Source organism: Paraburkholderia sp. BCC1885, assembly GCF_900996235.1.
Taxonomy (GTDB): Bacteria; Pseudomonadota; Gammaproteobacteria; order Burkholderiales; family Burkholderiaceae; genus Paraburkholderia.
Genome location: NZ_CAAJGM010000285.1, coordinates 57,672 through 114,131, shown reverse-complemented (window position 1 = coordinate 114,131; position 56,460 = coordinate 57,672). Strand labels below are relative to the sequence as shown.

The window sequence follows — 56,460 nt, the reverse complement described above, 5'->3', positions numbered from 1 at the left end:
CGTGCGTTGCGGACTCAGCACCTCGAGACGCGCGGCGAGCGTCGTCACGCGCGCCGTCTGGCGTTCGTGCTGACGCAGCACGGCATCGTCGAGACGCTGTGCGAGCGTGTTCAAGGTGGCGCGATGCGCGGCGAGGTCCGGGCGCCAGCGTTGCCAGCGCATCTGCAGCAGCGAAAAACGTGCTCGGGCATCGCGCACCGGACGCGCCCCTGCTGAAGCGAGCCGCACACTGAGTTGTTGCAGGTGCGTGCGTTGCCGCGCGAGCCGCTCGGATGGCGAAACGAGCCGGCGCGCGAGCCAGTCCAGTTGCTGCGCCCGCCGTTCCATCATGCGGCCAAAGCCGCGCGCGAGCGTCGCGTGACGGTGGTCGAGGTCGCGCAGCAACAGCACGCGTTGCGGACTGACGAGCTCGGCCGCGCCCGTTGGAGTCGGCGCGCGCACGTCGGCGGCAAAATCGGCAATCGTGAAATCGGTTTCGTGACCGACGCCGCTCACCACCGGCACGCGGCTTTCGGCAATCGCACGCGCCAGCACTTCTTCGTTGAAGGCCCACAGATCTTCGATCGATCCGCCGCCGCGGCACACGATCAACACGTCGACCTCGCGCCGCGCGTTCGCTGTTTCGACCATCGCCGCGAGTTTCGCGCTCACGCCCACGCCTTGCACCGGCGCCGGATAGACGATCACCGGAATATGCGGCGCGCGTCGTTGCAGCGTGGTCAGCACGTCGCGCAACGCGGCAGCCTGCAATGACGTGACAATGCCAATCGAGCGCGGATGCGCCGGCAATGGCCGCTTGCGTTCGGCGGCAAACAGCCCCTCCGCTTCGAGTTGCGCCTTGAGTTTCAGGAAGGCTTCGTAAAGCCGCCCCTGCCCGGTCCGGCGCACTGCCTCGACGTTGAGTTGCAGTTCGCCGCGCGGCTCGTACATCGTGACCAGCGCCCGCACTTCGATGCGGTCGCCTTCGCGCGGCGTGAATTCGGCATGCTGCGCGCGGCCGCGGAACATGACGCAGCGCATCTGCGCCTGGGCGTCCTTGATCGAGAAATACCAGTGGCCGCTGGCGGCGCGCGTGAAATTCGACACTTCGCCCGCCACCCAGACGAGCGGGAACGAGCGTTCGAGCATCGTGCCGATAGCGCGGTTGAGCGCCGAGACCGGCACGACGACATCACCACCCGACGTAGCAGCGGACGAAAAAGGACTTTCGGAGTTCATGCGAGGAATAGGGATGACAGGCCGGACAGACGATAGACCGAGCGGCCATCCACGTCCAGCACGTCGTACCAATTGTTAAAAGTGTCCACATGTCGGGAGAATCTTTCTAACGCCTGTCAAGTCCCTCGCGGAGCCCCATGGCATCGAAGCAAACCATTGATTTATATGTGTTTTATATCTCGTTAATGCGATAGCGTGCCGACAGGACCCGCGCGGATCGGGCCTTCCAGCCTCGCCGACGGCGGGTTCTCCACAAAGTTATCCACAGGCTGTGAGACCTCTGTCGACGCGTCAATTGGCCCTGCCAATAACGTCGCCGCATTCTTCGCGACTTGCCGCGCACGACACCCGCGCGCTAGAGTGCCGGGTTTAAAGGGCATCATGAGCCGTGCGCGAAACCGAGGCATGGAAGCTCAGGCGCAGAGCGCCTTTTGCCTCGTCGCCCTTCCCGCGTCAGTTGCGCCGCCGTTGTACCGTCCGACTTGTCCCGCTGGTTTTCGCCTGGAGAAAACGCGTTGCTACTGAGCCTCTTCACCGCGACATTTGAACTGTCGCCGCTACGGCTGTCGCCACTTACCGCGGCCTCGGCCCCATGAGCGGCCTCAAAGCCCGCATCGAAACGCGCCTCGCGAGCGAATGGCGGCAACGCGGCCCGCTTGCGTGGGGGCTGCTGCCGTTCGCCTGCCTATTCGGCGCTATCGCCGCCGCGCGCCGCGCCGCGTTCTCGCTTGGCTGGATGAAACGGGTGAGCGTCGGCGTGCCGGTGGTGGTGGTCGGCAACGTGACGGTCGGCGGCACCGGCAAGACGCCCACGGTAATCGCGCTTGTCGAAGCCCTGCGGGGCGCCGGCTTCCATCCGGGTGTCGTGTCGCGCGGCTATGGCGCGCGCGTGAACCGGCCAACCGCGATCACAGCCGCCTCGTCGCCACAGGACGGCGGCGACGAGCCCTTGCTGATCGCCCGCCGCACCGGCGCGCCGGTCTGGGTCTGTCCGGACCGCGTCGCGGCCGCCCAGGCGCTGTGCGCCGCGCATCGTGAAGTCGATGTGATCGTCAGCGACGACGGCCTGCAGCATTACCGCCTCGCGCGCGACGCCGAAATCGTCGTGTTCGACCATCGTCTGGGCGGCAATGGCTTCCTGCTGCCGGCCGGCCCGTTGCGCGAGCCGCTGTCGCGCCGCCGCGATGCGACGCTCGTCAACAGCCCATACGAACGCACGCTGCCGCCGTGGCCGAACACCTTCGCGCTCGCGCTCACGCCAGGCGACGCATGGCATCTCGGCAATCCGTCGCTGCGCCGCCCGCTCGCCCAGTTCAGCGGCGAACGCGTGCTGGCCGCGGCCGGGATCGGCGCGCCGGAGCGCTTTTTCGCAACCTTGCGCGCCGCCGGCCTGACGCCCGAGACCCGCGCGCTGCCGGATCATTACAGTTTCAGCAGCAATCCATTCGTGGACGTCGCCGCCGACGCGATCCTGGTCACCGAAAAGGATGCGGTAAAATTAGGGGCCTGGCACGACGCGCGCATCTGGGTAGTCCCGGTTGAAGCTGCGCTCGATCATCGCCTCATCGAATTAGTTGTGGAGAAACTCCGTGGACGCTCGCCTGCTTGAAATTCTCGTCTGCCCCATCTGCAAGGGCCCGCTCAGCTACGACCGTCCGGCGCAGGAGCTCATTTGCATCGCGGACAAGCTGGCCTACCCGATCCGCGACGGTATCCCCGTGATGCTGGTGGACGAAGCCCGTCAAACGGTGGAAGGCACGCCGGTCGAGCCGCTCAATCCCGCACCCGGCGCATAAAACCGCAGTTTCTCCGATGACTCAAGCTACTCCTGCATCCGCCGCCCCGCCGTTTATCGCCGTCGTACCGGCGCGCCTTGCTTCCACGCGTCTGCCCGACAAGCCGCTCGCCGACATCGGCGGCAAGCCGATGGTCGTGCGCGTCGCCGAACGCGCGCTCGCCTCGGGCGCGCAGCATGTACTGATTGCATCGGATGCACAGTCGGTGCTCGACGTCGCCCGCGAGCACGGCATCGAAGCCATGCTCACGCGCGCCGATCATCCGTCCGGCACCGACCGCCTCGCGGAAGTCGCGGCGCATTTCGGCTGGAGCGACGAAACGATCGTGGTGAACGTGCAGGGCGACGAACCGCTAATCGATCCCGCGCTGGTGTGCGGCGTTGCGTCGCACCTCGCGGCGAGCCACGCATGTGCGATTGCGACCGCCGCCCATCCGATCACCGACCCCGCCGAGATCTTCAATCCGAACGTCGTCAAGGTCGTACTCGATGCGCGCGGCGTTGCGCTGTACTTCTCGCGCGCGCCGATTCCCTGGGCGCGCGACGCGTATCAGCCACACTGGCCGGATGTCGCCGCCATGCCCGCGCCGCCCGCGCCCGCAACGGTCTACCGGCATATCGGGCTGTACGCCTATCGCGCAAAGTTTCTGCGCTCCTACCCGAGTCTGACGATCTCGCCGATCGAACAGGTCGAGGCGCTCGAGCAACTGCGCGCCATGTGGCATGGCGAGCGGATCGCCGTGCTCGTCACCCGCGAGGCGCCGCTGCCGGGCGTCGACACGCCCGCCGATCTCGCCCGCGTAAGGTCGTTATTCGGTCCGTCGGCGTAAAAACCCATGGCATAATCAAACGGTTGTGCGCACCATCTGCAATGATCGTTCGTCAGGGTTTGCCCGGTCGTCCCGCTATCCCCCTCGCAGCGCCGTCGTCATAGATGTGCCGCGCGAGGCGCATTGCGCCAGTTCGATACAGGCCCCCTGAACCCAACGCGCAGATACGCTTGCGAATCAGCCCAAGCGTTGCGCCGCGCAAGAATTCACATAGATCTGGAGATATCACATGCGTTTGATCCTGTTGGGTGCCCCCGGAGCGGGCAAAGGCACCCAGGCGACCTTTATCAAAGAGAAGTTCGGCATTCCGCAAATTTCCACCGGCGACATGCTGCGTGCGGCCGTTAAAGCCGGTACGCCGCTCGGCGTTGAAGCAAAGCGTTTCATGGATGCCGGCGAACTGGTGTCGGACGAGCTGATCATCAACCTCGTCAAGGAACGTCTGAAAGAAGCGGACTGCGCGAACGGCTATCTGTTCGACGGTTTTCCGCGCACGCTGCCGCAAGCCGAAGCCATGAAGCATGCCGGCGTCGCCATCGACTACGTGCTGGAAATCGACGTGCCGTTCGACGAGATCATTGTGCGTATGAGCGGACGCCGCGTGCATGCCGCGTCGGGCCGCACGTATCACGTCAAGTTCAATCCGCCGAAGGTCGAGAACACCGACGACGTGACGGGTGAACCGCTAATCCAGCGCGACGACGACAAGGAAGAAACCGTCAAGAAGCGTCTGGACGTCTACGTTGCGCAGACCAAGCCGCTGATCGAGTACTACACCACGTGGGCGAAGAACGGCGACGCTTCGAGCAGTTTGAAGGCGCCGCAGTACCGGGCCATTTCCGGCCTCGGCACAGTGGATGAAATTCGCGCCCGCGTGTTCGAGGCGTTGAAGTAATCACGCGTTGAAATCAGGCGCCGACCACTTTGTTTTAGTTTGATCAAAGCACACGCAACGCGCCAGTAAGCCGCAATGCAAAAAGACCCGCCTTCACAGGCGGGTTTTTTATTTTGCGTGTGTGCACTTTAATGCGCAGCCTTATTAATCAGTTATCCAAATCAAAACGGTTTCCCGCATTCGATTCGCCCTACCGGCGCATGCGCCGCTGCTCTTTCGCCATCCGCTGCTGCAGCACAGCCGTTACAATCGATTATCGAAAAGATATTCGATCGTGCAGATTAACGAACTGAAGCAAAGGAGAAGACATGGAGATTCGTGACAATGTGTTCCTGATCACCGGCGGCGCGTCCGGCCTCGGCGCGGCAACCGCGCGCCTGTTCGCTGCGGAAGGCGGCAAGATCGTGGTGGCCGACCTCAATCAGGACGCCGGCACGGCGCTCGCGCAGGAGTTGGGCGGCGTGTTCGTCAAGTGCGATGTAAGCCGCGAGGAAGACGGCATTCAAGCCGTCGAAGCAGCAACCCGGCTCGGCACGCTGCGTGGCCTGATCAACTGCGCGGGCGTGGCGCCGGCCATCAAGACCGTCGGCAAGGACGGCCCGCATCCGTTGGAGTCGTTTTCGCGCACCATCTCGATCAACCTGATCGGCACGTTCAACATGATCCGCCTCGCCGCTGCGGCGATGGCGAAGAACGAACCGAATGCGCTCGGCGAACGTGGTGTGATCGTCAACACGGCGTCGGTTGCGGCGTTTGATGGCCAGATCGGCCAGGCGGCCTATGCGGCGTCGAAGAGCGGCGTGGTGGGCATGACATTGCCTGTCGCCCGTGATTTGTCGCGCAACGCAATTCGCGTGATGACGATTGCCCCGGGCATCTTCGAAACGCCGATGCTGCTCGGCATGCCGCAGGACGTGCAGGACGCGCTCGGGGCGATGGTGCCGTTCCCCCCGCGTCTGGGCAAACCTGTGGAATACGCGATGCTCGCCAAGCAGATATTCGATAACCCGATGCTCAATGGCGAAGTGATCCGTCTGGACGGCGCGATCCGGATGCAGCCGAAGTAACACGGCGGGATGAGCCGAATGCATGGAGCGGCGGGCCGAACCAGGCCGCGCCCCATGCATCCATTAGACGAATCGAATCGAAGCGCCCGCGTCAGTCGCGATCGTTATGCTGCGTGCGTTGCCTTAGCTCATGCAGTTGCGATTCGACGACGGTGGCGTCATCGGCATCCGGCCGGTCGCCTAGATAGCGCTCCAGATCTTCGAGCGCCGGGCGCAGATAATCGAGCCGCGCATAAGCGAAGCCGCGGTCGCGCACTTCCTCGATGCTCTCCGGCAACAAAATCACCAGCCGTTGCTGCACGGCCAGCAAACGTTGCCAGCGTTCCGTCTGAAGATAGGTGGACTTCAGATTACCCAGCATTCGCGCAATGATCTCGCGGCGCGTGGCCGGCTGCAGCAGCATTCGCAGGGCGCGGCTGACCGACTCGCCCGCCGACGCCACATACGGCTCCAGCATCTCAACCATCTCCGACTCGGACAGCGAATGCCCGGTGGTCGGATCGAGCATTACGTCGCCATCGGGCGTCGTCACGCGCAGCAGGAAATGTCCCGGAAACGACACACCGCGCACCGGCACGCCAATCTGCTCCGCCATTTCCAGATACAGCACGGCGAGCGAAATCGGAATGCCACGGCGCCGTTTGAGCACGACATTCAGATGACTGTTGTCGGGATCGTAGTAATCGTTGAGGTTGCTGCCGAAGCCCAGCTCGCGGAAGAAAAAGCGGTTCAGGATGCCGACCTTCTGCTTGATATCGGCGTCGGCCGGCATGCGGCGCTGCAGGCGCACCACCAGCTCGTCAATCTCGGCGAGCGTGCCTTGCAGATCGAGATCGGGATAGGCGTCCTGTGCGAGCGAAAGCGCTGCCTCGGTGAGAGGCAGGCTGTCGTCTTCGGCGACCAGCGTGCTGAAATAGTCGAGAACCCGCGTCGTGGTGATCACTTCACTCGCCTTCTGAAATACGCGTATTTGAAGCCCATCAGCCAAAGCATACCGAAATATAGCGCAGCGAACAGAACGAGGCACGCGGCGAGCAAGACGATGCGCGCGAGCGGTTGCGCATGCAGGCCGATCCAGTCAAAGCTGATGGCGAACCAGTGCATCACGCCCGCGAGCACGAGGCAGGCGCCGATCATCTGCACGAAGAAAACCAGCCAACCGCTCGACGGCATATAGATGCCGCGCCGGCGCAAGCCGATGAACAGCAGCAGCGCGTTCATGCAGGCGCCGAGCCCGACGCTCAGCGTCAAACCGGCATGCGCAAAGATCGGCACGAACACGAAGTTGCTCAACTGCGTGACGATCAACACGCCGATGCCGATCTTCACCGGCGTCTTGATGTCCTGCTTGGCGTAGAAACCGGGCGCGAGAATCTTGATGAGAATGAGCCCGATCAACCCGACGCCATATGCCGCCAGCGCGCGGCCCACCATCACCACCGAGTGGCCGTCGAACTTGCCGTAGTGGAATAGCGTCGCCGTCAGCGGCTCGGCGAAGAAAAACAGCGCGATCGCGCTCGGCGCGGCCAGCAGAAAGGTCACGCGCAAGCCCCAGTCGAGCAGCGACGAATACTCTTGCGGATCGGCGTCGACGTGGGCCTTGGAGAGGCTCGGCAGCAGGATCGTGCCGAGCGCGACGCCCAGCAGCGCCGTGGGAAATTCCATCAGGCGGTCGGCGTAATTGATCCACGAGACCGCGCCGGGTCCGATACGCGATGCAATGTTCGTATTAATGATGAGGCTGATCTGCGCCACCGACACCGCGAACATGGCCGGCACCATTTTCGACAGCACGCGCTTGACGCCGCGATGCGCGAGCGCGCGCACCGGATCCCAGCCGATGCGCGGCACCATGTCGATCTTCTTGAGGCCAGGCAACTGCACCAGAAACTGCAGCACCCCGCCGACGATCACCGCCCACGCCAGCGCATACACCGGCGTCTTCATATGCGGCGCGACGAACACGGCCCCGACGATGAACGCCACGTTCAGCAGCACGGGCGCAAACGCGGGCAACGAAAAGTTCTTGTAAGTATTCAGCACGCCCGAGGCCAGCGACGTCAGCGAGATGAACACGATGTACGGGAACATGATGCGCGTCATCGTGACGGCAAGCGGATAAGCCTGACCATCGTGCGCGAGGCCGGAAGCCACCACGTACACCACGCCCGAGGCCCCCACCACGCCGAGCAGCGAGAGAATGGCGAGCGCCCAGGCGAGCACGGTCGAGGTGGCGTCGACGAGCGCCTTGGTCGCGTCGTGTCCCTGCTGATTCTTGAATTCGGCAAGAATCGGCACGAACGCCTGCGAAAACGCGCCTTCCGCGGAAATCCGGCGCAGCAGGTTGGGAATACGGAAAGCGACGTAAAACGCGTCGGTAAACTGACTGGCGCCGAACGCGCGGGCGATCAGCGTTTCGCGGGCCAGTCCGGTCACGCGGGACAGCAGCGTGAAGCCGCTGACCGTCAGGAGGGCTCGGAATAGATTCATGGGGCGCTTATTATACGGGTGCCGCACAGGCGGGCTATCAACCAGGACCCGAATCGGACCGATTTGCCGCGCAGACGTTCGCCGCGCATCCCCGCCAGGCAGTTTGAGCGACGCGTCACGACGACACTCGCGCCCCGGATCGCGCATTTCCGTTTGCCACGTGCTTGTTTTTGTTGCTATAATCGCCGGTTTCGAAGCTCGCTCAATTTTCGGGCGGCATTAAGGACGCTTACGAGATACCTCGGGCACCCTTCCAATGCCAGCTGAAATGAGCCTGATTTGGTGTAGCTGGATCAGTAATTTCGACACTTTTTGCGCTCTTGGGCAATCGCTTCCAGGAGTTCGATCTAAAAGCAGCACCCGGCCACTCGAAGGTCAGGTACTGGAAACAGGAACAGGATAAGGAACCGTCATGGCTAACTCCGCACAAGCACGCAAGCGCGCCCGTCAGGCCGCGAAAGCAAACTCGCACAACTCGGCGCTGCGCTCGAAGTTCCGCACGGCAATCAAGGCTGTTCGCAAGGCGATCGACGCCGGCGACAAGGCTAAGGCCGCTGAGATCTTCCTGTCGTCGTCGAAGACGATCGACATCATCGCCGACAAGAAAATCGTTCACAAGAACAAGGCAGCTCGCCATAAGAGCCGCCTCGCTGCAGCCATCAAGGGTCTGCAAGCGCCCGCAGCGCAGTAAATCCGGTCAGCCCGCTTCGGTGGGCTACCTCCTGTTTCCGCTGCGTCGTCATGAAAGCCCGCTCTGGCGGGCTTTTTTGTTTGGGCGGCGTGCGGATAAGCGGCGGTGCAGATGGCCGGCGCGCCGTGTCTGCAACAGGCATAGGCACAACAGCGCACAGGCATAAAAAAACCCGCTCGAGCGGGTCTTGTCATTTTTTCGTTCGCGTTCTTTTTTCCGTTCGCCTTCTGGCTGCTCTATCCGATTCTGGTCCAGGCTTGACCGCACGGCCCGGCAGCGCGACAAACCAACGCCTTTCTGCTAGCGCCCGCTCCTTCTACTTGCCAGCCTTCAACGCCACCTGCGTGCCGTGATGTGGCGGCAGTTCGCACGCTTCGGTCACGACGAGATCGTTGTCCTTGGCGAAGTTCATGACGAAATCGAAGGCCATGGGCTCGATGTCGCGCAGCCGCGAATCGAGAATCACACACTTGAGATTGTCGAGGATCGTGGGACGGACGTACAACGAGTACTGCATGTAGGCGTTTGGCCCCTTTTTTGCCCCCGGCCCGAACATGGACATCACCCCCGCGAGACGCTCCGACCAGTCGCTCGGCCGAAATATTTTTCCGCTCTTGGTGACACCCTGAATGAAAAATTCGGTTGGAGCTTCTTCGGCCATGTAGGAATACCTATGTGACTTGCCCAGCAAAATGCCGGCGAATGCGGCTGCCTGAACGGCTAACTGAACACGTCGTACACGACCTCGCGGACCTTCCCGCCCACGGCCGCGGTGCCGGCCAAGGCCACCTCGGCAATCGTCATGACGGCGCACCGCGAGGAGAGACTTCCGGGCGCGCGAGCCGTGTCCAGCAAGCATGCAACCTGCTTGCCGGGCTGTTGGGAAACCCCGAGATTATAGCTCAGCCGACCCTTTTCCGCACTGCACACAAGAACACTCCTACATGCTGAGCAGCCTGCCAGGAATGCCCAGCCTGCCGTCCCGCCAACTCGTCAAAGCGGTCAAAATCCTTTATGCTGCATGGAGTTACCACAAACGACGGCGGCACAGTCCGGCAATTTCGCCGGGTGAGACCGCCGTATTTGTTTCATGACCGCCAAGAAAATTCGCCATTACCTGCAGTTCAAGGATTTCTCCCTGGAAGATTACGAGTACGTGCTTGAACGCGCGCGCATTCTGAAGCGCAAGTTCAAAAACTACGAGACCTACCATCCGCTCCACGACCGCACGCTTGCGATGATCTTCGAGAAAAACTCGACGCGCACGCGCCTGTCGTTCGAAGCGGGTATCTTCCAGCTCGGCGGCCATGCCGTCTTCATGAGCACGCGCGATACGCAACTGGGTCGCGGTGAACCGATCGAAGACGCGGCGCAAGTCATCTCGCGGATGGTAGACATCATCATGATCCGCACATTCGGCCAGGACATTCTCACGCGCTTTGCTGAAAATTCACGCGTACCGGTCATCAATGGCTTGACCAATGAGTATCACCCCTGTCAGGTGCTGGCTGATATCTTCACGTATTTCGAACATCGCGGCCCGATTCGCGGCAAGACGGTGGCGTGGGTCGGCGACGCCAACAATATGCTCTACACGTGGATCGAGGCGGCGCAGATTCTCGGCTTCAAGCTGCGCCTGTCCACACCGCCGGGCTACAAGCTCGACCACGCAATAGTGGCGGCGGAAAGCGCCCCCTTCTTCGAAGAATTCGACGATCCGAACCAAGCCTGTGCCGGCGCCGATCTGGTCACCACCGACGTGTGGACCAGCATGGGCTTCGAGGCGGAAAACGAAACGCGCAAAAAAGCATTCGCCGACTGGTGCGTGGATGCCGAGATGATGGCTTGCGCCAATGCCGACGCACTCTTCATGCACTGCCTGCCCGCCCACCGCGGCGAGGAAGTCAGCGCGGAAGTGATCGACGGGCCGCAAAGCGTCGTGTGGGACGAAGCGGAAAACCGTCTGCACGTGCAAAAGGCATTGATGGAATTTCTGCTGCTCGGCAAGCTGAATCACTGAGCGAGGGTGTGCGCGAAGCGCGACGGGGCCTGAATACGAGGCAGGCTGTCACGAACGCGCCGCGCATGTCCCAAGACCGCGCGGGACTACAGACAGACCGGCTCGGCCTCCAGCTCCACGCCGAACCGCTCGCGCACGTCACGCTGAATGGCGCGGGCCAATTCGAGCACCGCGGCGCCGCTCGCGCCGCCGCGGTTCACCAGCACCAGCGCCTGACGGTCGTGCACGGCCGCCGCGCCCATGGCGCGCCCTTTCCAGCCGCAACGGTCGATCAGCCAGCCGGCGGCGAGTTTCACCGTGCCGTCCGCTTGCCGGTACGACACCACTTCAGGCTCGCGCCGTTGCAAGGCCGCGAACTGCGCGGCATCGATCACCGGATTCTTGAAGAAACTGCCGGCATTGCCGAGTTGCGCCGGATCGGGCAACTTGGCGCGCCGCACTGCCACGACGGCGTCGAAAATCGCCTGCGCGCTCGGCGATGTGTCACCATGGCCTTCGGCGGCCAGTTCCCGCGCGATGTCCGCGTAACTGGCACGCGGCACCCAAGCCTTCGGCAAGCGAAAGGTCACCGACGTAATCACAAAACGGTCGCGCCCTTCGCGCTTGAAAGAACTGTCGCGATAGCCGAACCGGCACGCAGCGGCGTCCAGTTCAAGCACCTCGCCGCTCGCCAGTTCCACGGCACGCAGCGACGCGAAGCGCTCGCACATCTCCAGACCGTAAGCGCCGATGTTCTGGATCGGCGCCGCGCCCACCGTCCCCGGAATCAGCGCGAGGTTTTCGAGTCCGGGCATCCCCTGTGCGAGCGTCCAGGCGACGAAGTCGTGCCAGTTTTCGCCGGCCGACGCCTCGACGTACCAGGCTTCGTTGTCTTCACGCGCAAGACGATGGCCGCGCAGCGCCACCAGCAGCACGAGGCCGTCGAAGTCGCCGGTCAGCACAATGTTGCTGCCGCCGCCCAGCACCAGCCGGCGCAAGCCCGCCGCGCGCGGGTCGCGCACCGCGGCCAGCAATTGCGCCTCGCGCTCGATGCGGCATGCCAGACGCGCGCGCACGTCGAAACCAAACGTGTTGTGCGGCTGCAGCGGATAGTCGGCGAGGAAGGATGGGGAGTCGGGCTGATGAGACATCGGGGACATCGGAATATGAGGGGCGTCTGCGGCGGGCCGGGCGGTCATCCGCAGCGGCCTTGGGCAAAAGAGTAAGGCGTCGGTAAAATGACGTCCGGTTCGTGATTATAGCGAGTGCATCGTGCGCAGCCGTCCGGCGGCGCCACGCACCGCGGCACTATTGGGAGAAAGCAATGCCATCGTTTGACGTCGTTTGCGAAGCGAACATGATCGAAGTCAAGAACGCGATCGAGCAGTCCAACAAGGAAATTTCCACCCGTTTCGACTTCAAGGGCTCGGACGCGCGCGTCGAGCACAAGGAGCACGAATTGACGCTGTACGCCGACGACGACTTCAAGCTCGGCCAGGTCAAGGACGTGATGGTGTCGAAAATGGCCAAGCGCAATGTGGACGTGCGCTTTCTCGACTACGGCAAGATCGAGAAGGTGGGCGGCGACAAGGTGAAGCAGGTCGTCACCGTGAAGAAAGGCGTATCGGGCGACCTGGCGAAGAAAATCGTCAGGCTTGTGAAAGACAGCAAAATCAAGGTTCAGGCGAGCATTCAGGGCGACGCGGTGCGCGTGAACGGCACCAAGCGCGACGACCTGCAAAGCGTGATCGCGCTGCTGCGCAAGGATGTGACGGATACGCCGCTCGACTTCAACAACTTCCGCGATTAAGGCGAACGGGCCCGGCGGGCGCGAAGCCAGGGTGGCGGCATGTCCAGATCGCCTGCCACCGCTGTGCATCACAGCGTCCTCTGACGCTGTGGCGCCCGAAGAGCCGGCTGTCTTCAGTGCCGCTTCGCGGCCGCCTGAGCCTCGGCCTTCTTCTTGTCGCCGATGCGGCTTTCCTGCCCCGCCATCAGCTTCGCGATGTTGCCGCGATGGCGCCACACCAGCAGCGAGCTCATCGCGACGATCGCCAGCGCAATGATGTTCGCGCCGAACAGAAAGCCGTCGAAAAGCGGCGCGAACACCGCCGCGGCGAGCGCCGCCAGCGACGAGTAGCGGGTAAAAAACGCGACGATCAACCAGGTCAGCAAGGTAGCAATCCCGAGCACAGGATTGATGGCCAGCAACACGCCCGCTGCCGTCGCCACACCTTTGCCGCCCTTGAAGCGGAAGAACACCGGATACAGATGACCAAGGAACACGGCAATGGCAGCCAGCGCGATCGCCGTGTCGTCGAGGCCGTAATGCGGGCCGAAGTGGCTGACGAGCCACACGGCAAGCCAGCCCTTGAACGCGTCGCCGAGCAGCGTCAAAACTGCGGCTGTCTTGTTGCCGCTGCGCAGCACATTGGTGGCGCCGGGATTCTTCGAGCCATAGGAGCGCGGGTCGGCGAGGCCCATCACGGAACTGACGATCACGGCAAACGACACCGAACCGATCAGATAGGCGACGACGGCGACGATCAGGTTTTGCATCAGGGGTCTCTTATAGGTATCGGAAAGCGCAATGGGTGCAACAGGTGCCGCAGATGCAACATGCCACCCGCAGCTAAAGCGAAATGGCGAACATTCTACCGAACCGGACCCGCGCGACCAGCCACTTTCGCAGAGGCTTGGCACGAAAACGCGCGGCTGGCCGGTCGCTTCGCCGCGTCAATCGACACTCGCGCATTGCACCGGTTTCGCCTCCAGCAGCGCGCTCAGCACGGCGGGTTCGATACTGACGAGAAACCCGCGCCGCCCGCCGTTCAGCCAGATCCGTTCAAGTTCGAGGATACTCGACTCGACATACACCGGCATCGCCTTGCGGGTGCCGAACGGCGAGGTGCCGCCGATCAGGTAGCCCGAGTGCCGGTTCGCCACTTCGGGCTTGCACGGCTCGACCCGTTTTGCGCCGATCTGTCGCGCGAGGTTCTTGGTGGAGACGGTGCGGTCGCCGTGCATCAGCACGATCAGCGGCTTGGCATGTTCGTCTTCCATGACGAGCGTCTTGACCACCTGATGCTCGTCGACCCCGAGCTGGCGCGCCGATTCCGCGGTGCCGCCATGCTCCACATAGTCGTAAGGATGCTCGCCGAACGCGACGCCGTGGCGGCGCAAAAACTGCGTCGCAGGCGTTTCGGAAACGTGTCTGAATTTGCTCATCGGCGCATTGTAATAGTGGCGTCGCGCAACGGCTATTGGCCGAACGGCCAATTGTGCGCCTCCGGCGGCTGTGGCACGATCGTTCGCAAATCATCCGCCGCGCGGCGTGCGGATGCCTTTGTTTCAAGGAGACCGCGTTGACTTTCGATTCGCCCGCACGCAGCGCCATCGACGTGCCCCGCCTGCTGGCCGCACTGCCCCGGCGCATCTCCGAAATTCCAGCGCTGGCCGCTGCGCGCGATCCGCAGCACGTCGCGCTGATCGAAGACGCGCGCCGCCTGACGAATGCGCAACTGCTCGAAGCCGTAGAAGCCACCGCGCAATTGCTGCGCGAATGGGGCGTGCGCGGCGGCGATCGCGTGATGATCGTGGCGGAAAACAGCATCGCGCAGGTAGTGTTGCTGTTCGCCGCCGCGAAGCTCGACGCGTGGGCGCTCGTGTCGAACGCACGCCTGTCCGCCGCCGAACTCGACGCGATTCGCGCGCATGCCAGGCCGCGTCTTGTCGCCTACGCGGTGGAAAGCTCGCCCGATGCGCAGCAACATGCGCTACGCCACGGCGCTGCCATGGCGCCCACGCTCGCGCCCGACATCGGCGCATGGGCCTTTGCGCGTGACGATACCGCAGAGACCGAGCCGGTCGAGGCAGCAAGCGAGCGCCAGTGCGCCGCGCTGATCTACACGACAGGCACCACCGGCGCGCCTAAGGGCGTGATGCTGTCGCATCGCAACCTGCTGTTTATCGCGGCGATTTCGAGCGGCCTGCGCGGAGTCGGTCCGCACGACGTGGTGTACGCCGTGCTGCCTCTGTCACACGTCTACGGCTTCGCCTCGGTGTGCCTCGGCAGCCTGTACGCGGGCGCCACCTTGCGGCTCGCGCCGCGTTTCGCCCCGGATGCCGTGCGCCGCGCGCTCGCCGAAGAACGCGTATCGATCTTCCAGGGCGTCCCCGCAATGCACGCCAAGTTGCTCGAACATCTGCAGACGCAAGGCCATGCGTGGTCCGCGCCGCAGTTGCGCTTTGCCTACTCGGGCGGCTCGCCGCTCGACGCGGCGCTGAAGGCGCATGTCGAACGCGTCTATGGGCTCGCGCTACACAACGGCTACGGGATGACCGAGAGCAGTCCGACCGTCGCCCAGACCATGCTCGACACGCCGCGCAGCGATTGCTCGGTCGGTCACGCGATTCCCGGCGTCGAAGTGCGCTTCGTCACGCTCGAAGGGGTGGACGCCGCGCCAGGGGAAATCGGCGAGCTGTGGGTGCGCGGACCGAACGTGATGCTCGGCTATTACCGCAATCCGGCACAAACCCAGGCGACGGTGACCGAAGACGGCTGGCTGAAAACCGGCGATCTCGCGCGCCAGGACCTCGACGGCGCGCTGCATATCGTCGGGCGCAGCAAGGAGTTGATCATCCGCTCCGGCTTCAACGTGTATCCGGCGGAAGTCGAGCACGTGCTGAACGCGCATGCGGACGTCGTGCAATCGGCGGTGATCGGGCGGGCGGTAGAAGGCAACGAGGAAGTGATTGCGTTCGTCGAACTGAGAGCCGCGGCCAAGGTCACGCCGGCGCAATTGATCGCGTGGTGCGGCGAGCGTCTGGCGCCGTATAAACGTCCTGCCGAAGTACGCGTGCTGGCTGCGCTGCCGGCGGCATCGACCGGCAAAATCCTCAAGCATCGTCTGCGCGATCTGGTTTAGGCCGGAGCGGAGCCGGCGGCCGCCTCACGTCTCACGAAGCCGCCGTGTCGCCCGCAGCGCGCAATTTCACCCTCGCGGATGATGCGCCGCGTGCAGCGACTTCAACCGCTCGCGCGCGACGTGCGTATAAATCTGCGTCGTCGAAATATCCGTGTGGCCGAGCAGTAACTGCACCACGCGCAGGTCGGCGCCGTGATTCAGCAAATGCGTCGCGAATGCATGCCGCAACGTATGCGGCGAAAGCGGCGCATGCACCTCGGCCGCCGCCGCGTGACGCTTGATGATGTTCCAGAACTGCTGGCGCGTCATGCCCTCGGCGCGCGTGGTGACGAACAGCGCGTCGGTGGCGCGCGCGCCCAGCAACGCGGGCCGGGCCTCGCGCAAATAGCGCTCGATCCAGCCGTGCGCTTCCTCGCCGAACGGAATCAGGCGTTCCTTCGAGCCCTTGCCCATCACCCGCACGACGCCTTCGTTAAGCCCCACTTCCACCGTCTTCAGCGTGACGAGTTCGGTGACGCGCAGGCCGCTCGCGTACATCAACTCCAGCATGGTGCGATCGCGCAGGCCGAGCGGCGTGCCGACGTCCGGCGCGCCGAGCAGCGCCTCGACCTGGGCTTCGCTCAGCGTGGCGGGAAAACGCGCCGGCTGTTTGGCGGAGCGGATGCGCAGCGTCGGGTCCACCTGCGCGCGATGTTCGCGCACGGCCCACGCGTAATAGCGGCGAAATACCGAAAGACGCCGGTTCGACGAGGTCGATTTGTCTTTCTGCCGCACCACGGCGTAAGCGGTCAGATCGGCTTCGCTGGCGGTGTCGAGCGAACCGTTGCGGCTGAGCGCCAACCATTCGCAGAAGAGACGCAGGTCGCGGCGGTAGGCGTCGAGCGTGTTGCGCGACAGGCCGTGTTCGAGCCACAGCGCGTCGCAGAATGCATCGATCGAAGCATTGCTCGTAATAAACAGCGGCGATGCGGCGGCGGAGTCGTCGGCAGAATCGGCAAGGATGGCTTCGCTCATGCGTAGGGCACACCTTCATGCGCCAGCAGCCAGCGCTTCACGTTGCGGAAAAAATCGTCGTCCGCGTGATGCGCAAAGCCGCCCAGGCCGCTTGACGACACCACGCGGTGACACGGAATCACCAGCGGAAAATAGTTCGACCCGCACGCCTGGCCGACTGCGCGCGGCACGCTGCCGATCTGCCGCGCGAGCTGCCCATACGTCAGCACCACGCCGGGCGGAATCTCGTTGATGGCCGCCCACACGCGCCGCTGAAATGCGGTGCCAACGGACGCCAGCGGCAGATCGAAAGCCGCCGACGCGCGCTCCAGATAGCGCTCGATCTGCTGCGCCGCCTGCTTCGCCAACGGCGTATCGGGCGCGACGTTGCGCGCCGATTCCGGCAAATAGACGATCTCGCGCACGGTCTGCGCGTCGTGCCGGATGCCGACCTTGCCGAACGGTGCGTCGATGACTGCGTTGAACATGATGGGCCTGCCCGATTTGCTTATCCCACTCGCTGAAGCGGCCCTCACCGAACCGGTACTGCGACGGAGACTGAAGCGCGACGCGCCGCCGCGCCACGAATCCCGCTACTGTACGCCGCCTGCCGAGGCCGCTTCAAGCGCCCATTCGACATGCTCGCGCACGAGCGGCGACGGATCGTTCGCGCGCCCGCGCAAGGCGTCGACAATCGCGGCCCGCGCGTCCTCGGCGATGCTCGCCGGATCGGCCCGCAGCGCATTGCCCATGCCGACCGCCAGATTGCGCAGCCAGCGTTCGTAGCCGATGCGACGAATCGCGCTGCCCTGCATGCGCGTGTCGAAGTCCTCGGCGCTCCAGCCGAACAGATCCACCAGCGTCGCGCGATCGAGTCCGTGCCGCACGTCGAAATCGGCAACCGGCGCGGCCTGCGCGAACTTGTTCCATGGACACACCAGCTGGCAATCGTCGCAGCCATACACGCGATTGCCGATCAGCGGGCGCAATTCCAGTGGAATACTGCCTTTCAGTTCGATGGTCAGATAGGAAATGCACAGGCGCGCGTCGACCTTGTAAGGCGCGACGATCGCGCGGGTCGGGCAGGCATCGATACAGCGCGTGCAACTGCCGCAATGGGACCCGGGAGTCTGCGGGGCATCGTCCGGAGAGGTTTCGGCATCGGTCGGCAACGGCACGTCGACAAAGATTTCGCCGAGGAAGAACAGCGAGCCGGCATCGCGCTGCAGCAGCAACGTATGCTTGCCGCGCCAGCCGAGGGCCGCCTTTTGCGCCAGCTCGACCTCGAGAACCGGGGCGGAATCGGTGAACACGCGGTAACCGTAGGCGCCGATTTCCGCTTCGATTTTCTCGGCAAGTTGTTGCAAACGATTACGCATCACCTTGTGATAATCGCGACCCCGCGCGTAGATCGACACCACCGCCGCCGCGGGATCGGCAAGCCGTGCGTGTTCCTCCGCGCGCCAGTTGCGCCCCTGCTGGCCGGGGTTTGCGGCCGGCTCGCTGTGCTCTTGCGCGGACCATCCGTGAGCCGGCAATGACGCCGGCAAATAGGCCATGCGCGCGCTGATCACGCGTCGCGTATGGGCCACAAGCTCTGCGGGACGCGCGCGTTTCATCCCATGTTTAGCCATATAATCCATCTCGCCGTGGCAGCCCTCTTCGAGCCATGCAGCAAGATTCGCCTCGGCAGCGGAGAGATCGGTGTCGCTGATACCGACCGCCCCGAAACCTAGTTCGCGGCCCCACGCCTTGATGCGCAGGGCAAGCGTCGCCAGCGCCGCTTCATCGTAGTGACGCAGGGCGGGCGCATCGTCATCGGACGCAGGCGTGCAGGAAACGGGGGACTCCGGACTTCGGTTCATCACGCCATTTTACGAGAATGCCCGACAACTCCGATCTCCCGATCCAACCGCCCGCTGCCGTCCTGCTCGAACGCCAGTTCGCGCTCGCGGACGAAGCCGCCACCAGTGCGTTCGGCGTGCGCTTCGCAGAGGCGATCGAGAGCACGCGCAACGCCGCGCAACGGGTGCATGACAGCAACGCCGCCATCCCGGGCTTCCAGGGCCTGCAGGTGCAATTGACCGGCGACCTCGGCGCCGGCAAAACCACCCTCGTGCGCGCCACCCTGCGCGGCCTCGGACACACCGGGCGGGTGCGCAGTCCCACCTATACGCTCGTCGAACCCTACGCGGTGCAAACACCCGATGGGGAACTTGAGCTCTATCACTTCGATCTGTACCGGTTCACCGATCCGGCCGAATGGGCCGACGCCGGCTTTCGCGAGTACTTCGACAGCGGCGCGGTTTGCCTCGTCGAATGGCCGCAGCGCGCGGGCAGCCTGCTCGGCGTGCCGGATCTCGTTTTCTCGCTCGATGTGGATGGCGACGGCCGGCTGCTCATTGCCCGGGCGTACAGCGAATCAGGAAAAGCATGTCTAGAAAGATGTTGATCAAACCATTCCGCTCGATCGAGTCCGCCGCCACCGCGAGCCATAACTGGCGGCGCCGGCAGATTCTGCGCGCGGGCGCCTCGACACTCATGCTCGGCCTCGTCGGCCCGCGCCTCGCCTGGGCCAGCTCGGTGCTCGGCGTGCGGGTCTGGCCGGCGCGCGACTACACGCGCGTGACGATCGAATCCGATCAGCCGCTGCAGAACACCCAGCAACTGCTGCAAGGCCCCGACCGGCTGGTGGTGGACCTGAACGGTCTCGATCTCGACCAGGCGCTCAAGGACCTCGTCTCGAAGATCACGCCAAACGACCCGCAGATCCAGGCGGTACGGGTCGGCCAATATCAACCGCATGTGGTGCGGATGGTGTTCGACCTGAAAGGCTCGGTCAAGCCGCAGGTGTTCACGTTGCCGCCGGTCGGCTCGTACAAATACCGGCTGGTATTCGACCTGTATCCCGCCGTCGCGCCGGATCCGATGATGGATCTGCTCGCGCAGAGCGAGCACAAGCAGCAGCGCCTCGACGAAAACAACGCGCAAAACAGCTCGCCGCCGCCGAGCACGCTGAGCGGCCCAGGCACCACGCCGCCCGCCGCGGACAACAGCGAAGCATTTTTCGACCGCTACGCGCAGGACAACGGCAGTGCGCCCGAAGCGCCGCATCCGCAGCTTCACAGCACGCCCGTGCCGCCGATTCTCGCGCCGCGCGCGCTTGCCCAGGCGCCGGCGCCGCTTCCCGTGCCCGGCAAGCCGGCAGCAGCGGGCGCGCTGGCGCGCAATAACAGCAACACCAACGGCAGCGGCAACAACGACGACGGCGGCGACGACACTTACGCCTTCACCACGCCGAAGTCCGGCAAGAACAACACCGTGCGCCTGCTGACCGTGGCGATCGACCCGGGCCACGGCGGCGAGGACCCGGGCGCAATCGGCAGCGCGGGCACTTACGAGAAGCACATCGCGCTCGACATCGCCAAAAAGCTGCGCGCGAAAATCGATGCGCAGCCCAACATGCGCTCGATGATGACGCGCGACGACGACTTCTTCGTGCCGCTCAACGTGCGCGTGCAAAAAGCGCGGCGCGTCGGCGCGGACCTGTTCGTGTCGATCCACGCGGACGCGTTTACCACGCCGCTGGCACGCGGCTCATCGGTGTTCGCGCTGTCGGAGCACGGCGCCTCGAGTGCCGCGGCGCGCTGGATGGCGGACAAGGAAAACTCGTCGGATCAGATCGGCGGCATCAACATCAAATCGGACGACGCGGCGGTGAATCGCGCGCTATTCGATATGTCGACCACCGCGCAGATCCGCGATTCGATGCGCTACGGCAACTTCGTGCTCAACGAAATTGGCGGCATCAACAAGCTGCACAAGGGTTCGGTCGAACAGGCCGGATTTGCGGTGCTGAAGGCGCCGGATATCCCGTCCATCCTCGTCGAGACAGCCTTCATCAGCAACCCGGAAGAAGAAACGCACCTCAACGACGACGCCTATCGCGATCAGATGGCGACCGCGATCATGAAGGGCATCAAGCGATATTTCGCGGCGAATCCGCCGCTGGCGAAGAACCGCATGACGTGAGGCGCCTCGCGTCGAGGAAGCAGAACGGCCGCCGCGTGCGGCCGTTTTTGCTTTTTGGCGCCGGCCGCATCCCAAACAGCACCATCCCGCCCACAACAGTAGAATGACCCCATCCCCCACCCCGCGAGCCTGCCCATGTCCTCCTCGATCAAAGCGGTCCTCAAGCCCCACTTGCGCGACGTCGGCAGCCTGACCGTGCGCCGCGTCCTGCCGGCGCTGGCGGCGCGGCTGATCGGGCCGTTCATCTTCTTCGACCACATGGGACCGGCCACCCTCGAGCCGGGCAAAGGGCTCGACGTGCGCCCGCATCCGCATATCGGCCTCGCCACCGTCACTTATCTGTTCGAAGGCGAGATCATGCATCGCGACAGCCTCGGCTCAGAGCAGAAAATCGTCCCCGGCGACGTCAACTGGATGACCGCCGGCCGCGGCATCGTCCATTCGGAACGCACGCCGCCCGAAAGCCGCGCCACCGGGCAGACGATGCACGGCATCCAGACCTGGGTCGCGCTGCCGCTGGAAGCGGAAGAGGTCGAACCGTCCTTCGAGCATCACGCCGCCGCCACGTTGCCGGAAATCGAGCGCAATGGCGTCAGGCTGCGCGTGATCGCCGGCACCGCGTTCGGCCAGACCGCGCCGGTGACGACCTTCTCGGGCACCCTGTATGTCGCCGCTCACTTCACGCCGGGCGGCGCGTTCGCGCTCGAACCCGAACACGAGGAACGCGGCGTCTACCTCGTGGAGGGCGATCTGGAGATCGACGGCACGCCGCTGGAAGCCGGCCAGATGGCCGTGCTGGCGCTCGACGAAACCGTGACGCTCGCCAGCAGCGGCGGTGCCACCGTCATGCTGCTCGGCGGCGAAAAGCTGGACGGCGAGCGCTTCATCGAATGGAATTTCGTCGCCAGTTCGCGCGAGAAAATCGACCGGGCCAAGCTGGCCTGGGCCGCTCAGGAAATGGGCAAGGTGCCCGGCGAGACGGAGTGGATTCCGCTGCCTGAACGCCAGTCGCATTGAAGCCGGCGCATTCGCCCCCATCTATAAGCCCGAACAGTTATATCGACGAGGACGCAATGGAAACAACCCTGGCCACTTTCGAAAAAGACGTCATCACCGCTTCGACGCTTGCGCCGGTGCTGGTCGATTTCTGGGCGCCGTGGTGCGGACCGTGCAAGACGCTCGGCCCGATGCTGGAGAGACTCGAAGCGGAATATGCCGGCAAATGGCGGCTCGTCAAAGTGAACGTCGACGAAAATCAGGAACTGGCCGCGCATTTTCAGGTGCGCAGCATTCCGCACGTCATGGCGTTTGCCGACGGCCAACCGGTCGACCAGTTTATCGGCGTGCTGCCGGAAGGCCAGATCCGCGCGTTCCTCGACCGCCTCGTACCCCAAGGTGCCGACGCGGCCCGCGCCGAAGCGCAGGCCGCGCTCGCCGAAGGCCGCCGCGAAGACGCCTACGACGCGCTCAAGGCCGCCCTCGCTTACGACCCGGGCTTCGACGAGGCGCGTATGGACCTGATCGAGCTGCTGCTGGAAGACAACCGCACCGACGAAGCGCGCAACGAGGTCGATCTGCTGTCGCCGAAAACCACGCAAGGAATCGACGCCCGCTTCAATGCGATCAAGACAAGTCTGGACGCCTTGGATGCCGCCGCCGACCTGCCGCCCACCGACGCACTGGAAGCCCGCGTCACCGCTGAGCCGGGCGATCTCGAAGCCCGCTTCGACCTCGCCAGCGCGCTGATTGCGCGGCGCAACTACGCGGGCGCGCTGGAGCATCTGCTGGCCATCGTGCAGCGCGACCGGACCTTCCGCGACGACATCGGCCGCAAGACCATGCTGTCAGTGTTCGATCTTGCAGCGCATCAGCCGGAAGTCGTGGCGCAATGGCGGCGCAAGCTGAGCGCGGCGCTGTTCTGATCCGGGTGAAGCCCGCCTCACCCCGCCGCGCGCTGCGCGAGCGCGCGCAGCACATGCGCGGCGGCGGCGAATCCAAAGCTCGCCGTCACGCACACGCTTGAACCGAATCCCGCGCAGTTCAAACCAACCGGGCCGGCCACGTTAGGCGACGTCGCGACGTGCTCGGCGTCCCCGTCGATATCGCAGACGGCTGCTTCCGGGTAGATCAGCGGCTCGTCCGAATACACCGCGCTCACCTTGAACTTCGCCTTCGGGCCGCGCGGGAAACCGTGTTGCTTGCGTAACTGCGCCCGCACCTTCGAAAGCAGCGGGTCCTGAATCGTCAGCGCCAGATCGTCGATGCGGATACGCGTCGGGTCGAGCTGGCCGCCCGCGCCGCCTACCGTGATCAACGGCTGCTTCTGTTCGACACACCAGGCGATCAGCGCGGTCTTGGTCCGCACGCTGTCGATGGCATCAATCACGTAATCGAAGCCGCCGCCCAGCACCGCGGCGAAGTTATCCGGCTCGATGAAGTCCTCCACCAGCCTCACGTCGCATAGCGGGTTGATTTGCGCGATGCGCTCGGCCATCGCGTCCACCTTCGGCTTGCCGTAGTTGCCGTCGAGCGCGTGGATCTGCCGGTTGGTGTTGCTTTCGGCGACGTTGTCCAGGTCGATCAGGGTCAGCGAGCCGATCGCGCTGCGGGCCAACGCCTCGGCGACCCACGAGCCCACGCCGCCAATCCCGATCACCGCGACCCGGGCACGCTCGAACGCCGTGAGCGCGGGCGCGCCATACAGCCGCGCGACGCCGCCGAAGCGCCGCGCGTGATCGGCGGCTTCAACGCCACCGGAGGCGGTCACATCAGAAAGCGTGGTGAAACTCGGTGTGGACATGGGCGGGACTCGTCTAAAGCGGATAAAAGTAGCGAAAAGCGATCAAAGCGGTGGCTAAAAGCTATTGGCGCAAAATGAAACTACAAAGCAAACTACGCAAAGACAACAACGCGGTGACTTCGAAGCAAATTAAAAATCAGACAAAATCTGTCGCGGCGCAAATAAATCCCTACTGGAAACAAAGCGGATAAACATTTGCACGCGCCGATCCGCTATTTTGCCTGATCGCGTGCCATCCCACGCGCAAGCCCCGCATGCGCCGCCCCGGGGTGCCTCGCACCCTGTCATGCGGCACGCAGGAAATTTGTTCCTTAGTTATACTGGCCGAACTGTAGCGTTCGCATAAGAACATGACATCACTTGCCGACCTTCGGAAAAACTATTCGCTGGGTTCATTGGACGCAGCGGATGCCGATCGCAATCCCTTCCGTCAATTCGACGCATGGTTTGCCCAGGCAATCGAAGCCCAACTACCCGAGCCGAACACGATGACGCTCGCCACCGTCGATTCGCGCGGCCGCCCTTCGGCCCGAATCGTGCTGGTGAAAGGCGTCGACGAACGCGGCTTTGTGTTTTTCACCAATTACGAAAGCCGTAAAGGCCGCGAGCTGGCGGACAATCCGCACGCGAGCCTGCTGTTTTACTGGATCGAACTGGAGCGCCAGGTGCGCATCGAAGGCACCGTCGTCAAGGTGAGCGCCGCCGAAAGCGATCGGTACTACGAGTCGCGGCCGCTCGGTTCGCGCATCGGCGCGTGGGCATCGGAACAAAGTCAGGTAATCGAAAGCCGTACCGTATTAGAAGCACGGGAACGGGAAATCAGCGCGAAGTACGGCGAGCATCCGCCGCGTCCGCCGCATTGGGGCGGCTATCGCCTGATTCCCGACGCAATAGAATTCTGGCAAGGTAGACCGTCGCGTCTTCATGACCGGCTGCTCTACACGCGTGCGGTAGAAGGCGGCGACTGGCAGATCGCCCGGCTATCGCCCTGAACTATCTCAACGCCGGCGCGCCCGGGCTGCCATAGAAGCAGCGCGCGCACCGGCCAAGGTCGCGCGGCCATCGAGGCCCAGGAGTCACGCTACGGCACGCAGCGACCTGAATAGCTTTGCTTTGTATTTCATCGGACACGGAGAAATCACATGTTCTGGGAGAAGAAGCTGGCGCAGTGGGTGGAAGAAGTCAGGACCAAGGCGAATCTACCCGCTCGTTTAGTGCTGTGGGATGGTCAGCAACACGACTTTGGGCAGTTTGCCGCGCCCCGGGTCACGCTGCACGTGAAAAGCGCGACGGCGCTGCCGTACCTGCTCGAACCGAGCCTCGACAATCTCGGCGAGGCATACGTGAAGGGCAAGATCGACATCGAAGGCAAGCTGTCGGACATCATCAACGTCGGCTACTCGCTGGCCCGTAACACGGTCACGAGCGCCAGCAAGCTGGCACGCGTGCGACGCTACTTCAATCACTCGAAGTCGTCGGACAAGAAGGCCATTCAGTATCACTACGACGTCTCGAACGAGTTCTATCAGTTATGGCTCGACGAGAACATGGTGTACTCGTGTGCGTACTTCGAAAATGGCGATGAAGATCTCGCCACCGCGCAAATCAAGAAGATCGACCACATCCTCACCAAGATCCAGTTGCAACCCGGTCAGCGTCTGCTCGACATCGGCTGCGGCTGGGGCGCGCTGGTAATGCGGGCGGCGTCGAAATTCGGCGCGCAGTGTCTGGGCATCACGCTGTCGCAAAACCAGTTCGATCTGGCGACCGCGCGCGTGAAAGCCGCCGGGCTCGAGGACAAGATCGAGATCCGCCTGCAGGACTACCGCGACCTCGAAGGCCAGTTCGACCGCATCACGAGCGTGGGCATGTTCGAGCACGTCGGGCGCAAGAACCTGCCGGGCTACTTCCAGAAGATCCACGACCTGCTGGTGGACGACGGCATTGCCATGAACCACGGCATCACGTCATCCGATGCGGATAGCGGCGAGACGTCGCTTGGCGGCGGCGAGTTTATCGACCGCTACGTGTTCCCGGACGGCGAGCTGCCGCATATCAGCCTCGCGCTCGAATCGATGCAGCGCGGCGGCCTCGAAGCGGTTGACGTCGAAAGTCTGCGCCGTCACTATGCGCACACGCTCGATATCTGGGCGGAGAATTTCGAGAACCACGCGGAAAAAGCCCGCACACTGGTCGATGACGAGAAATTCCGCATCTGGCGCGTGTATCTGGCCGGCTGCGCGTATGCCTTCGAAAACGACGACGTGTCGATCTATCAGGTGGTGTGCCGCAAGGCGGGACGCAGCGCGAAGACCTTGCCGTGGTCGCGCCGGTACATGTACGACAAACCGCTGTGATGCGGTTGCGCCGGAGCTGGACACCACCGCGCAACGGCTCCGGCGCAACTTTTGACAGCAAGAACAAGAAACGATGGATCAAGGCGGAGCGAGTGACTATCCGTTACTGACGGATAGGGCGGAAGACCAGCCGGAGCAATCGGAGCCTCCGGTTGCCGATGCAGGCCAGCTGGATCTGTTCGGTATGCCGGTGGAGGTAGTCGTTGCCAAAACGGCGCCGGCTTCCGCCAGCCATCCCGCCGCGACGCCCGCCGCCTCGCTTGCCACCGCCTCACCCGCCGCTGCGCCTCCCGCCAAAAAACGCCGCACCCGCGACGTCCTCGCCGCCGAACCGTCCGCCGAAGTCCTGGAGATCGCCCGCGCACTGCCGCCGCAGATTCACCTCGGCACCTCGACGTGGTCGTTTCCCGGCTGGAAAAACATCGTTTACGGCGACGACTACAGCAACAGCAAACTGTCGCGCGACGGTCTGACCGCTTACGGCGCGCATCCGCTGCTGCATACGGTTAGCATCGACCGTTCGTTTTATGCGCCGCTCACCGTCACGGATTATCTGCGTTACGCGCAGCAGGTGCCGGAGCACTTCCGCTTCATCGTCAAGGCGCCCGCGCTCGTCACCGACGCCACCGTGCGCGCGGAGCGCGGCGAACCGGTATCGCTCAACCCCTGCTTTCTGAACGCGCAACTCGCCGCGGACGAATTCGTGCAGCCCTGCCTCGACGGACTCGGCGCCAAAGCCGGCGCGCTGGTATTCCAGATTTCGCCGCTGCCGGATCAGATGCTGGCGGACCCGGCGGCCTTCATCGAGCGATTCGCTGAATTTCTTGAGGCGCTGCCGCGTCTGCCCGAGGGCACCTCGTATGCCGTCGAGATTCGCGACGCCTGCCTGCTGACGCCGCGCTTCATCCGCACGCTGAAAGCGGCGGGGGTGCGGTATTGCGTCGGGCTGCATGCGCGCATGCCCGACCCGCTGCGGCAAGCCGCGGCGCTTGCGCTGCTCGACGGTGAACCAGGCGGCGCGCTGATCGTGCGCTGGAGCCTGCACGGCGGTTTCAAGTACGAACAGGCGAAGGCGAAATACGATCCGTTCGATCGCCTCGTCGACGAAGATCCGACCACCCGCATGGCCTTAGCCGAACTGGCCGCGCGTTATGCCCTGGCCGGGCAGCCGGTGCTGATTGCGGTGAACAACAAGGCGGAAGGGTCGGCGCCGCTCAGCTGCATCAAGCTCGCGCGGGCGATTGTCGAAGCCTGCACGCGAATGAGAGACGAAGCGGCCGGCGGCGGCGAGGCGCTCAGCCCGGACTAGCCTGCCTTCACCCGATGGGCGAATTTCTGCCGGAATTTCGCCACCTTCGGCGCGACCACCACCGAGCAATAGCCCTGATCCGGATGCTGCGCGAAATAGTTCTGGTGATAGGCTTCGGCCGGCCAATAGTTGCCGTCGAGCGGCAACACCTGGGTGACGATCTGCCCGCTGTAGATACCTTCGGCCTCGATCTGGCGGATTGCCTGCAGCGCCGTCTCGCGCTGCGCTTCCGAGTGCGTAAAGATCACCGAACGGTATTGCGTGCCCACATCGTTGCCCTGCCGGTTAAGCTGCGTCGGATCGTGGATCGCAAAGAAAATATCCAGAATCTCGCGGTAGCTGATCGTCGCCGGATCGAATTCGAGCTTCACGACTTCAGCGTGGCCGGTGTCGCCGTCGCACACCTGTTCGTAGGACGGCCACTGCACGGTGCCGCCTGCGTAGCCGGACTCCACGGCGCTGACGCCCTCGACACTGAGAAACACAGCTTCTAGACACCAAAAACAGCCACCTCCGAGGGTGGCGACTTCAACGGTCTGACTCATGCTGCCTGCTCCTGATTGGATTGCTGCCCGTCTCCGCGCGGAATCACCCTGCCGGGCATGCCGCGCTGCCGCTCATTGCCGTCCACCGGCGGCTTCTATTCCTTCCATGCATGAAGCGGGCCATATTGAGCGCCCCGCCGGCAGCCGAGCTTCACGGCCAGTTGGTCTACGATTCCGTTAAAATTGGGATAAATCGCCGATTTTCTACATGACTTTCGATTCAATTTATTCCCTTCGTGCCCGTCACGCGGCGACCCGGCCGACCCAGCGGACCCGCGTCCGATGAAGCGCGCCAGCCCGCCCAATTTCGACCAGCTCGCCTTCAAGAAGGCGCTGGGCCAGTTCGCCACCGGCGTCACGGTGATCACTACGCGCGCGGCGTCCGGCCAGTTGATCGGCATTACGGCCAGCTCATTCAACTCGGTTTCGCTGACGCCGCCGCTCGTGCTGTGGAGCCTCGCCACCCGCTCGGCATCGATGCCGGCCTTTCAGACGAACAGTCACTACGTGGTCAATGTGCTGGCCGCCTCGCAGCTCGATCTGTGCAAGCGCTTTGCGACGGTGAAGGGTGACCGCTTCGAAGGGGTCTCACACGCGGCGGGCGATACCGGCATGCCGGTGCTCGACGGTGCATTAGCGTGGTTTGAGTGCCACAACCGCAGCCGCTACGAAGAGGGCGACCACGTCATTTTTGTAGGCGAAGTAGAGCGCTGCGGCGTGCGCGAGGATGCGCAAGCAATCGCGCCGCTGGTGTTCCAGAACGGGCAATTTCACGGGCTGAAGCCGCTGTAGGCGGCTTCAGGTCACCCCGGCGCTAGCCGCCGTCAGTCCCCGGCCGCCACACTGCCCCGCGCCACCGCCGTGGCCACCAGCGCCACTGGCACGCCCGAGTCTTCCTTGAGCGTCTGCAGCACGATGTTCGAGCGGATATCCATCACGCCTGGGGCCTTGTACAGCCGCTCCAGCACGAAATCCGAGTAGTGCTTGAGATTGTGCGCGAGCACCCGCAGCAGATAATGGGTCTCGCCGGTCACGACAAACGCGCCGACCACTTCCGGCCAGTCGCGCAACGCCTCCGCAAAGGTCTCGTGCCAGTTTTGCTGGTCGTTGCGCATGGACACCTGCACGAACGCCTCCAGCTCGAAACCCAGCACCTCGCGGTTCAGGCACGCCCGGTAGCGTTCGATCACACCCTGCTCTTCCAGCAGGCGCAGCCTGCGTAGACAGGCGGAAGGCGAGAGCGAAATGCGCTCCGCCAAATCCAGATTGCTGATCCTTCCTTCTTGCTGAAGCACCGTCAAGATACGGCAATCGGTGGCGTCGAGCGAGATCGCGTTCATATTCGGTCTCCCTTTCCTGTTTGTATCAAATTATGTTCCAAGAGAGACCAAAAAACGAGTTTTTTTCGCAAGCACATTTCACGGCGGCCCGCCTATCATTCCAGCTATACACCGGGAGATATGACGGAGACATGAAAACATTCTGGGATATCACCCCCGCCATCGACGCCGCCACGCCCGTCTGGCCGGGCGATACGCCAGTCGGCATCGAGCGCGTCTGGCGCATGGAAGCCGGCTCGCCGGTCAATGTTGCGCGGCTGACCCTGTCGCCGCACACTGGCGCCCATACGGACGCCCCGCTGCATTACGACGCCGGCGGCGCGGCCATCGGCGCGGTGCCGCTCGACGCATATCTCGGCCCATGCCGCGTGATTCACTGCATCGGCGCCGCGCCGCTCGTCACGCCCGAGCAGGTGGCGCACGCGCTGCAAGACTTGCCGCCGCGCGTATTGCTGCGCACCTACGAGCGGGCGCCCACGGCAGCGTGGGACAGCGCCTTCTGCGCGGTCGCGCCGCAGACAATCGACCTGCTCGCGGCGCACGGCGTCAAGCTGATCGGCATCGATACGCCGTCGCTCGATCCGCAGGACTCGAAGACGATGGACGCTCATCACCGCATCCGCGCTCACCGCATGGCGATTCTCGAAGGCATCGTGCTGGACGAAGTGGCCCCCGGCGATTACGAACTGATCGCGCTGCCGCTCAAGTTCGCCACGCTCGACGCGAGCCCCGTGCGCGCCGTGCTGCGCGCCCTGCCCGCCCAGCCCGCCGCCTGTGCCGACTGACCCATTTTGGATTTTTGACTCTGGACCATCATGAACAACCGTGACGAAGCCGTAGCGCTCGACCGCGCCGACCCGCTCGGCGCGCTGCGCGATCAGTTCGCGCTGCCGACCACCACTATTTATCTCGACGGCAACTCGCTCGGCGTGCCGCCGGCCGCGGCCGCGCAACGCGCCCAGACCGTGATTGCCGCCGAATGGGGCGAAGGGCTGATCCGCAGCTGGAACAGCGCCGGCTGGTTCGCGCTGCCGCGCCGCCTCGGCAACAAGCTCGCGCCGCTGATCGGCGCGGCGCACAACGAGGTAGTGGTCACCGATACGATTTCGATCAACCTGTTCAAGTTGCTCTCGGCCGCCCTGCGGCTGGCGAACGAGCGCGACCCAAAGCGGCGTGTGATCGTCTCCGAACGCTCGAATTTCCCCTCGGATCTATACATCGCCCAAGGGCTGATCGAGCAGCTCGATCGGGGCTACGAACTGCGCCTCGTCGACGATCCGTCCGAACTGCCGGCGGCCATCGGCGACGACACCGCGATCGCCATGATCACTCACGTCAATTACCGCACCGGTTACATGCACGACATGGCCGCGCTGACGAAGCTGATCCACGAAAAAGGCGCCCTGGCGCTGTGGGATCTGGCGCACTCGGCGGGCGCGGTGCCGGTGGATCTGAACGGCGTCGGCGCGGATTACGCGGTGGGCTGCACCTACAAGTATCTGAACGGCGGCCCGGGTTCGCCGGCCTTCGTGTGGGTGCCGCATCGCCATCAGAATGCTTTTACGCAGCCGTTGTCGGGATGGTGGGGACATCGCGCGCCGTTCGAAATGAATCCGCTCTACCGGCCCGACGACGGCGTCGGCCGCTTCCTGTGCGGCACCCAGCCGATGGTGTCGATGGCGCTGGTCGAATGCGGGCTCGACGTGTTCCTGCAAACCGATATGCAGGCGATTCGTCAGAAGTCCCTGGCACTTACCGATCTGTTCATCGAACTGGTCGAAACGCGCTGCGCAGAGTTTCCGCTCAAGCTCGTCACGCCGCGCGCGCACCCGCAGCGCGGCTCGCATGCCAGCTTCGAACATCCGCGCGGTTACGAGGTGATGCAGGCGCTAATCGCGCGGGGCGTGATCGGCGATTACCGCGAGCCGCACGTGTTGCGCTTCGGCTTTACGCCGCTGTACACGCGCTTTGTCGATGTGTGGGACGCCGTCCAAACCCTGCATGAGGTACTCGTCAACGAGACCTGGCGGGCGCCTGAATTTGCCGCTCGCGGCGCGGTGACCTGAGGAGCAGGCGATGACCGATCATATGCAGACGCCTGAGGTTCCGGGCTCGCAGGACGCACCCGGCAACGCGCCCGCGCAAGGCGGTTGCCCGTTTGGTCACGGCGCGGCGGCCGATAGTCGCGCGGCCGCGCACGCACCGCATGTCCCGCACGTGCCGCCCGCGGACGACGACGGCTGGCACAACGCCCAGCTCGATTTTTCAAAGTCGATGAGCTACGGCGATTATCTGTCGCTCGGCTCCATTCTGTCCGCGCAACATCCGCTTTCGCCGGACCACAACGAGATGCTGTTCATCATCCAGCATCAGACCAGCGAACTGTGGATGAAGCTCGCGCTCTACGAATTACGCGCGGCGCTCGCCGCCGTCCATCGGGACGAGTTGCCGTCCGCGTTCAAGATGCTCGCACGCGTCTCGCGCATCATGGAACAACTGGTGCAGGCGTGGAGCGTGCTGTCGACGATGACGCCGTCCGAGTACACGGCAATGCGTCCGTATCTGGGAAGCTCGTCCGGGTTTCAATCGCATCAGTATCGGCAGATCGAATTTCTGCTTGGCAACAAGAATGAGCTAATGCTCAAGCCGCATGCGCATCGGCCCGGGGTGCTGGCGGAAGTGAAAGCGACGCTGGAAGCGCCCTCGTTCTACGACGAAGTGATCCGCCTGCTGGCGCGGCGTGGCTTCGCGATCGCACCCGAGCGGCTCGCGCGCGACTGGACCCAGCCGACCACGCACGATGCATCGGTCGAGGCCGCGTGGCTCGAGGTCTACCGTAATCCGTCGCAGCATTGGGAGTTGTACGAGATGGCCGAAGAGCTGGTCGATCTCGAAGATGCGTTCCGGCAATGGCGCTTCCGGCACGTGACCACGGTCGAGCGGATCATTGGCTTCAAGCAGGGAACGGGCGGCACCAGTGGCGCGTCGTATCTGCGCAAGATGCTGGACGTAGTGCTGTTTCCGGAGTTGTGGCATGTGCGAACGGTGCTGTAGAACTTGAGCGCGTCAGCAACGGTCGGGGCTGCAGCGAGGGGCCGCGCACGGCTCCACATGCGGGGTTCCTCTCTCTGTAAACATGTGCAGATGTGTTCTCCGCAGTGCATCAACGGCAGTGACACGTGCTCATTCGTAATTTATAAAAATACATTGCACAACTGAACAATTTCGGTTTTGGATGTACTGGCCTCGCACATCTTTCCTTAACGCATAACATCACCTAACCTAGCTTGAAACAATGCTTCGTCGGGATCGCTTATGCGTGCACCGGAAATTCGGTTGTTCGGATACGCCATAGCGCCATTGCTCCGCGACACCGCGTCACAGGCTCAAAGCCTCTGCGTTGCAGAACTCGCCTTACTCATCCTGCTTTCGCTGGGTGCTGCCCGCGACGCGCAGGCGACCGACCTCACCAGTTCCACCACGGAATACATCCTGAGCGCCGGCGGCAATCCCTATACCGTGGTCTCCGGCGCCACCATCAATACCGTCGCCTCGGGCGAAGACGCCATCTACGGCAAAAGCACCAGCGGCTGGACTCTGACCAACAACGGCTCCGTCACCGGCGGGTTCTTCGCCGTTCAGTTCGGCAGCTCCTTTGCCACGGTCGTGAACAACGGCTCGTTCCTGAGCCCGAACGAAACCGCGCTGGCGCTGTTCTTCGGCGGCCAGGTGACCAACGCGGCGGGCGCCGTGATCGCCGCCAAGCTCGACGGTGTATATGCCGACAGCGATAACAGCCGCGTCGTCAACGCGGGCATGATCAACGGCGACGTGTTCGGTCTCGCGGACGATCAAAGCGGCGTTCATCTGCCGCTGGGCGGTAGCGTCGATAATCTGTACGGCGGCGTCATCCGCGGCTATACGTCAGGCATCCTTGCCGCTGCGGCAACCACCGTCATGAACGCGGGTGTCATCGGTTCCACAAGTGGACCGGCGATCGATCTGACGACCGCCACGGGGACCACCGGCAGCGTGGTCGTCAATAGCGGCACCATCGACGGCGGCGGCGGAATCGCCATTCAGTTCGGCCCGAACGACGACACCTTGCAGATCACCGGAACCTCGCTCATCGATGGCATCGTCGACGGCGGTTCGCACAGCGCGACAGGCGCGAATACGCTGATTCTCGGCGGCAGCGCGCCCGGCACATTCGATCTGTCGTCGCTCGGGGCGAATGCCCAGTACCGCAATTTCAATGCTTTGCTCAAGCAGGATACGAGTGTCTGGACGCTAACCGGCGCGAACACGGCGCCGCAGGACTGGCAGATCTCCGGCGGCACGCTCATGGTGACGGGACAGTTGACAGGCAGCATTGCTGCCGCGCCTGGCGCCACAGGCGTTGAGGTCGGGGTTGGCCAAAGCGGCGCGATTCGGGCCGCCACCGGCAGCGCGGTTTCAGTAGGCGACGGCAGCCTCGTCACCAACGGCGGCACGCTTGCGAACAGCGCGAGCGGTGCGCCCGCCGTTGACGCGCAGGGCGCGGGCGTCGGCGTGACGAACTCGGGCTCGATTGCCGCCTCGGGCGCGCATGCAGCGGGGGTATCGATCACCGCGTCCAGTGGCGCCGCAAGCCTCGTCAACCAGCAAGGCGCGACCATTGCCAGCAACGAGGGGGTTGCGGTCGCGGCGGGGTCGAACGTTTCGTTCAGCAATGCCGGCACGTTGACGGGCAATAGCATCGCCGTGAGCTTCACCGGCTCGAATGATCTTTTGACGCTCGGCACCGGCAGCGTCGTCAGTGGCGATCTGAGCGGCGGCAACAGCGCCGGCAATGCGCTGGTCCTGCAAGGCGCGGGCACGCTGTCGAGTCATGTCTACGGCTTCCCTACCCTGACGATGAACGGCGCCGCGTGGACACTTGCTGGCAATGCGGAAATCGGCGGCGCCACGCTGCTCAATACCGGCACATTGCAACTGGACAGCACGATGACAAGTCCAGTGGTCACGCTGGCGCCGGCGGCCACGCTCAGCGGTACGGGGACAGTGCGCGGCGCGCTGGCGGTCCAGGGCCAAATCACGCCCGGCGACGCCACCCCGCCCGCCGCCGCCCCGGTGAATGTATATGCGCCGACGCCGTTGCCGCTATCAATCGGCACGCTCGGCGTCGCTGGCCGTTATACGCAAAGCGCTGCAAGCAGCTATGTCGTGGAGGTATCGCCGAATGGCAACGACCTGATCGCGATCTTGGGTACAGCAGCGCTGCAGGGTGGAACCGTCATCGCAAGGCTGCGCGCTGCCTCGTTTTCGCCCAGCGACACGTATCGCATCCTGTCGGCGTCGACAGGCGTGACAGGGAGCTTCGCGTCAGTCGAGACGCTCAATCCGTTCGTGCAGCCGTCGCTGGTCTACGACGCCGACGATGTCTACTTGCAGGTCAACCGGAGCTTTCAGAATGCCGGCGGCACACCCAATCAGATCGCGGTCGAAACGGCGCTCGATCACGGCGTCGCGGGAATCGCCAATCATGCGCCGCCGACTGTCGACTTCCTGACGCTCGCCGCCGATCTGGTGAGCCTCGAGGGATCCGCCGCCTACGCCGCACTCAACCAGTTAAGCGCCGAAGCCTACGCCGCGCTGCCGAACGCGCACTTCGCCGCCGCGCAAACCGACATCAGCGCGATAGACGCACGACTCGACGAAACCCACGCTGGCCGCACCTGCGCACAAGACGCCAGCAGCGGCCTGAACCGCGCGCAAGACGGCCTCTCCCGCAGCGGCGACGCCCGCGTATGTTCGTGGGCGGCAGTCCTCGGCGACACCGCGAGAATCGGCGGCTACGATACCTGGCTCTCCCAACAGATCGACCTGGCGGGCGCGATCGCGGGCGTCGATTACCGCGCGGCTCCGACGCTGACGCTCGGCGGCGCGCTCGCCTATCTGCACGGCAACACTTCCACCGACTCGCTGCCCGCGCACGGCCAGTTCGACAGCTATCAGGCCATGCTCTACGGCAGCTACGCGCCCGGCCTCTACTGGATCGACACGACGCTCGGCTTCGCGCGCAACGACGACCAGATGAAACGCAGCATTCTGTTCACCGACCCGACGCGCACCGCCCAGGGCAACACAGACGGCAGTCAGTATTTTGCGTCGCTGCGCGCGGGGCTCGATCTCCCTGCGGGCGCAGTGGGCGTGCTCACGCCGTTCGCAGCGCTGGAAGCACAAGATGTCGAACTGCCTGGACTGAGCGAGGCCGGTGCGGGCGCGGCGGATCTGGTGTTGCCGGGCACATCGGCCAGTTCGGTGCGGACCCTGCTCGGCACGCAATGGCGCAAGGCCGTGAATTGGGCGGGACGGCAATGGGACTTCGAAGCGTCGGCCGCGTGGGCCCATGCCTACGGTGCCCTCACGCGCGCGGTCGACGCGAGCTTTGCGGGCGCATCGGCAAGCAGTTTCGTCGTCCACGGCAGCGGCGCGGCTCGCGACGCCGCGCAAATCGCCTTGAGCGCGAGCCTCGCGTTCGGACAGCATGCGCACGCGTTTTTGCGTTGCAACGGCGAATTCGGCTCGCACGACAATGCGTTAGCGGGCGCACTCGGATTCAGCTATCTCTGGTGACACGCAGCCTTTATCGCATGAAGCGAAACGCTCGCCCGTCTCTACGCCGCTGGATGGCTCGCGCTCACGCCCGTTCGCTCGCGGCTGCGAACCTGTGCGGCCGGCACGATCGACGGGGCGTTCTCGACGCCGGCGCCGCTCATCGCCTCGTCGCAGACATCGCGACTCGCCTCGTTCAACTGCTGATAGCGGCGAAATTTCGAGGGCGCCATGCCCTTGGCAACCCGAAACTGCCGGTTGAAGTTGGACAGATTATTGAAGCCCACCTTGTAGCAGATATCGGTCACGCTCAAGGCGTCATCCATCAGCAACTGGCAGGCAAGATTGATGCGCATGCGGTTCACGTACTGCACGAACGGCATGCCGGTATGACGGCGAAAATAACGCGAAAACGCGCTGACGCTCTGACCCGCGAGCTGGGCAAGATCCGACTCGCGCAACTCCGAAGCCAGATTCTTGCCGATATACGACAGTGCGTGATTGATGCGCGTCGCCGCGAATCCGCCGGGATCCGCCTGATACGCCGGACTCGCCAGCAATTCGCAATCCTCAGCATTCACCAGCAGTTCGAGCATCGACATGAACAGCATCAGGCGCCGCAAGCCGCGCGCCGTGAGCAACTCCATGAAGAGCGGCCGCAGCGCCGCACTGGTCTGCGCGCCGAACAGCACGCCGCGCCGCGCCGCGGCCAGCAACGCCTCCACCTGACGCCACTCCGGAAAACTCTCCATGCAGTGCGTGACGAACTCCTGACCGAACTGCAGGATCAGATTGCGTTGCTCGACGGTTTCGCCGGCGGGCACGTCGCTCACCCAGTTGTGCGGCAGGTTCGGCCCCAGCAGCACCAGATTGCCGGGCGCGAAACTGCTGATGTGATCGCCGACGAACATCTTGCCGGTGGTGGCCACGATCAGATGAAGTTCGTACTCGGGATGAAAATGCCAGCGCACCGTGCGGTACGGATAGCCGTGGTACCACGCCTTGAACGATTCGTCGCGGCGCACGGCCACGAGTTCGAGATCGGGTTGCACGTGTCTTCCTCCATTGAAGCGTCGCGGTATGGCGCGGCCTGTCTGGCGCGCCGCCCGGCTTCGGTTTGTATACCGGAAATTAGACCTCAAACCGCTTTGACGCCACTCAATATGGAACGGCAGACCGATACTTTTTTGCATCGGGATTAGCCCGCGCACTTCGCGGCCGATGTTTGATGCGATGCAGCAGCACCGCAAAGTCCCTCCGGTCAAGGTTGCGAACGCGTCAGGCCCCTTCTGCAAGGCTTGCCACGCGGCGCTGCGCCACAGATTGCCGCGTCTGCCGCCTTGACTTTCGATTCGCCGCAGACGATCATTCGCTCACATGCAGAGCAAATGCTCCAGATCAGAAAACGCACGCTAAAGACCGTGCACAAAATGTTGCCACGAAGTGGCATGGGACCGGAGTAAGCGCTAAAGCGCGAACTCCGGTCGACATAGGAGACGCACATGAGCACCCAGAGCGGCGTCGCGGACGCACACGTGATCCTGCACATCGGCGCAGGATCGTTTCATCGCGCCCATCAGGCGTGGTATCTGCACCGGTTGAACGAATTGCGCAAGGAAGGCGAGCCGCGCTGGTCGCTCACCGTCGGCAATATTCGTGGCGACATGAATCCGGTGCTCGAAGGGCTGGCCGCGCAAGAGGGTGTGTATACCCTCGAAACCGTCACGCCCGCCGGCGAGCGCGAGTATGAGACGGTGCGTTCGATCGAACGCGTGGTGCCGTGGTCCGCGAGTCTCGACGGGCTGATCGAAGCCGGCGCCGATCCGGCCTGCAAGATCATCGCCTTCACGGTGACGGAAGGCGGCTATTACCTCGACGAACACGACCGGCTCGACACCGCCAACCCCGACCTCGCGTCCGACCTGAAAGGCGGCCGCACCACCATCTACGGCGCGCTGGCGGCGATTCTCGAAGCACGCATGCAGCGCAACGCCGGTCCGGTCACGCTGCAAAGCTGCGACAACCTGCGCAGTAACGGCGAACGTTTTCACGCCGGCATGAGCGAGTTTCTGGAGCGCAGCGGCTCCACCGCGCTGCGCGCGTGGTTCGACGCCAACACGAGCTCGCCGAGTTCGATGGTCGACCGCATCACGCCGCGGCCCACGCCCGACGTGCGCGAGCGCGTGCTCGCCGCCACCGGTTTTGACGACGCCGTGCCGGTGATGGGCGAGGCGTTCATCCAGTGGGTGATCGAAGATCATTTCCGCGCCGGACGTCCCGAGTGGGAGCGCGTGGGCGCGGAACTGGTCGATTCGGTGGTGCCGTATGAGGAAGCCAAGATCCGCATCCTCAACGCCACGCATAGCTGCATCGCGTGGGCGGGGACGCTGGTTGGGCTGAACTACATCCACGAAGGCACGCTCGACCCCGAAATCCGCCAGTTCGCCTACGACTACGTGACCGAGGACGTGATCCCCTGTCTCACGCCGAGCCCGCTGGATCTGGCGCGTTACCGCGACGTCGTGCTCGACCGCTTCAGCAATCCGCACATTCAGGACACGAACCAGCGGGTCGCCGCCGACGGCTTCTCGAAGATCCCCGGCTTCATCGCGCCGACGCTCGCCGAGTGCTTCGCGCGCGGCGTCGAACCCGCGGCCACCGCCATGCTGCCCGCGCTGTTCTTCCGCTTTCTCGACCGCTGGCAGGCCGGCAAGCTGCCGTATGCGTATCAGGACGGTGTGATGGACGAGCGCGTCGCGCGTGCTTTCTTCGCCGCCCCGGATCCGTTGCAGGCCTTCTGCGCCGACCGCCTGCTGTGGGGCAGCATGGCGCAAACGCCGCCTCTCGAGAAGGCGCTGCGCGGCGCGCTGGCCCGCGTCGACGCCTGGCTCGCCACGCGCGGCTAAGGCGCGAGCTTAGCCGGTTAGTTTTCCCCTGGGGGTTTGGGGGGGCGCCCACCGCGTCTCCAGGCCCCCGCCCTTTCATGCCGCTGCGTTTCGCCCCGAGGCCAGGTCTAACGCCCATGGCATCGCTAGCCATGTACGGCTAAAGTAGCGCATCCCCAACGACGAAGGTTCCGCGCCCATGTATCTCGGCATCGACCTCGGCACGTCCGAAGTGAAAGTCCTGCTGCTCGCGGCCACCGGCCGCGTGATCGGCACGGCAGGTTCTCCGTTCACCGTTTCGCGCCCGCATCAGCGCTGGGCCGAACAGAATCCCTCCGATTGGTGGGACGGCACCCGCAAGGCCCTGTTCGCCCTGCGCGCAAAGCATCCCGACGAGTTCGCGCAGGTGCGCGGCATCGGCCTGTCCGGCCAGATGCACGGCGCGGTGCTGCTCGATGCGCAAGACCGCGTGCTGCGGCCGGCGATCCTGTGGAACGACATGCGCAGCGTCGAGGAATGCGCCGAGCTGAGCGGGCGCGCGCCCGAATTGCACGAGATTGCCGGCAACCTGGCGATGCCCGGTTTCACCGCGCCCAAGCTGTTGTGGGTGGCGCGCCACGAGCCGGAGATTTTCCGCCAGACGGCCTGCGTGCTGCTGCCAAAGGATTATCTGCGCCTGCAGCTGACCGGCGAGAAGGTCTCCGATCCCTCGGACGCGGCCGGCACGCTGTGGCTCGACGTCGCCAAACGCGACTGGTCCGACACGCTGCTGGCTGCCTGCGACATGAGCCGCGCGCAGATGCCGCGTCTGTGCGAAGGCAGCGAATCGTCGGGCGTCCTGCGCGCGGACATCGCTCGCGAGTTCGGCTTGAGCGAAGGCGTGGTCGTCGCGGCGGGCGGCGGCGACAATGCGACCAGCGCCATCGGCATCGGCGCGACCCAGCCGGGCGACGGCTTCGTCTCGCTCGGCACCTCGGGCGTGCTGTGCGTCGTGGGCGACAGTTTCCGGCCGAATCCCGCCTCCGCCGTGCACGCCTTCTGTCACGCGATTCCGGACCGCTGGCATCAGATGAGCGTGGTGCTGTCGGCGGCCAGTTGCCTGCGCTGGGTCTGCAAGCTCACCTCGACCGACGAGCCCACCCTGCTGGCCGAAATCGAAGCCCTCGCGCCCGATGCGCTGGCAAGCGCACCGTACTTTCTGCCATATCTGTCCGGCGAACGCACGCCGCACAACGACCCGTATGCACAAGGCGTGTTTTTCGGCATGAACCACGCCACCGATCGCGCGCTACTCGGCTACGCGGTGCTCGAAGGCGTCACCTTCGCGCTCACCGACGGCCTCGACGCCCTGCGCGCGGCCGGCACCGAAGCGAGCGCGCTGTCGCTGCTGGGCGGCGGCGCGCGCAGCAACTACTGGGCGCAATTGCTGGCCGACGCGCTCAACACCACCACCCGCAAGCACGGCGGCGGCGAAACCGGCGCGGCGCTCGGCGCGGCTCGCCTCGGCTGGCTGGCGGCCGGCGGCGATCCGGCGCAGGTGCTGAGCAAACCGCCGGTAGAAATCGAATTCACCCCAAACCCCGCCCGCCACGCCGCCTTGCGCGTGCGGCTGGACGGCTTCCGGGCGCTGTACCGGCACGTGCGGCCGTTGTTCGACCCGTCGCGCGAGCGGCTGGCTTAGACGTTCATGCCGGCATCAGCAGACTGAGAGCCTGCTTTCACCGGCGCAAACCACAAGAAGCCCATCGTGCCCAAGTCCAACGAAAAACTCGACCTCGCCACCCGCGCCGCGTGGCTCTACTACGTCGCCGGCAATACGCAGAACGAGATCGCCGAGAAGCTGCAGGTGTCGCGGCCGGTCGCGCAACGGCTGGTCGCCTTCGCCGTCGAGAAGAACCTGATCCGGGTGCGGGTGGACCATCAGCTCGCCGATTGCCTCGCGCTCGCCGAGGAATTGTCGAAGCGCTATGACCTGTCGATGTGCGAAGTCGTGCCGGTCGATAGCGATACGCCCGAGGAAATCGACCGCAAGCTGGCGGTCGCCGGCGCGCAGGTCATGGAACGGTATCTCAACGAAGAGAGGCCGATGGTGGTCGCCGTGGGCAGCGGCCGGACCCTGAAAGCGGCGGTCGATCAGATCGCCCAACTGGAGCGTCCGCAGCACCGGCTGGTGTCGATGGTAGGGGCGATCGCCCAGGACGGCTCCTCGAACCGCTACGACGTCGCGCTGCACATTTCGGAGAAGACGGGCGGCAAGCATTTTCTGTTGCCCGCGCCCCTGCTCGCCGATAGCGAAGCCGAACGCGCGCAATGGTGCAATCACCGCCTGTACCGCATCGTCGAATCGCTGACGAGTGAGGCGGACGTCGCTTTTGTGGGGATCGGCAATGTCGGCCCGCACTGTCCGTTGCACGAGGACGGCTTTATCACCGCGGCGGAAGTAAAAGAACTGGTGCAGCACAAGGCGGTGGCCGAGATGCTCGGCTTGCCGATCGACGCCTCGGGCGCGCACGTCGAATCGTCGACGGGACAGCGCGTCACCAGCGTGGCGCTGGATTCGCCGCCGCGACGCCCGACGATCGGCTTCGCCGGCGGCGAGCGCAAGCGCGATGCGGTGATTGCGGTGCTGAAGGGGGGATGGCTGTCGGGGCTGGTCACCGACGAGCGGGTGGCACGCGCGGCGCTGGAAGCGTGAACACAACGGGCGGGGATGTCGTTGGGTCCCGCTCCGGGACCGGCGGCGAAGTGAGCGCTGCGCACGGACCGGGGCGCAACTAGCAGCGCGCGCCTGCTTCGTGGCGCGCGCCGCGTCCGTCAACCATCAAGCCGCCAGCACCTCGACGATCTTGCGCTGGAATGCCTTGCCTTCGCTATCGAACAGATGGCAATGCTCAGGCGTCGCGCCCAGCTTCTGCGTCTCGCCCTTCGTATGCCGGTCAAGCGGCGGAATACGCGCGATCAGGCCTTCCGGTGACACACTCGATTCCGCGTACAGATACGCCGCATCCCCAAGCGATTCGACCGCCATCGTGCGCGCCGAGATACCGTCGTCGGTCGTGCCGACATGCAGATGCTCGGGGCGAATCCCCACCGTCACCTTGTCGCCCTGCCTGACCGCGCCCGGTTCGACCGCCACCCGTTGCGTTTCGCCGGTTTCGTAGCGCACCGTGACGCCGTCGTGCGTGACCGACTGCACCACGCCTTCCATGAAGTTCATCTTCGGCGAGCCGATAAAACCCGCCACAAAGCGGTTGGCCGGCGCGTGATACAGCATGGTCGGCGTACCGACCTGCTCCACGTTCCCCGCCGACAACACCACGATCTTGTCGGCCAGCGTCATGGCTTCGACCTGATCGTGCGTCACGTAGATCATGGTGGTCTTAAGTTCGTCGTGCAGACGCGCGAACTCGAGACGCATTTTCACGCGCAGCGCGGCGTCGAGGTTCGACAGCGGTTCGTCGAACAGGAACACCTTCGGCTTGCGCGTAATCGCCCGGCCGATCGCCACCCGTTGCCGCTGACCGCCGGACAACTGCTTCGGCTTGCGGTCGAGCAGGTGGTCGATGTGCAGGATCTTCGCGGCGTTACGCACCGCCGCGTCGATCTCCGGCTTCTTGGTGCCGGCGAGCTTGAGGCCGAACGCCATGTTGTCGTACAGCGTCATGTGCGGATAAAGCGCATACGACTGGAACACCATCGCGATACCGCGCTTGGCGGGCGGAATGTCGTTCACGCGCGTACCGTCGATGTTCAGGTCACCGCTCGTGATGTCTTCGAGGCCGGCGATCATGCGCATCAGCGTCGACTTGCCGCAACCGCTCGGACCGACGAACACGACGAATTCGCCGTCCGCGATGTCGAGATTGATGTCACGCATCACTTCGTTGTCGTCGTAGGCTTTTCTGATGTTGCGCAGAGTCAGGCTTGCCATGATGTGTCTCCGTGTGTTGCTGATTGTTGCTGGTACTACGTTATCCAGTTGGAAAGCGTCTGCCCGCGCCGTCTTCGCGGCATGGGCGCAGCGCCCCTCAATGCCTCAGTGCTTCAATGTGACTCCGCCGTCACGCGCTGGGTCCACTGATTCACCAGCGCCGGCAATTGCGCCATATTGTCGAATACGTGCGCGGCGCCGGCGGCCCGCAATGCGCCGATCTGCGACTCGCTCGCGTGGCCGCCGCCAATGAAGGCCAGCACCGTCATGCCCGCCGCCGTCGCAGCCGTCACGCCGGTAACACTGTCTTCCACCACCAGGCACGCCGTGCTGGCAAGACCGAAACCTTTCGCCGCCGCCAGATATACGTCTGGAGCCGGCTTGGGGCTCGCGACCGAATCCGCGCAGTAAAGCCGGTCGTGGAAGAACGCGTCGAGGCCGGTGCGCGCCAGCACCGTGCGCACATAGGTGGTGAAGCTGTTGCTCGCGCAGGCCTTGGGCAACGCGATTTGCCCGAGCGCCTCGGCGATGCCGGCTACGGCAGGTGCCTGCATGGCCGCCGCTTCGACGGCATGGCGGATCGCCTCCATGTCGGCCGCGCTCAGGCTGCGGCCAAGTTGCGCCGCCGCCATTTCCAGCACCCGCTCGATGCGCAAGCCCAGCAGCGGCAAGACCACCGGTTCGACGTCGCAATCCGGCCAGCGCGCTTCGAGTTCGTGCACCAGCATGCGCGCGGCCACGGCTTCGCTGTCGATCAGGACACCGTCGCAATCGCAGATCAAGGCCAGCTTTGCTTCGGTCACAGTCATTTAACCGCCCCAAACGTAAGGCCACGCACCAGTTGCTTCTGCGACAGCCAGCCGACGATCAGGATCGGCGCCACCGCCAGCAGCGACGCAGCCGAGAGCTTGGCCCAGAACAGGCCTTCCGGACTCGAATACGACGCGATGAACACGGTCAGCGGCGCCGCGTTCGAACTGGACAGGTTAATGCTCCAGAATGCTTCGTTCCACGAAAGAATCACCAGCAGCAGTGCGGTGGAGGCGAGGCCCGGCAGAGACATCGGCATCAGCAGATAGACGATTTCCTGCCATGTCGCCGCACCGTCGATCCGCCCGGCTTCGAGAATGTCGCGCGGAATTTCGGCGAAGTACGTGAAGGTCATCCACACCGCAATTGGCAGATTGATCAGCGTGTAGACGATGATCAGGCCCGACACGGTATCGAGCAGCCCCGAGTTCTTCCACAGCAGATAGATCGGCACCAGCACGCCCACCGACGGCATCATCTTGGTGGACAGCATCCACAGCAGCAGTTTCTGCGTGCGGCGCGTCGGAAAGAACGCCATCGCGTAGGCGCACGGTACGGCGAGCAGCAGACACACCACCGTGACGCCCGCCGAAATCAGCACCGAATTCCACGCGAACGAGAAATAGTTGCTACGGGCGAACACCTCGCGAAAGCTGTCGAGCGTCGGGATAAAGAACAGTGACGAGGCGTAAGCCTGCTGCTCGGTCTTGAATGCGGTAATCGTCATCCAGAAGATCGGGAAAAACAGCAGCAAGGCAATTGCCCAGGCGAGCACGCCGGGAATGGCGCGCTTGAAGACAGCCCAAGGCGCGTTCTTCGACGTGGTGGCCGAGGTCGAAACGGGTGAAGCGGCTACGTGGCTCATTTTTCGTACTCCCCTTTCAGGTTCTTCGCGAGCATCCGGACCAGGAAGAACGACACGATGTTCGCCAGCACGACAGCGAGAATCCCGCCCGCCGAGGCCAGCCCGACGTCGAACTGCTGCAGGCCGAGCGAATAGATCAGGTAAGACAGGTTGGTGGTCGCCGTGCCTGGGCCGCCGCCGGTCGTCGTGTAAATTTCAGCGAAGATCGACAGCAGGAAAATGGTTTCCATCATCACCACCACCGCAATCGCCCGTTTCAGGTGCGGCAGCGTGATGTAGAAGAACATCGAGAAGGCGCCCGCGCCGTCGATCCTGGCCGCTTCCTTCTGCTCCTGATCGAGCGACTGAATCGCCGTGAACAGGATCAGGAACGCGAACGGCAGCCATTGCCACGACACGATCATGATGATGGCGGTGAGCGGATAGTCGGCGAACCAGTCGATGGGCTGCATGCCGAGCGCCCGCATGCCCTGCGCGATCAGGCCATAGACCGGATGCAGGATCATGTTCTTCCAGATCAGCGCGCTGACAGTCGGCATCACGAAAAACGGCGCAATCGCCAGCAATCGCGCGACGCCCTGGCCGTAGAACTTACGGTCGAACAGCACCGACATCAGTATCCCGCCCACCACCGTAATCACCAGCGTGGAGATGATCAGTTCGAGCGTGTGGCCGATCGACGGCAGAAACGACGGATCGGTCGCGAGATACTTGTAGTTGTCGATTCCGGCAAAACCCTTTTCGTCCGGATTGAGCAGGTTGTAGTGCGTGAACGAAAACCAGATCGTCATCGCCAGAGGAATCGCCATCCAGAGCACCAGCACGGCCGTGGACGGCGCCGCTAGCCAGCGGGCGGAATTGGCTTTGCGCGTTTCGCGCTCTTTTTCGGTCTGGGGAGTGGCATGCATGAGAGGAAGGCGCAGAGGACGCATGATGTGACCACCTGTTCGGTAATGCGCGGGCGATCGCGGTGGTTGAGGTGGACCGGCGCCGCCGCTGCCTGAAACGAAATCGGCAAGCGGCAGGCCGGCTCGCCCAGAGGACCGCGACGGCCCGCTGTGCAGCCAAGGGCCGGCTGACTGGCGTCAGCCGGCGTGTTTCACGTCACTTCAGATAGCCAGCCTGGCGCACTGCGCGCTCGGCTGTGGCCTGGCCGGCGGCCAGTGCCTGATCGACCGTCATCTGACCGGCAACCGCGCCGGAGATGCTTTGACCCACCACCGTACCGAAAGACTGGAACTCAGGAATGCCGACGAACTGAACACCGGTGTACGGCACAGGCTTGGCCGTCGGATGGTTCGGATCCGCCGTTTCAATGGCCTTCAGCACGAAGTCGGCAAACGGAGCCGCCGCCTTGTACTCAGGACGCGCGTAAGTGGATTGACGCGTTCCCGGAGGCGCCGAGGCCCAGCCTTCGTCCTTGGCGACCATCTCGATATATTCCTTCGACGTGGCCCACGCGATGAACTTCTTCGCCGCATCGGCCTGCTTCGACGACTTCGGAATGGCCAGCGCCCAAGCCCACAGCCAGTGCGCGCCGCGCGGCGTGACTGCCGTCGGGGCGGCGGCAAAGCCCACCTTGTCGGCGATCTGCGATTGCTGCTTGTTGTACAGCATGCCGGCCGCCACCGTCGCGTCGATCCACATCGCGCACTTGCCCGACGACATCAGCGTCAGGTTTTCGTTGAAGCCGTTCGAGCTCGCTCCCGGGGGGCCGTCTTTCTGCAGCAGATTGACGTAGAAGCCGATGGCCTTCTTCCATTCCGGCGAGGTCAGTTGCGGGTTCCACTTCTCGTCGAACCAGCGGCCGCCGAAGGTGTTCACGACCGTGGTGGCGTATGCCATGTTTTCGCCCCAGCCGGCCTTGCCGCGCAGGCAGATGCCGTAGATGCCGTTGGCTTTGTCGGTGAGCTTGTCGGCAAACTGCTGGATCTGGTCATAGGTCGGCTGGTCGGGCATGGTCAGCCCCTTCGCCGCGAACAGGTCCTTGCGGTAATACGTCATCGAACTTTCGACGTAGAACGGCAGCGCGTACAGCGAGCCGTTGTACGAGAGGCCTTCGCGCGCCGTCTTCACGACGTCGTTCAGATCGTAGGCGGCGGGCAGGTTCGTGATCGGCGTGAGCCAGCCGCGCTTGCCCCATTGCGGCGTCTCGTAGGCGCCGATGGTCATCACGTCGAACTGGCCGCTGCCCGTGGTGATGTCGGTGGTGGCGCGCTGGCGCAGCACGTTTTCTTCGAGGATCACCCAGTTCAGCTTGATGTCCGGATTGGCCTGTTCGAACGCGGGCGACAGCTTCTTCAGCTCGATCATGTCCGGGTTGTTCAGGGTCGCAATCGTCACGGTCCCGGCCGTGGCGTTCAGCGCTGCGCAGGCGACTGCGGCGGCGCCGACTGCTTTGAGCGCGGGTTTCATGGCTGCTTTCATCACTTGTCTCCTTTCTCGTACGTTATGTTTTGCTGCGTTGTTATGCAAACGGGGCGGCGAGCGGCTCAGCTTCGTTGCCTTAGCTCATCCAGTTGCCGCCGTCGACGTTCAGGGTTTGCGCGGTGATGTAATCGGCATCGGCGGAAGCGAGGAACAGCGCCGCGCCGGTCAGGTCTTCAGGCAGGCCCATGCGGCCAAGCGGCACCGCCTCGCCGACCAGACGCTTCTTTTCGCCGGGCTGCCGGTTCTCGTAGCGGGCGAAAAGCGCGTCGACCTGTTCCCACATCGGCGTATCCACGACACCCGGCGCAATGCCGTTGACGTTGATCTGGTGCGGCGCAAGTGCCAGCGCCGCGGATTGCGTATAGCTTAGTACGGCAGCCTTGGTTGCACAGTAGTGTGAAACCAGCGCTTCACCGCGACGGCCGGCCTGCGACGACATATTGATGATCTTGCCGCCGTGGCCCTGCTCGACCATCCGCTGGGCGACCGCCTGCATCAGGAAGAACATGCCTTTCACGTTGACGGCGAAGAGCCGGTCGAACACGTCCCAGGATTCGTCGAGAATCGGACGCATGTCGAACAGCGCGGCATTATTGAAGAGAATATCGACCTGGCCGAACCGCTCGACGGTGCTCGCGACGATTCGCTGGATATCTTCGCGGCGCGTGACGTCGGCGCTCAGGGTGAGGACGCGCTCGCCATCCGCTTCGCGCAGCGCGTGGGCAAACGCGTCGGCCGGCTTCAGGTCGACCAGCACGCAGCGCGCACCTTCGTCGAGATAACGCCGGGCCACCGCCTCGCCGATTCCGCTTGCTGCACCTGTGAGGATCGCCACCTTCCCTTGCAATCGCGCTGCCACTGCTGTCTCCGGTTCGTTTTCGAGCATTCCTGCGGTGAGCGAACGCTCATGACGCGAACAATTGCTCTGTTAGTGATCGAATGATCGGATACGCGTTGGGTCATGTCAAGCCGGTTATCGAGATTTCGATGGTGCAGCGCGGCAGGACCGGAGACAAATTTATTAGATACGTTATATCATTGCATCCCCGCGTCGCTGCGAAGTCCTCCCGCCCGGCAGGAGCCCTCGCGTCCAGATCCGCATCCAACTTGCATCTAACTTTTATGCAGCAGGGAAATCGATGAAAACACTCGCGATGAAACAACTCAGCCTGAAGTGGCACGACGCTCGCCGCGTACTCAGTGCCGTCAGCCTGCCGAAGTATCTCGTAGCCGGCGCAGCCGTGCTGGCCATGAGCCAGGCCGCCTTCGCGCAAGACGCGAAGATCCAGGTGGTGGCCGCGGAAAACTTCTACGGCGACGTGGTTCATCAACTGGGCGGCGATCGCGTGGACGTCACCAGCATCCTGAGCAATCCGGACGAAGACCCGCACCTGTTCGAAGCCAGCCCGAAGACCGCGCGCGCCCTGCAGCACGCAAGCCTTGTGGTCTACAACGGCGCCGACTACGATCCGTGGATGGCGAAGCTCCTGAACGCATCGAAGAACAACGCGAAGCGCACGATTATCGTGGCGGCCGACCTGACCGGCAAGAAGAGCGGCGATAATCCCCACCTCTGGTACGACCCGGCCACCATGCCGGCCGTGGCTCGCGCCGTCACCACCGCGCTCGAAACGGCTGACCCGGCGAACAAGTCGGCGTACGATGCGAACCTCGCGAAGTTTCTCGGTTCGCTGAAGCCGATCAACGCCAAAGTGGCCGACCTGCACGGCCGCTATGCCGGCGTGCCGGTGACGGCGACGGAACCGGTGTTCGGGTATATGTCGGACGCGATCGGCCTCTCGATGCGCAATCTGCGCTTCCAGTTGGCGACCATGAACGACACGGAAGCGAGCGCGTCGGATATCGCCGCGTTCGAGAAAGACCTGCGCGAAAAGCGCGTGCATGTTCTGATCTATAACAGCCAGGCAACGGAAGCCCTGACCAAACGCATGTTGAAACTCGCCCAGCAGTCGCATGTCCCGACCATGAGCGTCACCGAGACCGAACCGGCCGGCAAGACCTATCAGGTATGGATGCTGTCGCAACTGGACGCACTCAGCACGGCGCTGGCGGCAGGGCCGGCCAACACAGGAAACACTCAATGAATCTGACTGGACGCACGCCGCAGGGAGCCGCGCCCGTTCTCGAACTCGAGGACGTGACGCTGGAACTCGGCGGCCGCGCGATCCTGCGCAATACGAGCCTGCAGGTGAATCAAGGTGAATTCATCGGCGTGCTCGGTCCGAACGGCGCAGGCAAGACCACGCTGATGCGCGCGGTGCTCGGCCTCGTACCGGCGGCGAGCGGCACGATCCGCGTGCTCGGCCAACCGGTGATGCGCGGCAATCCGTCGATCGGCTACATGCCGCAGACGCGCAGCGCGCTCGCCGGCCGCCGCGTGCGCGGGCGCGATTTCGTCGCGATGGCGGCCGACGGCCACCGCTGGGGCCTGCCGCACGCCGATGCGAAAACTCGCGCGGATGTCGAACGCGTGCTGGATCTGGTGGGCGGCCGCGCGCTCGCGGCGCGGCCTTTGTCCGAACTGTCGGGCGGCGAGCGGCAGCGTCTGCTGCTCGCGCAATGTCTGCTCGGCAATCCGCAACTGCTGCTGCTCGACGAGCCGCTCATCAGCCTCGACCCGCATCATCAGAAGAGCGTGGTCGAACTGGTGCGCAACGTGCAGCAGGAACTCGGCATCGCGGTGCTGTTCTCCGCGCATGAGCTCAATCCGCTGCTGCACGCGCTCGACCGCGTGCTGTACCTGGGCAGCGGCGTGGCCGCGCTCGGCACGGTCGACGAGGTCATCACCGGGCCGGTGCTGTCGCGGCTCTACGGCTCGCCGATCGACGTGATGCGGGTAAAAGGCCGCATCTTCGTGATGTCCGGCGACGTCGAAGTCGAAAAGCACGATCACGAACACGAAGACGACGCGCATGGTCACGATCATGGCGGCGCTTCCGGCCACGGCCATTCGCATGGCCACAGTCAAGGCCATCATCACGCCTCACGCGACGGACACACGAACGATGTTTGAATACGATTTCATGGTGAACGCCTTCGCGGCATCGGGGATCGTCGCGGTGCTGGCGGGGATTGTCGGGTACTTTCTGGTGATGCGCGGCCAGACCTTCGCGGGGCACGCGCTCTCGCACGTCGGCTTCACCGGCGCGACCGGCGCGGTGCTGATCGGCATTTCGCCGATCTGGGGGATGGTCGGTTTCACGCTGGCGGCCGGCGTCGGCATGGGCGCGCTCGGCGAAAAGCTCGCCGGACGCGACGTGGCGATTGGCGTGATCCTCTCGCTCGCGCTCGGCTTCGGGCTGCTGTTTCTGCACTTTTTTACTGCGTATGCCACGCAGATCACAGCCCTGCTGTTCGGCAACGTGCTGGGCGTGAATTCGTCCACGCTGGGCGTGCTGGCGGGGCTCGGCGTATTGAGCCTCGTGGCGCTCGCGGCGATCATGCGGCCGCTGCTGTTCGCTTCGCTGCAGCCTGAGCTGGCCGAAGCCAAGGGCGTGTCGCTGCGGCTCGTGTCGATGCTGTTTCTGGCAATTGCCGCATTGGCAGTCGCGGCGTGTACGCAGATCGTCGGCGTGCTGCTGGTGTTCACGCTGATGGTCGGGCCGGCCGCCGCCGCGCAAAACCTGACGACGCGGCTGTCCATCGGGTTGATGCTCGCGGCGCTGCTGGCGCTCGCGCAAGCGTGGCTCGGACTCACGCTCGCGTTCTACACCGACTGGCCGACGAGCTTCTGGATCACCGCGCTGGCGGCGCTGGTGTACGCGGGGAGTTTGCTGGGGCGGCGCTGAGGCGAGATGCTCACGCCTCAGGCCAGCAACACCTTTGCATGATGCGCAAGGTGGTCCTCGATGAAAGTCGAGATGAAGTAATAGCCGTGATCGTAGCCTTCATGCCGGCGCAGGATCAGCGGCTGCCCGGCCGCATGGCACGCCGCTTCGAACACCTCGGGATGCAACTGCTCGGCGAGAAACTGATCCGCCAGCCCCTGGTCGATCAAAATGCCCGCCGCGAACTTGTGCGGCGCATTCGCCACCAGCTCGCTCGCGTCATAGGCCTTCCATGCCGCGCGGTCCTCGCCGAGATAGCCCGTGAAGGCCTTCTCGCCCCACGGACAACCCGACGGCGCCGCGATCGGCGCGAACGCCGACACCGAACGATAGATCTGCGGATTGCGCAGCGCCAGCATCAGCGCGCCATGGCCGCCCATCGAGTGACCGAAGATGCCGAGGCGCTCGCCATCGACCGGCAGGTTCGCCAGCACCGTCTCACGCAGCTCGTCGCGCAAATACGAGTACATGCGAAAGTGCTTCGACCAGGGCGCCTCGGTGGCGTCGACGTAGAAGCCCGCGCCCACGCCGAAGTCCCACGCCGCGCTTTCGCCCGGAATGCCCGCGCCGCGCGGACTGGTATCCGGCGCGATCAGCGCGATGCCGTGCTGCGCGGCGAAACGCTGCGCGCCGGCCTTGATCGGGAAGGTCTCTTCAGTGCAGGTCAAGCCGGCCAGATAGAACAGCGCCGGCACCTTCACCGAGGCAACGTCCGTGCCTTGCACCGTCCGCGCGACCTGCGGCGGCAGAAACACCGAAAAGCGCATCGGCAAGCCGATGACCTTCGAGTCATGCCTGTAAATGCGCTGCACACCGCCGTGGCACGCATGCGAAGCTAGCAGTTCGAGCATCGCGCCCTCCCTTGATTGCAGTCCGAGACGCGCATCAGTACAGCACGACCGAGCGGATCGACTCGCCCTTCTTCATCAGGTCGAAGCCTTCGTTGATGCGATCGAGCGGCAAATGATGCGTGATCAGATCGTCGATGTTGATCTTGCCTTCCATGTACCAGTCGACGATCTTCGGCACGTCGGTGCGGCCACGCGCGCCGCCGAACGCCGAGCCCTTCCATTCACGGCCCGTCACCAGCTGGAACGGACGCGTGCTGATCTCTTCGCCGGCCGCCGCCACGCCAATGATGAACGACTGGCCCCAGCCCTTGTGCGTGCACTCCAGCGCCTGACGCATCACCTTGGTATTGCCGATGCACTCGAATGAGTAATCGGCGCCGCCGTCGGTCAACTGCACGATATGGTCGACCACGTTCTCGACTTCACTCGGATTGACGAAATGCGTCATGCCGAATTTCTTCGCCAGTTCGACACGGCGAGGGTTGATGTCCACGCCGATGATCTTGTCCGCGCCCACCATCTTCGCGCCCTGGATCACGTTCAGGCCAATGCCGCCGAGACCGAACACCACCACATTCGCGCCCGCCTCGACCTTGGCCGAATACACCACGGCGCCCACACCGGTCGTTACGCCGCAGCCGATGTAGCAGATCTTGTCGAACGGCGCGTCCTCGCGCACCTTCGCCACGGCGATCTCCGGCACCACGATGTAGTTGGAGAACGTGGACGTCCCCATGTAGTGAAACAGCGGCTTGCCGTCCAGAGAAAAGCGCGAGGTCGCATCGGGCATCAGGCCGCGGCCTTGCGTGGTGCGGATGGCCTGGCAGAGGTTGGTCTTGCGCGACAGGCAGAACTTGCACTGACGGCATTCCGGCGTGTAGAGCGGAATCACGTGATCGCCCTTCTTCAGCGTGCCGACGCCTGGACCGACGTCGACGATCACACCCGCGCCTTCGTGGCCGAGAATCGCCGGGAAGATGCCTTCCGGGTCCGCGCCCGACAACGTGTAGTAGTCGGTGTGGCAAATGCCCGTCGCCTTCACTTCGATCAGCACTTCACCGGCGCGCGGTCCTTCGAGATCGACTTCCTCGATCGTCAGCGGTGCGCCGGCTTTCCATGCGATAGCTGCTTTCGTCTTCATGATGAGTGCTCCTGTAGTTCCTTGAACCGGTCCCAATGCCTGGACCGTGGCCGGCGCATATGATCGCCGAAAACGGTGCAACGCGTATTCCCACTGTGCCCGTGTGATTATTCGTGCATGACCTTTGGCTTCATTCGGCATGTGGCGCCGCGAACCAGTCTTCCACGCGGCCGTACAGATCCATAAAGCGCGCATAGCGGCCGGCCAGCGCCGTGTCGTTTTGCGGACCGGCGACGCGGGTGGCGCCCGGCGCGAGCGCGGCGAGATCGCCCGCGTGCCAGTGACCACTTGCGAGGCCGCCGAGGATCGCCGCTCCGCGCGCCGCGGCGTTCGGACAATCGACCGCGTGCAGTTCGACATCGAGTGCATCGGCGAGCAACTGACGCCAGCGCGCATCCACGGAACCGCCGCCCGCGAGACGCAGCGAGGTGACGGGCGCGCCGCTCGCGCGGATCGCCTCGAGCCCGGCGCGCAAGGAGAAGGCGACGCCCTCGAAGGCGGCGCGCATCATCGTGCCGCGCGTGTGGCCGAGAGCGAGGCCCATCCAGCCGCCGCGCGCCGCCGGATTGAGCCACGGCGTGCGCTCGCCGGTCAGATAAGGCAGAAACGTCAGGCCGGGAGCGACGGCCGCACCGGCACTGTCGAAGGCATCGCGATACGCGTCCGCCCATGGGTAGGAGAGCCAGCCGCGCACCGTTTCGAGCGCCACGCCGACGTTCTGCATCGCCGCCATCCGATACCAGTGATCGCTCACCGCGCGATACCGATGCAGCCCGCGCGCCGCCGCCGGCGCCTCGTCGGCGAGCACGACGATCTGGCCGCCGGTGCCGGTCGTGAGCAGCGCGTCGCCCTCGGCGGCGAGGCCGCTGCCGAGCGCGGCGCACGGCGTATCCGCGCCGCCGGTCGCAAGCACGATGCCCGCGCGCAAACCCAGCGCCGCGGCGGCTTCGCGCTTCAATGTGCCGCCCGCCGCATACGACAGCGCGAGCGGCGCAAACCACGCCGGCGGCAATTCCAGCCGTGCGAGTTGCGCGCGATCCCACACGCCGGCCGGATCGGCCAGCGCCGTCGCGCAGGCATCGGACGGATCGGTCTGCACGGCGCCGCCGAGCGCGACCCGCAGCCAGTCCTTCGGTTGCAGCGCCCAGCGCGCCGCGCGGGCCGACTGCGGCTCGTACCGCACGATCCAGCGCAGCAACGGACCCGCCATGCCGGGCGCCACCGGGTTCGGCTGCGGCGCCGGCCATTCGCCGAGCAGGCCGACGGCGCGCGTGTCCGGCCAGAGCATCGCGGGACGAATCGCGCGGCCATGCTCGTCGGTCAACACCACGCCGTGCATCTGTCCGGAGAAGCCGATCGCCTCGACGCCTTCACGCTGCTGCGCCGGCAGCCGTGCCGCCGCTTCGCACAGCGCGCGCCACCATGTGTCGACGGCCGTCTCGGCCCAACCGGGATGCGGCGTTTCGATCGCATACGCGACGCTGGCCGCCGCCGTTTCGCGGCCGTCGTCGTCGACGATAGCCAGCTTCAGTGAACCCGTACCGAGATCAATGCCGAGAAAGCTCATGGATAAAGAAGAATCGGGGCGTGGAGGGAAAAGCGGCACTCGCGGGTTAACCCCGCCATTCTGCAGGCGCCGTCAAAACGGCACTATGCGTCGCTTCGAATACACCTCATGGATTCTCACACATATCGGTTTCGCCGGGCCCGCCCGCGCGGCCATGAACCTGCACCGCCGCAAAGGGCTCACAGCCGGTTTGCGCGGCCCGCTCATTTCGATCGGCTTTCAAAACGCCCCCACCCATATGATCATCGCGAAGCCGGGAATAGGCTGCAGTGGGCTTGTTGTGCTTTTTCTCTCCGCATACCTTGGAGCTATCCCAAAACGAGATGGTGGAGAGAGACAAATGCAATCGAACACGGTTCACCCGTGCGACGAGCGACTGCCCGCGGGCCAGTTGCTCACGCTCGGCATTCAGCACGTCCTCGTCATGTATGCCGGCGCGGTGGCGGTGCCTCTCATCATCGGCAGCGCGCTCAAGCTGCCCAAGGATCAGATCGCGTTTCTGATCAGCGCCGACCTGTTTTCGTGCGGCATCGCCACGCTGATCCAGACCCTCGGCCTGTGGATCTTCGGCATTCGCCTGCCGGTCATCATGGGCTGCACGTTCGCCGCCGTCGGGCCGATGGTGGCGATCGGCACTAACCCCAGCCTCGGGATTCTCGACATCTTCGGCTCGACGATCGCGGCGGGCGTGATCGGCATTCTGCTCGCGCCGGCGGTCGGCAAGCTGCTGCGGTTCTTCCCGCCGGTGGTGATCGGCGTGGTGATCTCGGTGATCGGCTTGTCGCTGATGGAAGTCGGCATCAACTGGGCGGCGGGCGGTGTCGGCAATCCCGATTACGGCAATCCGGTCTACCTCGGCCTGTCGCTCGTCGTGCTGACGCTGATTCTTTTGATCAACAAGTTTGGCCGGGGCTTCGTCGCCAATATCTCGGTGCTGCTCGGCATCGTCGCCGGCTTTGTGATCGCCCTGCTGCTCGGGCGCGTCAATATGGAAGGCGTGACGGCCGCGCCGTGGGTCGGCATCGTGATGCCGTTTCACTTCGGCCTGCCGCACTTCGATCCGCTCGCCATCGCGACGATGGTCACCGTGATGTTCGTCACCTTCATCGAATCGACCGGCATGTTCCTCGCGGTCGGCGACATGGTGGATCGTCCGGTGGATCAGAAAACGCTGGTGCGCGGCCTGCGCGTCGACGGTCTCGGCACGCTGATCGGCGGCATCTTCAACTCGTTTCCGCATACGTCGTTCTCGCAAAACGTGGGGTTGATCGGCGTGACGGGAGTGAAGAGCCGTTTCGTCTGCGCGATGGGCGGCGTGATCCTCGTGCTGCTTGGCCTGTTTCCGAAGATGGCCCAGGTGGTGGCGTCGGTGCCGGCGTTTGTGCTCGGCGGCGCGGGCATCGTGATGTTCGGCATGGTGGCGGCCAACGGCATCAAGGTGCTGTCGAAGGTCGACTTCGTGCGCAACAGTCACAACCTGTTCATCGTCGCGGTGAGTATCGGTCTCGGCCTCGTGCCGGTGGTGTCGCCGCAATTTTTCGCCAAGCTGCCGCCGGCGCTTTCGCCGCTGCTGCATAGCGGGATTCTGCTGGCGTCGGTTTCGGCGGTGGTGTTGAATCTCGTCTTCAATGGCGTGAAGGGTGAACGTGCGGCGAAGTGCGAGATTCGCCGCGCGGGACATGACTTCGATGGGCGTGCCGGCAATGAGGGTGCAGCGGCGGGGGATGAGATGTTGAGGGCGGCTGATTTGCATTGAGCTGGATCGGGTATGGCTTCGGCGGATTTGGCGCATTTGGCGCCGAAGCCGTGCCTTCTTAGGGGCCCAGCGAGCCCGCTGGATCCGCCCCCGCCGTCTCCACGCAGATCAGCAAATCCAGTTGCGCGATGCTGGCCGCGCTGTAGGCGAAGTCGCAGATCCACATAACATCAACGATGCGCCTGAACGCGCGATGGATTTGACCAATCGCTCAAATCGAGCACTTGTTGGGAGGTTTCGCACGATATACGGCAGCTTCAGATGATCAAAAAAGGAAAGGATGCGAGGCTGCATATTCGGCAGGTGTGGCATCAGCACATCGCTTAATCAAGCGCCTTCAAAGACACTTTTTCACAAATATCCATTGCACGTCACGTACGATCTGGATCCAATATTTCGTGCAATTGGAAAACTCATGTCGCCGTTTGAACATGCGTTGGTTGCGCATCGGGCCGGCCGGCTCGATGACGCAGAATCGGGCTATCGGTTA

At 64.2% G+C, this 56,460-nt stretch carries 52 protein-coding genes (2 of these 52 running past the window's edge); 29 read left to right on the top strand and 23 right to left on the bottom strand.

Annotated elements, in window-relative coordinates:
- Positions 1-1,218, bottom strand: the 5' portion of a protein-coding gene (xseA, locus tag FQ755_RS36510) for an exodeoxyribonuclease VII large subunit (RefSeq protein WP_144162994.1). 162 nt of this gene lie to the left of the window's left edge; only the first 1,218 of its 1,380 coding nucleotides appear in the window; its start codon is at positions 1,216-1,218; the stop codon falls past the left edge of the window.
- Positions 1,219-1,810: 592 nt separating this feature from the next.
- Between xseA and lpxK the strand changes: the two genes are divergently transcribed.
- From lpxK to FQ755_RS36485, 5 genes are all read left to right on the top strand, one after another.
- Complete coding sequence (gene lpxK, locus FQ755_RS36505; RefSeq protein ID WP_144162992.1) at positions 1,811-2,827, top strand: tetraacyldisaccharide 4'-kinase; 1,017 nt, start codon at positions 1,811-1,813, stop codon at positions 2,825-2,827.
- A complete protein-coding gene (locus FQ755_RS36500) occupies positions 2,808-3,014 on the top strand; it encodes a Trm112 family protein (RefSeq protein WP_144162990.1) in 207 nt (68 codons plus the stop codon). Before lpxK ends, FQ755_RS36500 begins: the two co-directional genes overlap by 20 nt.
- A 16-nt stretch (positions 3,015-3,030) precedes the next feature.
- The gene (gene kdsB / locus FQ755_RS36495) at positions 3,031-3,843 is read left to right on the top strand and encodes a 3-deoxy-manno-octulosonate cytidylyltransferase (protein WP_144162988.1); all 813 of its coding nucleotides are present in this window, start codon (positions 3,031-3,033) and stop codon (positions 3,841-3,843) included.
- A 229-nt stretch (positions 3,844-4,072) separates the two neighbouring features.
- A complete protein-coding gene (gene adk / locus FQ755_RS36490) occupies positions 4,073-4,738 on the top strand; it encodes an adenylate kinase (protein WP_144162986.1) in 666 nt (221 codons plus the stop codon).
- A gap of 308 nt (positions 4,739-5,046) precedes the next feature.
- Positions 5,047-5,805, top strand: a complete 759-nt coding sequence (locus FQ755_RS36485; protein ID WP_144162984.1) for a 3-hydroxyacyl-CoA dehydrogenase — start codon at positions 5,047-5,049, stop codon at positions 5,803-5,805.
- Between the two features lie 91 nt (positions 5,806-5,896).
- Here FQ755_RS36485 and FQ755_RS36480 read toward each other — a convergent pair whose 3' ends face one another.
- Positions 5,897-6,748, bottom strand: a complete 852-nt coding sequence (locus FQ755_RS36480; protein ID WP_144162982.1) for a SirB1 family protein — start codon at positions 6,746-6,748, stop codon at positions 5,897-5,899.
- Positions 6,745-8,295 carry a murein biosynthesis integral membrane protein MurJ gene (murJ, locus tag FQ755_RS36475; RefSeq protein WP_144162980.1) on the bottom strand — a complete coding sequence of 517 codons (1,551 nt, stop codon included), beginning with the start codon at positions 8,293-8,295 and terminating at the stop codon, positions 6,745-6,747. The genes FQ755_RS36480 and murJ overlap by 4 nt, the downstream gene beginning before the upstream one ends.
- Positions 8,296-8,707: 412 nt before the next feature.
- Here murJ and rpsT point away from each other — a divergent pair, with 412 nt between their 5' ends.
- The gene (gene rpsT / locus FQ755_RS36470; RefSeq protein ID WP_074300617.1) at positions 8,708-8,986 is read left to right on the top strand and encodes a 30S ribosomal protein S20; all 279 of its coding nucleotides are present in this window, start codon (positions 8,708-8,710) and stop codon (positions 8,984-8,986) included.
- A gap of 316 nt (positions 8,987-9,302) precedes the next feature.
- On the opposite strand, the gene FQ755_RS37745 is transcribed toward rpsT, so the two are convergent.
- Positions 9,303-9,647 carry a DUF3579 domain-containing protein gene (locus FQ755_RS37745; protein WP_186308760.1) on the bottom strand — a complete coding sequence of 115 codons (345 nt, stop codon included), beginning with the start codon at positions 9,645-9,647 and terminating at the stop codon, positions 9,303-9,305.
- Between the two features lie 429 nt (positions 9,648-10,076).
- On the opposite strand from FQ755_RS37745, the gene argF reads away from it, so the two are divergent.
- Positions 10,077-11,006: an ornithine carbamoyltransferase gene (gene argF / locus FQ755_RS36460; RefSeq protein ID WP_144162976.1), complete on the top strand. Its 930-nt coding sequence runs from the start codon at positions 10,077-10,079 to the stop codon at positions 11,004-11,006.
- Between the two features lie 86 nt (positions 11,007-11,092).
- On the opposite strand, the gene murB is transcribed toward argF, so the two are convergent.
- Entirely contained in the window at positions 11,093-12,136 is a 1,044-nt protein-coding gene (gene murB / locus FQ755_RS36455; RefSeq protein ID WP_144162974.1) for a UDP-N-acetylmuramate dehydrogenase, read from the bottom strand.
- Positions 12,137-12,309: 173 nt separating this feature from the next.
- Between murB and FQ755_RS36450 the strand changes: the two genes are divergently transcribed.
- On the top strand, positions 12,310-12,795 hold the full coding sequence (locus FQ755_RS36450; RefSeq protein WP_144162972.1) for a YajQ family cyclic di-GMP-binding protein: 486 nt from the start codon (positions 12,310-12,312) through the stop codon (positions 12,793-12,795).
- A 113-nt stretch (positions 12,796-12,908) separates the two neighbouring features.
- Here FQ755_RS36450 and plsY read toward each other — a convergent pair whose 3' ends face one another.
- A complete protein-coding gene (gene plsY, locus FQ755_RS36445) occupies positions 12,909-13,544 on the bottom strand; it encodes a glycerol-3-phosphate 1-O-acyltransferase PlsY (protein WP_144162970.1) in 636 nt (211 codons plus the stop codon).
- Between the two features lie 177 nt (positions 13,545-13,721).
- The gene (gene ybaK / locus FQ755_RS36440) at positions 13,722-14,213 is read right to left on the bottom strand and encodes a Cys-tRNA(Pro) deacylase (protein ID WP_144162968.1); all 492 of its coding nucleotides are present in this window, start codon (positions 14,211-14,213) and stop codon (positions 13,722-13,724) included.
- A gap of 137 nt (positions 14,214-14,350) precedes the next feature.
- Between ybaK and FQ755_RS36435 the strand changes: the two genes are divergently transcribed.
- The gene (locus FQ755_RS36435; protein ID WP_144162966.1) at positions 14,351-15,913 is read left to right on the top strand and encodes a class I adenylate-forming enzyme family protein; all 1,563 of its coding nucleotides are present in this window, start codon (positions 14,351-14,353) and stop codon (positions 15,911-15,913) included.
- A 66-nt stretch (positions 15,914-15,979) separates the two neighbouring features.
- Here the strand turns inward: FQ755_RS36435 and xerD are convergent, their stop codons facing one another.
- The 3 genes from xerD to queG all read right to left on the bottom strand — a co-directional run bounded on the left by xerD (position 15,980) and on the right by queG (position 18,771).
- Positions 15,980-16,927 (bottom strand): site-specific tyrosine recombinase XerD, encoded by a 948-nt coding sequence (gene xerD, locus FQ755_RS36430; RefSeq protein ID WP_144162964.1) that lies wholly within the window; start codon positions 16,925-16,927, stop codon positions 15,980-15,982.
- The gene (locus FQ755_RS36425) at positions 16,924-17,394 is read right to left on the bottom strand and encodes a methylated-DNA--[protein]-cysteine S-methyltransferase (protein WP_144162962.1); all 471 of its coding nucleotides are present in this window, start codon (positions 17,392-17,394) and stop codon (positions 16,924-16,926) included. The genes xerD and FQ755_RS36425 overlap by 4 nt, the downstream gene beginning before the upstream one ends.
- Before the next feature lie 105 nt (positions 17,395-17,499).
- Positions 17,500-18,771, bottom strand: coding sequence for a tRNA epoxyqueuosine(34) reductase QueG (gene queG, locus FQ755_RS36420; protein ID WP_144162960.1), 1,272 nt, complete (start codon positions 18,769-18,771; stop codon positions 17,500-17,502).
- Positions 18,772-18,788: 17 nt separating this feature from the next.
- On the opposite strand from queG, the gene tsaE reads away from it, so the two are divergent.
- The 4 genes from tsaE (at position 18,789) to trxA (ending at position 22,860) form a co-directional block, all read left to right on the top strand.
- Positions 18,789-19,358, top strand: coding sequence for a tRNA (adenosine(37)-N6)-threonylcarbamoyltransferase complex ATPase subunit type 1 TsaE (gene tsaE, locus FQ755_RS36415; protein WP_144162958.1), 570 nt, complete (start codon positions 18,789-18,791; stop codon positions 19,356-19,358).
- Positions 19,340-20,938 (top strand): N-acetylmuramoyl-L-alanine amidase, encoded by a 1,599-nt coding sequence (locus FQ755_RS36410; protein ID WP_144162956.1) that lies wholly within the window; start codon positions 19,340-19,342, stop codon positions 20,936-20,938. Before tsaE ends, FQ755_RS36410 begins: the two co-directional genes overlap by 19 nt.
- Before the next feature lie 135 nt (positions 20,939-21,073).
- A complete protein-coding gene (locus FQ755_RS36405) occupies positions 21,074-21,955 on the top strand; it encodes a pirin family protein (protein WP_144162954.1) in 882 nt (293 codons plus the stop codon).
- Positions 21,956-22,011: 56 nt separating this feature from the next.
- Positions 22,012-22,860 (top strand): thioredoxin, encoded by an 849-nt coding sequence (gene trxA / locus FQ755_RS36400; protein WP_144162952.1) that lies wholly within the window; start codon positions 22,012-22,014, stop codon positions 22,858-22,860.
- Positions 22,861-22,877: 17 nt separating this feature from the next.
- On the opposite strand, the gene tcdA is transcribed toward trxA, so the two are convergent.
- The gene (tcdA, locus tag FQ755_RS36395) at positions 22,878-23,738 is read right to left on the bottom strand and encodes a tRNA cyclic N6-threonylcarbamoyladenosine(37) synthase TcdA (protein ID WP_144162950.1); all 861 of its coding nucleotides are present in this window, start codon (positions 23,736-23,738) and stop codon (positions 22,878-22,880) included.
- Positions 23,739-24,088: 350 nt separating this feature from the next.
- On the opposite strand from tcdA, the gene pdxH reads away from it, so the two are divergent.
- The 3 genes from pdxH to FQ755_RS36380 all read left to right on the top strand — a co-directional run bounded on the left by pdxH (position 24,089) and on the right by FQ755_RS36380 (position 27,404).
- Complete coding sequence (gene pdxH, locus FQ755_RS36390; protein ID WP_144162948.1) at positions 24,089-24,730, top strand: pyridoxamine 5'-phosphate oxidase; 642 nt, start codon at positions 24,089-24,091, stop codon at positions 24,728-24,730.
- A 150-nt stretch (positions 24,731-24,880) separates the two neighbouring features.
- Entirely contained in the window at positions 24,881-26,095 is a 1,215-nt protein-coding gene (locus tag FQ755_RS36385; protein WP_144162946.1) for an SAM-dependent methyltransferase, read from the top strand.
- A 73-nt stretch (positions 26,096-26,168) separates the two neighbouring features.
- Entirely contained in the window at positions 26,169-27,404 is a 1,236-nt protein-coding gene (locus FQ755_RS36380; RefSeq protein WP_144162944.1) for a DUF72 domain-containing protein, read from the top strand.
- Here the strand turns inward: FQ755_RS36380 and msrA are convergent.
- Entirely contained in the window at positions 27,401-27,949 is a 549-nt protein-coding gene (msrA, locus tag FQ755_RS36375) for a peptide-methionine (S)-S-oxide reductase MsrA (protein WP_144162942.1), read from the bottom strand. The genes FQ755_RS36380 and msrA overlap by 4 nt on opposite strands.
- 282 nt (positions 27,950-28,231) lie before the next feature.
- On the opposite strand from msrA, the gene FQ755_RS36370 reads away from it, so the two are divergent.
- Positions 28,232-28,741, top strand: a complete 510-nt coding sequence (locus FQ755_RS36370; RefSeq protein ID WP_144162940.1) for a flavin reductase family protein — start codon at positions 28,232-28,234, stop codon at positions 28,739-28,741.
- A 32-nt stretch (positions 28,742-28,773) separates the two neighbouring features.
- Here FQ755_RS36370 and FQ755_RS36365 read toward each other — a convergent pair whose 3' ends face one another.
- Positions 28,774-29,289, bottom strand: a complete 516-nt coding sequence (locus tag FQ755_RS36365; protein ID WP_144162938.1) for an Lrp/AsnC family transcriptional regulator — start codon at positions 29,287-29,289, stop codon at positions 28,774-28,776.
- Positions 29,290-29,420: 131 nt separating this feature from the next.
- Here FQ755_RS36365 and kynB point away from each other — a divergent pair, with 131 nt between their 5' ends.
- The 4 genes from kynB (at position 29,421) to FQ755_RS36345 (ending at position 35,907) form a co-directional block, all read left to right on the top strand.
- Positions 29,421-30,074, top strand: coding sequence for an arylformamidase (kynB, locus tag FQ755_RS36360; RefSeq protein WP_144162936.1), 654 nt, complete (start codon positions 29,421-29,423; stop codon positions 30,072-30,074).
- Positions 30,075-30,104: 30 nt separating this feature from the next.
- Positions 30,105-31,355 carry a kynureninase gene (gene kynU / locus FQ755_RS36355; protein WP_144162934.1) on the top strand — a complete coding sequence of 417 codons (1,251 nt, stop codon included), beginning with the start codon at positions 30,105-30,107 and terminating at the stop codon, positions 31,353-31,355.
- A gap of 10 nt (positions 31,356-31,365) precedes the next feature.
- A complete protein-coding gene (kynA, locus tag FQ755_RS36350) occupies positions 31,366-32,343 on the top strand; it encodes a tryptophan 2,3-dioxygenase (RefSeq protein WP_144162932.1) in 978 nt (325 codons plus the stop codon).
- A gap of 306 nt (positions 32,344-32,649) precedes the next feature.
- Positions 32,650-35,907 (top strand): autotransporter domain-containing protein, encoded by a 3,258-nt coding sequence (locus FQ755_RS36345; protein WP_186308759.1) that lies wholly within the window; start codon positions 32,650-32,652, stop codon positions 35,905-35,907.
- A 41-nt stretch (positions 35,908-35,948) separates the two neighbouring features.
- On the opposite strand, the gene FQ755_RS36340 is transcribed toward FQ755_RS36345, so the two are convergent.
- The gene (locus FQ755_RS36340; RefSeq protein ID WP_144162928.1) at positions 35,949-36,938 is read right to left on the bottom strand and encodes an AraC family transcriptional regulator; all 990 of its coding nucleotides are present in this window, start codon (positions 36,936-36,938) and stop codon (positions 35,949-35,951) included.
- 450 nt (positions 36,939-37,388) lie between these two features.
- On the opposite strand from FQ755_RS36340, the gene dalD reads away from it, so the two are divergent.
- From dalD to FQ755_RS36325, 3 genes are all read left to right on the top strand, one after another.
- Positions 37,389-38,792, top strand: coding sequence for a D-arabinitol 4-dehydrogenase (gene dalD, locus FQ755_RS36335; protein WP_144162926.1), 1,404 nt, complete (start codon positions 37,389-37,391; stop codon positions 38,790-38,792).
- Positions 38,793-38,970: 178 nt separating this feature from the next.
- Positions 38,971-40,452, top strand: coding sequence for a xylulokinase (gene xylB / locus FQ755_RS36330; protein ID WP_144162924.1), 1,482 nt, complete (start codon positions 38,971-38,973; stop codon positions 40,450-40,452).
- A 66-nt stretch (positions 40,453-40,518) separates the two neighbouring features.
- Entirely contained in the window at positions 40,519-41,466 is a 948-nt protein-coding gene (locus FQ755_RS36325; RefSeq protein ID WP_144162922.1) for a sugar-binding transcriptional regulator, read from the top strand.
- Positions 41,467-41,592: 126 nt separating this feature from the next.
- On the opposite strand, the gene FQ755_RS36320 is transcribed toward FQ755_RS36325, so the two are convergent.
- From FQ755_RS36320 to FQ755_RS36295, 6 genes are all read right to left on the bottom strand, one after another.
- On the bottom strand, positions 41,593-42,702 hold the full coding sequence (locus FQ755_RS36320) for an ABC transporter ATP-binding protein (protein ID WP_144162920.1): 1,110 nt from the start codon (positions 42,700-42,702) through the stop codon (positions 41,593-41,595).
- A 113-nt stretch (positions 42,703-42,815) separates the two neighbouring features.
- Positions 42,816-43,511, bottom strand: coding sequence for an HAD family hydrolase (locus FQ755_RS36315; protein WP_144162918.1), 696 nt, complete (start codon positions 43,509-43,511; stop codon positions 42,816-42,818).
- Positions 43,508-44,377 carry a carbohydrate ABC transporter permease gene (locus tag FQ755_RS36310; protein WP_144162916.1) on the bottom strand — a complete coding sequence of 290 codons (870 nt, stop codon included), beginning with the start codon at positions 44,375-44,377 and terminating at the stop codon, positions 43,508-43,510. Before FQ755_RS36310 ends, FQ755_RS36315 begins: the two co-directional genes overlap by 4 nt.
- Positions 44,374-45,309, bottom strand: a complete 936-nt coding sequence (locus FQ755_RS36305) for a carbohydrate ABC transporter permease (protein ID WP_144162914.1) — start codon at positions 45,307-45,309, stop codon at positions 44,374-44,376. The genes FQ755_RS36310 and FQ755_RS36305 overlap by 4 nt, the downstream gene beginning before the upstream one ends.
- A 172-nt stretch (positions 45,310-45,481) precedes the next feature.
- Positions 45,482-46,804 (bottom strand): ABC transporter substrate-binding protein, encoded by a 1,323-nt coding sequence (locus FQ755_RS36300; RefSeq protein ID WP_144162912.1) that lies wholly within the window; start codon positions 46,802-46,804, stop codon positions 45,482-45,484.
- 79 nt (positions 46,805-46,883) lie between these two features.
- Positions 46,884-47,693, bottom strand: a complete 810-nt coding sequence (locus tag FQ755_RS36295) for an L-iditol 2-dehydrogenase (RefSeq protein ID WP_144162910.1) — start codon at positions 47,691-47,693, stop codon at positions 46,884-46,886.
- A gap of 268 nt (positions 47,694-47,961) precedes the next feature.
- Between FQ755_RS36295 and FQ755_RS36290 the strand changes: the two genes are divergently transcribed.
- From FQ755_RS36290 to FQ755_RS36280, 3 genes are read left to right on the top strand one after another with little or no spacing between them, the layout of a single operon-like run.
- Positions 47,962-48,912, top strand: a complete 951-nt coding sequence (locus FQ755_RS36290; RefSeq protein ID WP_144163189.1) for a metal ABC transporter solute-binding protein — start codon at positions 47,962-47,964, stop codon at positions 48,910-48,912.
- On the top strand, positions 48,909-49,841 hold the full coding sequence (locus FQ755_RS36285; RefSeq protein ID WP_144162908.1) for an ABC transporter ATP-binding protein: 933 nt from the start codon (positions 48,909-48,911) through the stop codon (positions 49,839-49,841). Before FQ755_RS36290 ends, FQ755_RS36285 begins: the two co-directional genes overlap by 4 nt.
- Positions 49,834-50,616 (top strand): metal ABC transporter permease, encoded by a 783-nt coding sequence (locus FQ755_RS36280; protein ID WP_144162906.1) that lies wholly within the window; start codon positions 49,834-49,836, stop codon positions 50,614-50,616. The genes FQ755_RS36285 and FQ755_RS36280 overlap by 8 nt, the downstream gene beginning before the upstream one ends.
- A 17-nt stretch (positions 50,617-50,633) precedes the next feature.
- Here the strand turns inward: FQ755_RS36280 and fghA are convergent, their stop codons facing one another.
- From fghA to FQ755_RS36265, 3 genes are all read right to left on the bottom strand, one after another.
- Entirely contained in the window at positions 50,634-51,506 is an 873-nt protein-coding gene (fghA, locus tag FQ755_RS36275; RefSeq protein WP_144162904.1) for an S-formylglutathione hydrolase, read from the bottom strand.
- 34 nt (positions 51,507-51,540) lie between these two features.
- Entirely contained in the window at positions 51,541-52,647 is a 1,107-nt protein-coding gene (locus FQ755_RS36270) for an S-(hydroxymethyl)glutathione dehydrogenase/class III alcohol dehydrogenase (protein WP_144162902.1), read from the bottom strand.
- Between the two features lie 130 nt (positions 52,648-52,777).
- The gene (locus tag FQ755_RS36265; RefSeq protein ID WP_144162900.1) at positions 52,778-54,214 is read right to left on the bottom strand and encodes a xylulokinase; all 1,437 of its coding nucleotides are present in this window, start codon (positions 54,212-54,214) and stop codon (positions 52,778-52,780) included.
- 340 nt (positions 54,215-54,554) lie between these two features.
- Here FQ755_RS36265 and FQ755_RS36260 point away from each other — a divergent pair, with 340 nt between their 5' ends.
- Positions 54,555-55,970: a nucleobase:cation symporter-2 family protein gene (locus FQ755_RS36260; protein WP_144162898.1), complete on the top strand. Its 1,416-nt coding sequence runs from the start codon at positions 54,555-54,557 to the stop codon at positions 55,968-55,970.
- A 415-nt stretch (positions 55,971-56,385) separates the two neighbouring features.
- Positions 56,386-56,460: the start of a tetratricopeptide repeat protein gene (locus tag FQ755_RS36255; protein ID WP_186308758.1), read on the top strand. 2,502 nt of this gene lie beyond the right edge of the window; 75 of the gene's 2,577 nt are visible here — the first part of the coding sequence; the start codon lies at positions 56,386-56,388; its stop codon lies beyond the right edge, outside the window.

Coding starts and splice junctions, on each gene's coding strand:
- lpxK (WP_144162992.1), top strand. CDS start 1,811: ATGAGCGGCCTCAAAGCCCGCATCGAAACGCGCCTCGCGAGCGAATGG.
- kdsB (WP_144162988.1), top strand. CDS start 3,031: ATGACTCAAGCTACTCCTGCATCCGCCGCCCCGCCGTTTATCGCCGTC.
- adk (WP_144162986.1), top strand. CDS start 4,073: ATGCGTTTGATCCTGTTGGGTGCCCCCGGAGCGGGCAAAGGCACCCAG.
- FQ755_RS36485 (WP_144162984.1), top strand. CDS start 5,047: ATGGAGATTCGTGACAATGTGTTCCTGATCACCGGCGGCGCGTCCGGC.
- murJ (WP_144162980.1), bottom strand. CDS start 8,295: ATGAATCTATTCCGAGCCCTCCTGACGGTCAGCGGCTTCACGCTGCTG.
- rpsT (WP_074300617.1), top strand. CDS start 8,708: ATGGCTAACTCCGCACAAGCACGCAAGCGCGCCCGTCAGGCCGCGAAA.
- FQ755_RS37745 (WP_186308760.1), bottom strand. CDS start 9,647: ATGGCCGAAGAAGCTCCAACCGAATTTTTCATTCAGGGTGTCACCAAG.
- argF (WP_144162976.1), top strand. CDS start 10,077: ATGACCGCCAAGAAAATTCGCCATTACCTGCAGTTCAAGGATTTCTCC.
- murB (WP_144162974.1), bottom strand. CDS start 12,136: ATGTCTCATCAGCCCGACTCCCCATCCTTCCTCGCCGACTATCCGCTG.
- FQ755_RS36450 (WP_144162972.1), top strand. CDS start 12,310: ATGCCATCGTTTGACGTCGTTTGCGAAGCGAACATGATCGAAGTCAAG.
- plsY (WP_144162970.1), bottom strand. CDS start 13,544: ATGCAAAACCTGATCGTCGCCGTCGTCGCCTATCTGATCGGTTCGGTG.
- ybaK (WP_144162968.1), bottom strand. CDS start 14,213: ATGAGCAAATTCAGACACGTTTCCGAAACGCCTGCGACGCAGTTTTTG.
- xerD (WP_144162964.1), bottom strand. CDS start 16,927: ATGAGCGAAGCCATCCTTGCCGATTCTGCCGACGACTCCGCCGCCGCA.
- FQ755_RS36425 (WP_144162962.1), bottom strand. CDS start 17,394: ATGTTCAACGCAGTCATCGACGCACCGTTCGGCAAGGTCGGCATCCGG.
- queG (WP_144162960.1), bottom strand. CDS start 18,771: ATGAACCGAAGTCCGGAGTCCCCCGTTTCCTGCACGCCTGCGTCCGAT.
- tsaE (WP_144162958.1), top strand. CDS start 18,789: ATGCCCGACAACTCCGATCTCCCGATCCAACCGCCCGCTGCCGTCCTG.
- FQ755_RS36410 (WP_144162956.1), top strand. CDS start 19,340: ATGTCTAGAAAGATGTTGATCAAACCATTCCGCTCGATCGAGTCCGCC.
- FQ755_RS36405 (WP_144162954.1), top strand. CDS start 21,074: ATGTCCTCCTCGATCAAAGCGGTCCTCAAGCCCCACTTGCGCGACGTC.
- trxA (WP_144162952.1), top strand. CDS start 22,012: ATGGAAACAACCCTGGCCACTTTCGAAAAAGACGTCATCACCGCTTCG.
- tcdA (WP_144162950.1), bottom strand. CDS start 23,738: ATGTCCACACCGAGTTTCACCACGCTTTCTGATGTGACCGCCTCCGGT.
- pdxH (WP_144162948.1), top strand. CDS start 24,089: ATGACATCACTTGCCGACCTTCGGAAAAACTATTCGCTGGGTTCATTG.
- FQ755_RS36385 (WP_144162946.1), top strand. CDS start 24,881: ATGTTCTGGGAGAAGAAGCTGGCGCAGTGGGTGGAAGAAGTCAGGACC.
- FQ755_RS36380 (WP_144162944.1), top strand. CDS start 26,169: ATGGATCAAGGCGGAGCGAGTGACTATCCGTTACTGACGGATAGGGCG.
- msrA (WP_144162942.1), bottom strand. CDS start 27,949: ATGAGTCAGACCGTTGAAGTCGCCACCCTCGGAGGTGGCTGTTTTTGG.
- FQ755_RS36370 (WP_144162940.1), top strand. CDS start 28,232: ATGAAGCGCGCCAGCCCGCCCAATTTCGACCAGCTCGCCTTCAAGAAG.
- FQ755_RS36365 (WP_144162938.1), bottom strand. CDS start 29,289: ATGAACGCGATCTCGCTCGACGCCACCGATTGCCGTATCTTGACGGTG.
- kynB (WP_144162936.1), top strand. CDS start 29,421: ATGAAAACATTCTGGGATATCACCCCCGCCATCGACGCCGCCACGCCC.
- kynU (WP_144162934.1), top strand. CDS start 30,105: ATGAACAACCGTGACGAAGCCGTAGCGCTCGACCGCGCCGACCCGCTC.
- kynA (WP_144162932.1), top strand. CDS start 31,366: ATGACCGATCATATGCAGACGCCTGAGGTTCCGGGCTCGCAGGACGCA.
- dalD (WP_144162926.1), top strand. CDS start 37,389: ATGAGCACCCAGAGCGGCGTCGCGGACGCACACGTGATCCTGCACATC.
- xylB (WP_144162924.1), top strand. CDS start 38,971: ATGTATCTCGGCATCGACCTCGGCACGTCCGAAGTGAAAGTCCTGCTG.
- FQ755_RS36320 (WP_144162920.1), bottom strand. CDS start 42,702: ATGGCAAGCCTGACTCTGCGCAACATCAGAAAAGCCTACGACGACAAC.
- FQ755_RS36315 (WP_144162918.1), bottom strand. CDS start 43,511: ATGACTGTGACCGAAGCAAAGCTGGCCTTGATCTGCGATTGCGACGGT.
- FQ755_RS36310 (WP_144162916.1), bottom strand. CDS start 44,377: ATGAGCCACGTAGCCGCTTCACCCGTTTCGACCTCGGCCACCACGTCG.
- FQ755_RS36305 (WP_144162914.1), bottom strand. CDS start 45,309: ATGCGTCCTCTGCGCCTTCCTCTCATGCATGCCACTCCCCAGACCGAA.
- FQ755_RS36300 (WP_144162912.1), bottom strand. CDS start 46,804: ATGAAAGCAGCCATGAAACCCGCGCTCAAAGCAGTCGGCGCCGCCGCA.
- FQ755_RS36295 (WP_144162910.1), bottom strand. CDS start 47,693: ATGCTCGAAAACGAACCGGAGACAGCAGTGGCAGCGCGATTGCAAGGG.
- FQ755_RS36290 (WP_144163189.1), top strand. CDS start 47,962: ATGAAACAACTCAGCCTGAAGTGGCACGACGCTCGCCGCGTACTCAGT.
- FQ755_RS36285 (WP_144162908.1), top strand. CDS start 48,909: ATGAATCTGACTGGACGCACGCCGCAGGGAGCCGCGCCCGTTCTCGAA.
- FQ755_RS36280 (WP_144162906.1), top strand. CDS start 49,834: ATGTTTGAATACGATTTCATGGTGAACGCCTTCGCGGCATCGGGGATC.
- fghA (WP_144162904.1), bottom strand. CDS start 51,506: ATGCTCGAACTGCTAGCTTCGCATGCGTGCCACGGCGGTGTGCAGCGC.
- FQ755_RS36270 (WP_144162902.1), bottom strand. CDS start 52,647: ATGAAGACGAAAGCAGCTATCGCATGGAAAGCCGGCGCACCGCTGACG.
- FQ755_RS36265 (WP_144162900.1), bottom strand. CDS start 54,214: ATGAGCTTTCTCGGCATTGATCTCGGTACGGGTTCACTGAAGCTGGCT.
- FQ755_RS36260 (WP_144162898.1), top strand. CDS start 54,555: ATGCAATCGAACACGGTTCACCCGTGCGACGAGCGACTGCCCGCGGGC.